General features: G+C 66.4%; 43 protein-coding genes, 1 rRNA gene and 1 riboswitch. Of the genes, 16 read left to right on the top strand and 28 right to left on the bottom strand.

The window, feature by feature from the left end:
* The first annotated feature begins 53 nt into the window (after window positions 1-53).
* The 3 genes from MRBLST15_RS16915 to MRBLST15_RS16905 are packed head-to-tail and all read left to right on the top strand — an operon-like array spanning window position 54 to window position 5,722.
* A complete protein-coding gene (locus MRBLST15_RS16915) occupies window positions 54-1,307 on the top strand; it encodes a TolC family protein (RefSeq protein ID WP_367786924.1) in 1,254 nt (417 codons plus the stop codon).
* Window positions 1,304-2,503 carry an efflux RND transporter periplasmic adaptor subunit gene (locus MRBLST15_RS16910; RefSeq protein ID WP_367786922.1) on the top strand — a complete coding sequence of 400 codons (1,200 nt, stop codon included), beginning with the start codon at window positions 1,304-1,306 and terminating at the stop codon, window positions 2,501-2,503. The genes MRBLST15_RS16915 and MRBLST15_RS16910 overlap by 4 nt, the downstream gene beginning before the upstream one ends.
* A gap of 9 nt (window positions 2,504-2,512) precedes the next feature.
* On the top strand, window positions 2,513-5,722 hold the full coding sequence (locus MRBLST15_RS16905; RefSeq protein ID WP_265951010.1) for an efflux RND transporter permease subunit: 3,210 nt from the start codon (window positions 2,513-2,515) through the stop codon (window positions 5,720-5,722).
* Window positions 5,723-5,822: 100 nt separating this feature from the next.
* Here MRBLST15_RS16905 and MRBLST15_RS16900 read toward each other — a convergent pair whose 3' ends face one another.
* The 9 genes from MRBLST15_RS16900 to MRBLST15_RS16860 all read right to left on the bottom strand — a co-directional run bounded on the left by MRBLST15_RS16900 (window position 5,823) and on the right by MRBLST15_RS16860 (window position 14,034).
* Window positions 5,823-7,595, bottom strand: coding sequence for a DUF885 domain-containing protein (locus MRBLST15_RS16900; RefSeq protein WP_367786920.1), 1,773 nt, complete (start codon window positions 7,593-7,595; stop codon window positions 5,823-5,825).
* 268 nt (window positions 7,596-7,863) lie between these two features.
* A complete protein-coding gene (locus tag MRBLST15_RS16895) occupies window positions 7,864-8,211 on the bottom strand; it encodes a lipid-A-disaccharide synthase N-terminal domain-containing protein (protein ID WP_025878793.1) in 348 nt (115 codons plus the stop codon).
* On the bottom strand, window positions 8,211-8,933 hold the full coding sequence (locus MRBLST15_RS16890) for a glycosyltransferase family 2 protein (protein ID WP_180164907.1): 723 nt from the start codon (window positions 8,931-8,933) through the stop codon (window positions 8,211-8,213). The genes MRBLST15_RS16895 and MRBLST15_RS16890 overlap by 1 nt, the downstream gene beginning before the upstream one ends.
* Window positions 8,934-9,023: 90 nt before the next feature.
* Window positions 9,024-9,989 carry an NAD-dependent epimerase/dehydratase family protein gene (locus MRBLST15_RS16885; protein WP_367786917.1) on the bottom strand — a complete coding sequence of 322 codons (966 nt, stop codon included), beginning with the start codon at window positions 9,987-9,989 and terminating at the stop codon, window positions 9,024-9,026.
* Between the two features lie 64 nt (window positions 9,990-10,053).
* Window positions 10,054-10,779: a suppressor of fused domain protein gene (locus tag MRBLST15_RS16880; RefSeq protein WP_265951013.1), complete on the bottom strand. Its 726-nt coding sequence runs from the start codon at window positions 10,777-10,779 to the stop codon at window positions 10,054-10,056.
* A gap of 144 nt (window positions 10,780-10,923) precedes the next feature.
* Window positions 10,924-11,847 carry a ParB/RepB/Spo0J family partition protein gene (locus tag MRBLST15_RS16875; protein WP_025878789.1) on the bottom strand — a complete coding sequence of 308 codons (924 nt, stop codon included), beginning with the start codon at window positions 11,845-11,847 and terminating at the stop codon, window positions 10,924-10,926.
* Window positions 11,847-12,644, bottom strand: a complete 798-nt coding sequence (locus MRBLST15_RS16870; protein ID WP_032976776.1) for a ParA family protein — start codon at window positions 12,642-12,644, stop codon at window positions 11,847-11,849. The genes MRBLST15_RS16875 and MRBLST15_RS16870 overlap by 1 nt, the downstream gene beginning before the upstream one ends.
* 112 nt (window positions 12,645-12,756) lie before the next feature.
* Window positions 12,757-13,395, bottom strand: coding sequence for a 16S rRNA (guanine(527)-N(7))-methyltransferase RsmG (gene rsmG, locus MRBLST15_RS16865; protein WP_100461976.1), 639 nt, complete (start codon window positions 13,393-13,395; stop codon window positions 12,757-12,759).
* A gap of 39 nt (window positions 13,396-13,434) precedes the next feature.
* A complete protein-coding gene (locus MRBLST15_RS16860; protein ID WP_117311762.1) occupies window positions 13,435-14,034 on the bottom strand; it encodes a 4'-phosphopantetheinyl transferase family protein in 600 nt (199 codons plus the stop codon).
* Between the two features lie 84 nt (window positions 14,035-14,118).
* On the opposite strand from MRBLST15_RS16860, the gene MRBLST15_RS16855 reads away from it, so the two are divergent.
* The gene (locus tag MRBLST15_RS16855) at window positions 14,119-14,370 is read left to right on the top strand and encodes a GlsB/YeaQ/YmgE family stress response membrane protein (protein WP_025878785.1); all 252 of its coding nucleotides are present in this window, start codon (window positions 14,119-14,121) and stop codon (window positions 14,368-14,370) included.
* Window positions 14,371-14,442: 72 nt separating this feature from the next.
* On the opposite strand, the gene xth is transcribed toward MRBLST15_RS16855, so the two are convergent.
* From xth to MRBLST15_RS16835, 4 genes are all read right to left on the bottom strand, one after another.
* Window positions 14,443-15,210, bottom strand: coding sequence for an exodeoxyribonuclease III (xth, locus tag MRBLST15_RS16850; protein WP_265951016.1), 768 nt, complete (start codon window positions 15,208-15,210; stop codon window positions 14,443-14,445).
* A gap of 145 nt (window positions 15,211-15,355) precedes the next feature.
* Window positions 15,356-16,765, bottom strand: coding sequence for a coniferyl aldehyde dehydrogenase (locus tag MRBLST15_RS16845; RefSeq protein WP_367786914.1), 1,410 nt, complete (start codon window positions 16,763-16,765; stop codon window positions 15,356-15,358).
* A 124-nt stretch (window positions 16,766-16,889) separates the two neighbouring features.
* On the bottom strand, window positions 16,890-17,432 hold the full coding sequence (locus MRBLST15_RS16840) for a DUF3304 domain-containing protein (RefSeq protein WP_367786912.1): 543 nt from the start codon (window positions 17,430-17,432) through the stop codon (window positions 16,890-16,892).
* Window positions 17,433-17,486: 54 nt separating this feature from the next.
* Window positions 17,487-18,104, bottom strand: a complete 618-nt coding sequence (locus MRBLST15_RS16835) for a hypothetical protein (RefSeq protein ID WP_367786910.1) — start codon at window positions 18,102-18,104, stop codon at window positions 17,487-17,489.
* 282 nt (window positions 18,105-18,386) lie between these two features.
* On the opposite strand from MRBLST15_RS16835, the gene MRBLST15_RS16830 reads away from it, so the two are divergent.
* Window positions 18,387-19,052: a hypothetical protein gene (locus tag MRBLST15_RS16830; protein WP_367786908.1), complete on the top strand. Its 666-nt coding sequence runs from the start codon at window positions 18,387-18,389 to the stop codon at window positions 19,050-19,052.
* A gap of 126 nt (window positions 19,053-19,178) precedes the next feature.
* Here MRBLST15_RS16830 and MRBLST15_RS16825 read toward each other — a convergent pair whose 3' ends face one another.
* Complete coding sequence (locus MRBLST15_RS16825) at window positions 19,179-20,834, bottom strand: MFS transporter (RefSeq protein ID WP_100461973.1); 1,656 nt, start codon at window positions 20,832-20,834, stop codon at window positions 19,179-19,181.
* A 111-nt stretch (window positions 20,835-20,945) separates the two neighbouring features.
* Window positions 20,946-22,367, bottom strand: a complete 1,422-nt coding sequence (locus MRBLST15_RS16820; RefSeq protein ID WP_367786906.1) for a DcaP family trimeric outer membrane transporter — start codon at window positions 22,365-22,367, stop codon at window positions 20,946-20,948.
* Between the two features lie 245 nt (window positions 22,368-22,612).
* Between MRBLST15_RS16820 and acs the strand changes: the two genes are divergently transcribed.
* Together acs and MRBLST15_RS16810 are read left to right on the top strand one after the other, a co-directional pair.
* A complete protein-coding gene (gene acs, locus MRBLST15_RS16815; protein ID WP_100554030.1) occupies window positions 22,613-24,556 on the top strand; it encodes an acetate--CoA ligase in 1,944 nt (647 codons plus the stop codon).
* Between the two features lie 81 nt (window positions 24,557-24,637).
* Window positions 24,638-25,303: a response regulator transcription factor gene (locus MRBLST15_RS16810; RefSeq protein ID WP_006477308.1), complete on the top strand. Its 666-nt coding sequence runs from the start codon at window positions 24,638-24,640 to the stop codon at window positions 25,301-25,303.
* Between the two features lie 147 nt (window positions 25,304-25,450).
* On the opposite strand, the gene MRBLST15_RS16805 is transcribed toward MRBLST15_RS16810, so the two are convergent.
* The 4 genes from MRBLST15_RS16805 to MRBLST15_RS16790 all read right to left on the bottom strand — a co-directional run bounded on the left by MRBLST15_RS16805 (window position 25,451) and on the right by MRBLST15_RS16790 (window position 32,854).
* Window positions 25,451-25,906 (bottom strand): REP-associated tyrosine transposase, encoded by a 456-nt coding sequence (locus MRBLST15_RS16805; protein ID WP_367786902.1) that lies wholly within the window; start codon window positions 25,904-25,906, stop codon window positions 25,451-25,453.
* Between the two features lie 147 nt (window positions 25,907-26,053).
* Window positions 26,054-26,629 (bottom strand): manganese efflux pump MntP family protein, encoded by a 576-nt coding sequence (locus MRBLST15_RS16800; protein WP_230111190.1) that lies wholly within the window; start codon window positions 26,627-26,629, stop codon window positions 26,054-26,056.
* Window positions 26,630-26,717: 88 nt separating this feature from the next.
* Window positions 26,718-26,807: riboswitch (yybP-ykoY riboswitch) on the bottom strand.
* Between the two features lie 226 nt (window positions 26,808-27,033).
* Entirely contained in the window at window positions 27,034-30,489 is a 3,456-nt protein-coding gene (locus MRBLST15_RS16795) for a hybrid sensor histidine kinase/response regulator (RefSeq protein WP_367786900.1), read from the bottom strand.
* 217 nt (window positions 30,490-30,706) lie between these two features.
* Window positions 30,707-32,854 carry a S46 family peptidase gene (locus MRBLST15_RS16790; protein ID WP_367786898.1) on the bottom strand — a complete coding sequence of 716 codons (2,148 nt, stop codon included), beginning with the start codon at window positions 32,852-32,854 and terminating at the stop codon, window positions 30,707-30,709.
* A 127-nt stretch (window positions 32,855-32,981) separates the two neighbouring features.
* Between MRBLST15_RS16790 and MRBLST15_RS16785 the strand changes: the two genes are divergently transcribed.
* Genes MRBLST15_RS16785 through MRBLST15_RS16775 form a run of 3 tightly spaced genes read left to right on the top strand, consistent with a single transcriptional unit; the run spans window position 32,982 to window position 37,407 of the window.
* Complete coding sequence (locus tag MRBLST15_RS16785; protein WP_265951029.1) at window positions 32,982-34,670, top strand: molecular chaperone HscC; 1,689 nt, start codon at window positions 32,982-32,984, stop codon at window positions 34,668-34,670.
* A complete protein-coding gene (locus MRBLST15_RS16780) occupies window positions 34,667-36,124 on the top strand; it encodes a heat-shock protein (protein ID WP_265951030.1) in 1,458 nt (485 codons plus the stop codon). The genes MRBLST15_RS16785 and MRBLST15_RS16780 overlap by 4 nt, the downstream gene beginning before the upstream one ends.
* Complete coding sequence (locus MRBLST15_RS16775) at window positions 36,121-37,407, top strand: heat-shock protein (protein WP_265951031.1); 1,287 nt, start codon at window positions 36,121-36,123, stop codon at window positions 37,405-37,407. The genes MRBLST15_RS16780 and MRBLST15_RS16775 overlap by 4 nt, the downstream gene beginning before the upstream one ends.
* 35 nt (window positions 37,408-37,442) lie before the next feature.
* Here MRBLST15_RS16775 and MRBLST15_RS16770 read toward each other — a convergent pair whose 3' ends face one another.
* From MRBLST15_RS16770 to glyQ, 4 genes are all read right to left on the bottom strand, one after another.
* Window positions 37,443-41,306 (bottom strand): translocation/assembly module TamB domain-containing protein, encoded by a 3,864-nt coding sequence (locus MRBLST15_RS16770; RefSeq protein WP_367786895.1) that lies wholly within the window; start codon window positions 41,304-41,306, stop codon window positions 37,443-37,445.
* Complete coding sequence (locus MRBLST15_RS16765) at window positions 41,303-43,099, bottom strand: autotransporter assembly complex protein TamA (RefSeq protein WP_367787126.1); 1,797 nt, start codon at window positions 43,097-43,099, stop codon at window positions 41,303-41,305. The genes MRBLST15_RS16770 and MRBLST15_RS16765 overlap by 4 nt, the downstream gene beginning before the upstream one ends.
* 405 nt (window positions 43,100-43,504) lie before the next feature.
* Complete coding sequence (gene glyS, locus MRBLST15_RS16760; RefSeq protein ID WP_367786893.1) at window positions 43,505-45,580, bottom strand: glycine--tRNA ligase subunit beta; 2,076 nt, start codon at window positions 45,578-45,580, stop codon at window positions 43,505-43,507.
* Window positions 45,581-45,668: 88 nt separating this feature from the next.
* Entirely contained in the window at window positions 45,669-46,580 is a 912-nt protein-coding gene (glyQ, locus tag MRBLST15_RS16755) for a glycine--tRNA ligase subunit alpha (RefSeq protein ID WP_025878768.1), read from the bottom strand.
* Window positions 46,581-46,663: 83 nt separating this feature from the next.
* Here glyQ and MRBLST15_RS16750 point away from each other — a divergent pair, with 83 nt between their 5' ends.
* Genes MRBLST15_RS16750 through MRBLST15_RS16740 form a run of 3 tightly spaced genes read left to right on the top strand, consistent with a single transcriptional unit; the run spans window position 46,664 to window position 50,180 of the window.
* Entirely contained in the window at window positions 46,664-48,499 is a 1,836-nt protein-coding gene (locus MRBLST15_RS16750; protein ID WP_367786891.1) for a GspE/PulE family protein, read from the top strand.
* Window positions 48,471-49,217 (top strand): glutamine amidotransferase, encoded by a 747-nt coding sequence (locus MRBLST15_RS16745; protein WP_265951036.1) that lies wholly within the window; start codon window positions 48,471-48,473, stop codon window positions 49,215-49,217. Before MRBLST15_RS16750 ends, MRBLST15_RS16745 begins: the two co-directional genes overlap by 29 nt.
* A gap of 51 nt (window positions 49,218-49,268) precedes the next feature.
* Complete coding sequence (locus MRBLST15_RS16740; protein WP_265951038.1) at window positions 49,269-50,180, top strand: BPSS1780 family membrane protein; 912 nt, start codon at window positions 49,269-49,271, stop codon at window positions 50,178-50,180.
* Window positions 50,181-50,228: 48 nt separating this feature from the next.
* Here the strand turns inward: MRBLST15_RS16740 and tatC are convergent, their stop codons facing one another.
* The 4 genes from tatC to MRBLST15_RS16720 all read right to left on the bottom strand — a co-directional run bounded on the left by tatC (window position 50,229) and on the right by MRBLST15_RS16720 (window position 52,656).
* Window positions 50,229-50,978, bottom strand: coding sequence for a twin-arginine translocase subunit TatC (gene tatC / locus MRBLST15_RS16735; RefSeq protein WP_099819942.1), 750 nt, complete (start codon window positions 50,976-50,978; stop codon window positions 50,229-50,231).
* Window positions 50,975-51,448: a Sec-independent protein translocase protein TatB gene (tatB, locus tag MRBLST15_RS16730; protein WP_367786888.1), complete on the bottom strand. Its 474-nt coding sequence runs from the start codon at window positions 51,446-51,448 to the stop codon at window positions 50,975-50,977. Before tatB ends, tatC begins: the two co-directional genes overlap by 4 nt.
* A gap of 15 nt (window positions 51,449-51,463) precedes the next feature.
* Window positions 51,464-51,691 (bottom strand): Sec-independent protein translocase subunit TatA, encoded by a 228-nt coding sequence (gene tatA / locus MRBLST15_RS16725; protein ID WP_089237924.1) that lies wholly within the window; start codon window positions 51,689-51,691, stop codon window positions 51,464-51,466.
* Between the two features lie 74 nt (window positions 51,692-51,765).
* Window positions 51,766-52,656: a lipid-binding SYLF domain-containing protein gene (locus MRBLST15_RS16720; RefSeq protein WP_367786886.1), complete on the bottom strand. Its 891-nt coding sequence runs from the start codon at window positions 52,654-52,656 to the stop codon at window positions 51,766-51,768.
* Window positions 52,657-52,822: 166 nt separating this feature from the next.
* Here MRBLST15_RS16720 and hemH point away from each other — a divergent pair, with 166 nt between their 5' ends.
* From hemH to MRBLST15_RS16705, 3 genes are all read left to right on the top strand, one after another.
* Window positions 52,823-53,785: a ferrochelatase gene (gene hemH / locus MRBLST15_RS16715; RefSeq protein WP_367787124.1), complete on the top strand. Its 963-nt coding sequence runs from the start codon at window positions 52,823-52,825 to the stop codon at window positions 53,783-53,785.
* Complete coding sequence (locus MRBLST15_RS16710) at window positions 53,782-54,639, top strand: alpha/beta fold hydrolase (RefSeq protein ID WP_367786884.1); 858 nt, start codon at window positions 53,782-53,784, stop codon at window positions 54,637-54,639. The genes hemH and MRBLST15_RS16710 overlap by 4 nt, the downstream gene beginning before the upstream one ends.
* Before the next feature lie 291 nt (window positions 54,640-54,930).
* On the top strand, window positions 54,931-57,027 hold the full coding sequence (locus MRBLST15_RS16705) for a methyl-accepting chemotaxis protein (RefSeq protein ID WP_367786882.1): 2,097 nt from the start codon (window positions 54,931-54,933) through the stop codon (window positions 57,025-57,027).
* Between the two features lie 383 nt (window positions 57,028-57,410).
* On the opposite strand, the gene rrf is transcribed toward MRBLST15_RS16705, so the two are convergent.
* A 5S ribosomal RNA gene (gene rrf, locus MRBLST15_RS21110) occupies window positions 57,411-57,492 on the bottom strand; the annotation flags it as partial.

Genomic DNA, 57,492 nt, shown 5'->3' with positions numbered 1-57,492 from the left:
GAGCGCGTCCCGCAATAGCGGGCTCCCGTTTCACTCACAACCGGAATCCCCCTATGTCGATCCTGACACGTCGGTCGCCGCGCGCGACCGGGCTGGTCGTCGCCGTGCTGCTGGGCCTGATCCCCGCCGCACAGGTCGCCGCACAAGCCGCACCTTCGTACGACACCCTGCTTGAACGTCTCGACCAGCTGCCCGGCACCCGCGTCGGCGCGGCATTGGCCGAGGCGGCCGACGCCCGCGCCGACCAGGCCCGGGCGCTGCCCAACCCCTCCCTTTCCTGGTCCGCCGAAAACGCCTGGGGCACGGGCTCCTACGGCGGCATGGGCAGGGCCGACACCGTACTTACCCTGTCCCAGCCTTTGGAGGTCTGGGGCCAGCGCGGCGCGCGCGTCCGCGCCGCCCGCGCCGAGGCACAGGCCGCTGCCCTGCGTGGTTCGCAGAGCCGCAGCGATGTCGCCAGCCAGCTGGCGGCGATCTACGCACAGGCGGAAAGCGCCCTGCGTCGTTACACCCTGGCCGACGAAGCGCTGACCCTCACCCGCGATGATGCGGCAGCGGTCACCGCCATGGTCAAGCATGGCCGCGAGCCGCAGTTGCGCGCGGTGCAGGCACAAAGCGAGGTGGCCAATGCCAGCGCCGCGCTGGATGAGGCGCAGGCCTTCCGCGATGCCGCACTGGCCCGCCTGGCTGGTGCGGCAATGCTGGATGCACCGGTGCAGACCATCGACAGCAGCCTGCTCGACCGCGCACCGCCGGCACCGCGTGGTGCCATCGATGTAGCACTGGCCGTGCGTGTCGCCGAAGCCGAAGTTGATGCGGCCGGTCGCCTGGTCGATGTCGAGCGCAAGCGTGCCCTGCCCGACCTCAGCGTCACGGCCGCGCAGACGCGTTTCCGCGAGGACCGCGAGCAGGCCTACACGCTCGGCGTCAGCCTCTCGATCCCGTTGTTCGACCGCAACCGTGGTGGCATCCGCGCCGCCAGTGCCGAACAGCGCGCGGCCGAGGCGCGGCTGGACCAGCAGCGCCGCGACAGCGAAGCGGAACGGTTGTCGGCGGTGGCGGGCCTGAAGGCCGCCGGCAGCCGCACCCGCGCGGCCGACGAAAGCGTGGTCGCCGCCGAGGAGGCCTATCGCCTGGCCCGCGTCGGCTTCGACGCCGGACGCATCTCGCAGCTGGAACTGCGCAGTACCCGCAGCGCCCTCATCGCCGCCCGCGGCACCGCTGTGGACGCGCGTCTGTCCCGCGTCGGCGCGGAAATCGATCTTGCCCGCCTCGAAGGGCGCGCACCTTTTGTGGAGGCCCGATGAACCTGTCCCGCTCATTCCCCCTGGTGGGTGGCCTGCTGCTGACCGTATTGCTGGCCGGCTGCTCCGGCAACGCACAGACCCCGGACGCATCGGATACCGCCAGCAAGGCAGCGGCCGACGACGGCCATGGTCATGCCGCTGACAGCACCGAAGCCAAGGCCGAAACAAGCAAGGTGTCCGACGCCGATGAAGGCGTGGTGCAACTGACGCCCGAGCAGATCAAGGCCTCCGGCATCGACGTGGTTGCCGTCGGCCGCGGCGGCGGCGGTTCGACGCGGCTGTCCGGCCGGGTGGAGCCTTCGATCGGCGCGCGTGCATCGGTCGCCTCCACCGTGACCGGGCGCGTGGAGCGCGTGCTGGTCGCACCGGGCACGGCAGTGAAGCAGAACCAGGCGCTGGCGATCGTGGTCAGCGGCGAGGCGGCGGTGTTCCGCGCCAATGCGGTTGCCGCCGCTGCGGAAGCCGAGGCGGCGCGCCTGGCCCATGGCCGTGACAAGGCGCTGGTCGAACAGGGCGTGGTCGCCCGCCAGGAACTGGAAACCTCACGCGCGCGCTCGCTGGCGGCACAGGCGCAGGCCGCGGCCGCACAGGCACAGGCCGCCGCCAACGGTTCACCCGACAGCAGCGGCCGCGTGCGCATCACCAGCCCGGTGGCCGGCATCGTCGGCAACGTGCAGGTGACGCCCGGTGGCGTGGTGGCAGCTGGCAGCCCGGTGGCCGACGTCGCCGATCCGTCGATGAACGAGCTGGTGTTCACCGCACCGCCAGCGCTGGCCGCACAGGTCAGCCCGGGCATGACGCTGGAAGTGACCGTGCCGGGCGGCAGCTTCAGTGCCACCGTCACCGGTTCTGCCGCCGATGTGCGCCAGCAGGGTGGCGTGGCGGTGATCCGTGCCACGCCGGTCAATGCGGCATTGCCGCCGGCCGGTTCGCCGGTGTCGGCGGTGGTGGTCACCGACGGCAAGGACGGCGCGCTGAGCGTGCCGGCCGATGCCGTGCAGAACGTGGATGGCAGCAGCGCGGTGTTCGTCGCCGTCGAGGGCGGCTTCAAGGTGCAACCGGTGCTGGCCGGCCGACGCGCCGGCGACCGCATCGAGATCCTCGGTGGCCTGAGCGGCAACGAACGCATCGTCGGCGCCAACGCTTTCCTGCTCAAGGCCGAACTGGCCAAGGGCGAAGCCGAGCACGGGCACTGAGGACCATCCATGTTCAAGCTCATCATTGAAACCGCGGTACGCCACCGCTGGCTGGTCGTGGCCCTGGCTGCACTCGTTGCCGCCGTGGGCCTGTTCCAGCTCGGCAAGCTGCCGATCGATGCGGTACCGGACATCACCAACCGCCAGGTGCAGATCAACACCGTGGCACCGGCACTGACGCCCGAACAGATCGAGCGGCAGGTGACCTATCCGCTGGAAACCGCGCTGGCCGGCATCCCCGGCCTGACCACCACCCGTTCGCTGTCGCGCAATGGCTTCTCGCAGGTCACCGCGATCTTCACCGACGCCACCGACATCTACTTCGCCCGCCAGCAGGTGGCCGAACGCATGCGCGAGGCCGCCGAGGCGCTGCCCGAGGGTGCCTCGCCGATGCTGTCGCCGGTCACCACCGGCCTCGGCGAGGTGTTGATGTGGACGGTGGACTTCACCGCGTTCGACCCTGCGAAGCTGGCCAAGCCGGGCGAAGCCGGCTGGCAGGCCGGCGAGGTCTACCGCACGCCGGAAGGCAATCTGCTGCGCACGCCGGAAGAACGCGCGACCTACCTGCGCACCGTGCAGGACTGGATCATCGCGCCGCAGATGCGTTCCAGCCCCGGGTTGGCCGGCGTGGACACCGTCGGTGGCTACGTGAAGGAATACGGCGTGCATCCGGACAGCGCACGGTTGGCCGCGCATGGCCTGGGCCTGGCCGATCTGGTGACGGCCCTGCAGCGCTCCAACGTGCAGGCCGGTGCCGGCTTCGTGCAGCGCGCCGGCGAAGGCCTGGTGGTGCGTGCCGATGGCCTGGCGCTGACCACCGACGATCTGGCACAGGCGCCGGTGGCCACCCGCAACGGCGTGGTGGTCCGTGTGTCCGATGTGGCCGAGGTTGAACTGAGCCGCGCACCGCGCCTGGGCGCGGCCAGCCGCAACGGCCATGAAGCCGTGCTGGGTACCGCGCTGATGATCGCCGGCGGCAACAGCCGCACCGTGGCCCAGGCCGCCGCCGCGCGCCTGGAACAAGTGAACAAGTCGCTGCCGACCGACATCGTGGCAGCGCCGGTGCTGGACCGCAGCGTGCTGGTCAATTCCACCATCAAGACCGTGGCCAAGAACCTCACCGAGGGCGCGCTGCTGGTGGTGGTGGTGCTGTTCCTGCTGCTCGGCAACCTGCGCGCAGCGACGATCACCGCACTGGTGATCCCGCTGTCGTTCCTGTTCGCGGTGATCGGCATGAACCGCTTCGGCATCAGCGGCAACCTGATGAGCCTGGGTGCGCTGGACTTCGGCATCCTGGTGGACGGTGCGGTGATCGTGATCGAATCAACGCTGCTGATGCTGGGCCAGCGCCGTGCCGAACTGGGCCGTGCATTGACCGCGATGGAACGCCTGCGCGTAGCGGCCGATTCGGCGCGCAGGATGGCGCGACCGGCAGCGTTCGGCCAGCTGATCATCCTGCTGGTGTTCGCGCCGATCCTCACCCTGGAAGGCGTGGAGGGCAAGACGTTCCACCCGATGGCGGCCACGTTCATGCTGGCGCTGGTGGGTGCCTTCCTCTTCTCCTTCACCTTCGTGCCGGCGATGGCCGCACTGATGGTGCGCGAGCCGAAGCTGAAGGAAGGTGAGGCACACACCGATGATGGCGAGCACGAAACGAAGCTGATCCGCGTGCTGCGTGGGCGCATCGAGCCGATCATCCGCCAGGCCGTCGCGCGGCCGCGATCGGTGGTGGCGGGTGCGGGCTTGATGCTGCTGGTGGGCATCGGTTCGTTCGGCCTGCTCGGCCGCGAGTTCATGCCTACCCTGGATGAAGGCAACGTGGCGATGCAGGCACTGCGCGTGCCGTCCACTTCACTGGAGCAATCGCTGGCGATGCAGCTGGCGCTGGAAAAGGCGATTGCCCAGCAACCGGAAGTGGAAACGGTGTTCTCGCGTACCGGTACCGCTGAAGCGGCGATCGACCCGATGCCGACCAACATTTCCGACAGCGTGATCGTGCTCAAGCCGCGTGCGGACTGGCCCGATCCGAAGCTGGGCAAGGAAGCACTGGTGGCTCGCTTCGAAAAGCTGGCCGGGCAGCAGCTGGGTAACAGCTTCGAGTTCAGCCAGCCGATCGAACTGCGCTTCAACGAGCTGATTTCCGGCGTGCGGACCGATCTGGCGGTGATGATCTTCGGCGATGATTTCAGCCAGCTGCAGAAGGTGGCCGACCAGGTGGCGCTGAAACTGCGTGCGGTGGAGGGTGCGGCCGATGTGCGGGTGGAGCAGATTTCCGGCCTGCCCACGCTCAACGTCAAGATCGACCATGTGGCAGCGGCGCAGTACGGGCTGACCGCCGCAGACGTCAGCGATGCGCTGTCCACCGGCATCGGCGGTACGGCAGCCGGCAAGATCTTCGAGGGCGACCGCCGCTTTGACGTGGTGGTGCGGCTGGACGACAGCGCACGCAACGACCCGGATCAACTGGCTTCGCTGCCGATCGCCACACCGGCCGGCGTGGTGATTCCGCTGTCCTCGGTCGCGCGCATCAGCGTCAGCGAGGGGCCGAACCAGATCAGCCGCAACAACGGCAGCCGCCGCGTGGTGGTGCAGGCCAACGTGCGTGGCCGCGATCTCGGCGGCTTCGTTGGCGAGGCGCAGACCGCCGTGGCCGAGGTGGCGCTGCCGCCGGGTGCCTACCTGACCTGGGGTGGCCAGTTCGAGAACCTGCAGCGCGCGGAAAAGCGCCTGGCCACGGTGGTGCCGGTGGTGTTCCTGCTGATCGGCAGCCTGCTGTTCATGGCCCTGCGCAGCGGCAAGGAAGCGATCCTGGTGTTCAGCTGCGTACCGCTGGCACTGGTCGGCGGCATCCTCGCCCTGCTGCTGCGCGGCATGCCGTTCTCGGTATCGGCAGCGGTGGGCTTCATCGCGGTGTCCGGCGTGGCCACGCTGAACGGCCTGGTGCTGATGCAGGCGATCCGCGAGCGCCTGGACGCTGGTGACGTGCCGATGATGGCCGCGATCAATGGTGCGTCCAGCCGTATCCGCGCGGTGCTGACCACCGCACTGGTGGCCATCGTCGGCTTCATTCCGATGGCGATTGCCAGTGGTTCCGGTGCGGAAGTGCAGAAGCCGCTGGCGACGGTGGTGATCGGTGGCTTGATCACCGCCACGGTGCTGACCCTGCTGGTGCTGCCGACCTTTGCTGCGCGCGTGGCGAAGGTGCGGACGGTGGGCTGAGGTTGGGGGGGGCGGAGCCCTTTCCGTGGGAAAGGGATCCGACCCCGCGCCCGGGTCGGATCCCCGCCACCGGCGGGGCTCTGACCCGACCACACAGCGGTCAGGCCTTCTTGCGTTCGGCGATGTATGCCTGGATCTGCTGCTCCAGCACCGGCAACGGCACCGAGCCCTGCTTCAGCAACGTGTCGTGGAAGCCTTTGATGTCGAACTTGTCACCCAGTTCTTTCTCGGCCTGCGCACGCAGGCGCACGATGGCGATCTCGCCGAGCTTGTAGCTCAGCGCCTGCCCCGGCCAGGAAATGTAGCGGTCCACTTCGGTGGTCACTTCGTGCTCGCTCAGCGCCGTGTGGTCACGCAGGTAGGCCAGCGCCTGCTCGCGGCTCCAGCCCTTGCTGTGCACGCCGGTGTCGATCACCAGGCGCGTGGCACGCCACATCTCGTAGGTCAGGCGACCGAAATCCTCGTACGGGGTTTCGTAGATGCCCATTTCCACACCCAGCTTCTCGCAGTACAGCGCCCAGCCTTCGCCATAGGCGGAAATGTACGCATTGCGGCGGAACTCCGGCAGGTTCTTCTGCTCGGCGGCGATGGCGCCCTGCAGCGCGTGGCCCGGATCGGATTCGTGCAGGGTCAACGCTGGCAGGTTGTACAGCGGGCGCGACGGCAGGTTGTAGGTGTTGAGCCAATAGGTGCCCATGCCACCGCGGCCGGCGGTCCAGAACGGCGCGATGTCCGGCGGCACCGGCACGATGGTGAAGCGCGCGCGCGGCAATGTCATGTACTTGCCGAGCTGGCCATCGGCGCGCTTGGAGATCCATGCGGCACGCGACAGCAGTTCTTCCGGCGTCCTGGCATAGAACTGCGGGTCGGTACGCAGGAAGGTCAGGAACTCGGCGAAGCTGCCCTTGAACTTCACCTGCTTGATGATGTCGTTCATTTCCTTCTGGATGCGTGCCACTTCATCCAGGCCGATGCGGTGGATCTCGTCCGGCGACAGGTCCAGCGTGGTGTATTCGTGGATCTGCTGCTTGTAGTACGCCTTGCCGTCGGGCATCGCTTCAGCGGCCAAGGTGGTACGCGCCTGCGGCACGTACTCATTGACGAAGAACGTGCGCAGCTGCTGGAACGCCGGCACCACCTTGCCGCTGATCGCCGCGCGGGCTTGTGCCTGCAGCTTGGCCTGCTCGGCAGCCGGGACGGTGTTGGGCAGCTTCTTGAACGGCGCGTACAGCGGCGATTCGGTCGGATCCTTCAGTTCGGCGACGGTGGCGATGGACACCTCGCGGCCATCGAGCACCGCACGCGGCACGCTGAAGCCGCGCTTCAGGCCGGCGCGCATGTTGTCCGTCTGCTGGTCGAAGTAGCGCGGCACATCATTCAGGCGCGCGATGTAGTTCTGGTAGTCCTGCACGGTCTTCATCTCGCGCCGGGCCATGAAGGACAGGTTGGACCAGAACGAGGAGTCGGCGTTGAACGGCATCTCGTAGCCGCGCAGGCGCACTTCTTCGGCCAGGTTGAACACCTGGTCGCGGTAGATCGCGTAGTTGACCTGGTTGTCGGGCGACAGGGTCTTCGGGTCGATCTTCTTCAGCGCGGCCAGGGTCTCGTCCCATACCTTCAGGCGCGCCTGCTGCGCGGCCGCGCCGACGTCGGGCATGCGGGTGGCGTTGGCCGGGGCGTCTTCGTCCTCGCTGGCCTCGCCGCCGCCGTCCTGGCGCCACTTCCATTCCTTCTCGTACAGCGCGCGGAAGGCGGCGTCGGCGGGCGATTCGGTGGCCACGCTGGCCGGCGCGGTGGCGGTGGGCGGTGCGGCCAGGGCCACGGCAGGGGCAGACAGGGCGATCAGCAGGGCTACGGCAAGACGGGTTTTCACGAGCACAGGTTCCCGGGAAGGCAGACCCCGATCATGGCACCCCGCACCGCGCATGGCATGGGACGAAGGTCCTGCCTGCAACGCAGGCAGGGCCGGGAACCGGCCGCAGGCCGGGCCCCCAGCGCCGAAGGCGCGCGGTAGCGCGGGGCCATGCCCCGCGAGCGCGCAGCGCGGCCGACGTTGGCCGCCATCCCGCAGCCGCCGGGCATGGCCCGGCGCTACTGATGCACAGCGGTGGTGCCGACCAAGGTCGGCGTCTACCAGAGCTTCAGTGGCTGGCCTTGTCGCGCTTCCAGCCGCGGTGCTTGATGTCCAGCTGCAGGCTGTACAACGCGGTGAACGCCGGGAACAGGTTCTGCAGTACGCCCACCGAGTCCTGCTTGGCCGAGAACAGGAAGTAGCTCAGCGTCATCAGGCTGCCGACCACGCTCATGTACCAGAACAGGCGCGGGATCACCGGCTTGCCGGCGCGCTTGGAGGCGACGAACTGGACCAGCCAGCGGCCGCCAAACATCAGCGCGCCGGTGTAGCCGATCAGCTTCCAACCGGTCACATGCAGGCCGGTCCAGTACAGCCAGGTCAGCGGCTGGTCCAGCCAGTGAAGCTCCAGATCCATCAACGCTCCTCCACCGCGGTGCGCTTGCTGCGGGTGATCAGCCATGCCACGCCGCGCAGGTCGCGGATGCCGACCAGCGCGCGGCCGAGATTGTTGTACTTGGAAACGCCGGCAGTGCGGTGGCGATGGTTGACCGGCACGCTGACGGTCTTCCAGCCGGCGCGCTGCATCAGGGCCGGCAGGTAGCGATGCATGTGATCGAAGTACGGCAGATCGAGGAAGGCGTTGCGCTCGAACAGTTTGATGCCGCAGCCGGTATCGGGGGTGTCATCGCGCAGCATGCGCGCGCGGATGGCGTTGGCCCACTTGCTGGCCCAGCGCTTGCTGCCGCTGTCCTGGCGGTTGACGCGCCAGCCGGCGAACAGCTTCACCTGGGCATCGGCGGCACCACGGGCCTGCAGCAGCTTGGGGATGTCGGCCGGATCGTTCTGGCCATCACCGTCCAGGGTGGCGATCCACGGTGCACGCGCGTGCTTGACGCCGGTACGTACCGCGGTGCTCTGCCCGCTCTGCGAGACGTGGTGCAGCACCCGCAGCTCCGGCGTGGTGGCCTTCAGGCCCTGCAGCACGGCCAAGGTGTCATCGCGCGAATGATCGTCGATGTAGACGATTTCGAACGGCAACCGGCCGCGCAAAGCAGCGGTGATTTCGGCCACCAGGGGCGCGACGTTGTCGCGCTCGTTGAATACTGGGACGACGACGGACAGCTCGGGTTGGCTCATGGGGGGACTCGGCCAAGGAGGGACAAAGACCGCGCATTTTCCGACGCCGAGGTTATCCGAAGATGAATCCGGCAGTGTGAGGATGCGTTCTCACGCGCGGTCAGCAAAATACTCGCGGCACCACTGCACCACCGGCGGCAGGCCCTGTTCGATGGGCATGACCGGTTCGTAGCCAAATGCGTCATGTGCGCGCCGGGTATCGGCCATCGTGCGTACCATGTCGCCCGGCTGCATCGGCTTGTAGACCTTCTGCGCGGGGCGACCAGCGGCCTGCTCGATCACGCCGATGAAGCGCTCCAGCTCGACCGGCGTGTGGTTGCCGAGGTTGAACACCCGGTGCGGCACCGGACCATCTGCCGGGTGCGCGAGGGCGCCGAGAATACCGGCAACGATGTCGGAGACATGTGTGAAGTCGCGCTGCATGCGGCCTTCGTTGAACACATCGATCGAACGACCGGCCAGCACCGCGCGCGAGAACAGCAGCGGCGCCATGTCCGGCCGGCCCCACGGGCCGTAGACGGTGAAGAAGCGCAGGCCGGTGGCGTGCAGGCCATACAACTGCGCGTAGGTGTAGGCCATCAGTTCATTGGCCGCCTTGGTTGCGGCGTACAGCGAACGCGGCTGGTCCACGCGCTGGTCTTCGGAGAACGGTGGCGTAGCCGAATCGCCGTACACCGAGCTGCTGGATGCATACACCAGATGCTGCACGCCACGGTGGCGGCACAGTTCGAGCATGTTGACGAAGCCGACCAGGTTGCTGTCGACGTAGGCGTGTGGGTTTTCCAGCGAATAGCGCACGCCGGCCTGCGCGGCCAGGTGGATCACCGCCGTCGGCTGTATCTCGTCGAACAGCGCGGCCAAGCCGTCGCGGTCGGTCAGGTCCAACGTGCGCAGATCCAGCGCCGGGCACAACGCGGCCACGCGGTCGCGCTTGATCTGCGGGTCGTAGTAATCGTTGAAGTTGTCCAGGCCGACCACCGACTGGCCCGCATCAAGCAGGGCACGGGCGGTGTAGGCGCCGATGAAGCCGGCTGCGCCGGTAAGCAGGATGGTCATTGCGGTGGGCCTGGAATTCAGCGGTCGATTCAGCGGTTACGGGGTCTGATGGTACGCGCAGGGCCTAGAACAGGCCGAAACGCTTCTTGGCCACATTGGTGCGTCCGGGCTGGATGACATCCTGGATGTTCTTCGCATCGAAGCGGTCCAGCAGGGTTTCCGAATCCTTCTTCAGCTTCAGGTCCATCTCTTCCGGGTACAGCGGCACGATCGCCATGAACTCGATGGTCGTGCCGTCTTCCAGCGCCAACGTGCCGAAGTCGTCCGGGGTGGTGACCGGCGGCAGCACGATGGCGCCATCGAATCCTACGCCCGGTGCATAGGGCTCGGACGGATGGCCGTTGGGAATGGTGTGGCCGAAGCCCAGCCAGGTGTCGTACTCATGCGGCAACCGCGCCAGGGTCTTCAACAGACGCACCGGCCAATAGTTGCGTTCATCCTTGAAGGCGTCATCGCTGATCGGCCAATCCGCCGGCAGGGTCACCATCAGTTCCATATGCCGGGGGGCGTCCACCTCATCGGGCACGGACATCGGCAGATCGCTCATGCCCGATGTCACCAACCGCAGGTACGGGCACGCGTCGGTGGCCGGCACCACATGCACGTCGATGTGCACGATATCGGAGATGATTTCGTGGAAGACACCGGAGATCGGGCCCAGATGGCGCTCGATGTGCGCGCTGATCGCCTCGATGTGTTCTTCGCCGTGGGCCGGGGTGAAGTCCTTCTCGCGGCTGTGCACGAGAATCGGGCTGCCGCCCGGGCTGACGTCGTCGATTTCAATGGTCATGTCCTGCTCCCTGGATGAGCCACGGGGCGGAGCGGGCCCACCCGCGGGTGGACGATACGACCTCCGGCACGCGCGGCGGTGCGTTCCCTGCAATCGACGGAGCACGACAGGAACAGGCCGTGCGCCCATGAAACTGCGCCGGGGTCAGCCCTGGCGCGTGCGCAGCCGCTCCAGCACGCCATCGAGCGTGTCCAGGTTGGCGTAATGGATGATCAGCTTGCCCTTGCCACCGCGGCCATGGTTGATCGCAACGGAGGTGCCCAGCACTTCGGACAGCTCGGTTTCCAGCGAGGCGATATCGGCCTGCTGCACCTTGGCCACCGGCTGCGGACGGTTGCTCGGCACCTTGCCGGCGGCGAACGCCTGCGCACGACGCTCGACCTCGCGCACCGACCAGCCCTCATCGGCCGCTTCCTGGGCCAGCTTGCTGGCCAGTTCCGGGGCCAGGGTCAGCAGCGCGCGGGCGTGCCCCATCTCCAGCCGACGCGTTTCCAGCAGCAGGCGGATGGCGATCGGCAGCTCCAGCAGGCGCAGCAGGTTGGACACCGCCGCGCGCGAGCGGCCAACGGCCTCGGCGGCCTCGGCATGGGTCAGGGTGAATTCGCTGATGAGGCGCTGCAGTGCTTCGGCTTCTTCCAGCGGGTTGAGGTCTTCGCGCTGGATGTTCTCGATCAGCGCCATCGCGATGACGGTGCGGTCTTCCAGCTCGCGCACCACCACCGGCACTTCGTCGAGGCCAGCCAGCTGCGAGGCGCGCCAGCGGCGTTCACCGGCGACGATTTCGAAGTTGCCTGCCGGCAGCTGGCGCACCAGGATCGGCTGGATCACGCCCTGCGACTTGATCGAGTCGGCCAGTTCGGACAGCTTGCCCTGGTCCATTTCGCGACGCGGCTGGTACTTGCCCGGCTGCAGCTGGCCTACCGGCAGCTTGCGCAGCACTTCACCGGGCAGCGGCTCGATCACCGCCGTGCTGGCCTGCACCTGGCTGACCGCGCCCTTGGGCCCCAGCAGGGCGTCCAGGCCGCGGCCGAGGCCACGCTTCTTGGCTGCAGGCTTGCTGCTGGTCATCAGACGGTCTCCACGGCCTTGCTGGCCTTGTTGCGTTCGTTGTTGCGGCGGATGATCTCGCCGGCCAGGCCGAGGTAGGCCACGCCGCCACGCGAAGCACGATCGTAGCCGACGATGCTCTGGCCATGGCTGGGCGCCTCGGCCAGGCGCACGTTGCGCGGCACGATGGTGCGGAACACGCGGTCACCGAAATGCTCGGTCAGCTCGGCCGACACGGCGTTGGCCAGGTTGTTGCGCACATCGAACATGGTGCGCAGCACGCCTTCGATCTCCAGCGCCGGGTTGAGGTTGGCACGCAGCGCTTCGATGGTTTCCACCAGCGCGCTCAGGCCTTCCAGCGCGTAGTACTCGCACTGCATCGGCACGATCACCGAATCGGCGGCGGCCAGGGCGTTGAGGGTCAGCAGCGAGAGCGCCGGCGGGCAGTCGATCAGGATGTAGTCGTACTCGTCGCGGATCGGCGCCAGCGCGCGCTTCAGGCGCTGCTCGCGCTCGCTCTGCGCCATCAGCTGGATCTCGGCCGCGGTCAGGTCGATGTTGCCCGGCAGCAGGTCGTAGCCTTCGGCGGTCTGCACGCGCACGTCGGCAGCGCTGGACTCGCCCAGCAGCAGATCGTAGGTGGAGGAGACCAGCTCGCGCTTGTCCACGCCACTGCCCATGGTCGCGTTGCCCTGGGAATCCAGGTCGACCAACAGCACGCGCTTGGGTGCGTTGGCCAGGGAAGCGGCCAGGTTGACGGCGGTCGTGGTCTTGCCGACGCCACCCTTCTGGTTGGCGATGGCGATGATGCGGGCCATGCGGGTGTGCCTCGTCGACGTGTGCTGGGACCGGTCATTATGCGTACAACCGGGCCCGTGCGGAAATCGTGGATCGCCAACCGCTTGTTCCAAAAGGGGGTGGCGGCGGGGTTCAGGGGCCTGTGACAGTAACCAGATGGCGTTCGCCGGCCAGGCCGGGCACGCTCAGCGGGACCACCTCGCGCACCTGCCAACCGGCCGGCAGCGCTGCGATCTCCTCATGCGGGTAGACGCCCTTCATGGCCAGCAGCACGCCACCGGGGCGCAGCAGGTGGCCACCGACGCGGACGATGCCGGCCAGGGTGTCCATCGCGCGCGCGGTCAGCTGATCGTAGCTGCCCGGCTCGTCCAGCGCTTCGGCGCGCGACTCGGCCACGCGGGCATTGCCCAGGCCCAGCTGGCGCACGGCCTCGCGCATGAAGCGGGCCTTCTTGCCGTTGCTTTCCACCAGGGTGACCTGCAGGCCCGGGCAGGCGATCGCCAGCGGGATGCCCGGCAACCCGGGGCCGGTACCGAGGTCGGCCAGGCTGCCATCGGCCACGAACGGCTGCATCGCCAGCGAATCAAGCAGATGGCGGGTGACCATTTCCTGCGGATCGCGGATGGCGGTGAGGTTGTAGGTGCCGTTCCAGCGGTGCAGCAACGCCAGGTAGCGCAGCAGCGGCGGGGCCAGCTCGGCGGCCAGGCCCATGCTGGCCAGGCCCTGCTGCAGCGTGGACGCTACGCCGGCGGGAAGATCGTGTTCGCTCATGCCGACATTATCGCCGGTTTTCACTGCAGATTCGGCGATTCACTGCGGATACCAGGCCAATGCGGCACGGAACTGGCCACTGGCCTGCCACTCGTGCAGGTGCCAGCGCGCGGCCTCGCCCAGTTCCGGGTCGCACCAGCGCAGGTGCAGCGCGCCATCGGCGGCCGGGGCCAGCTGCAGGCGGTGCAGGCCAAAGGAAATGCCCTGCCCGTGCGCCTTCAGCATGGCTTCCTTGGCGCACCACACGCGGAAGAACCAATGCTCGCGGTCGGCCTCGTCCAAGCCTTGCAGCCAAGCCACTTCGTCGGGATGAAAGAAGCGCTGGATGATTTCCAGCATGCGCGGGCGCGGCCGCAGCAGTTCCAGGTCCACGCCCAGCCGCACGCCCTCGCCCAGCGCCACCAGCAGGACCTCGCCGCTGTGGCTCCAGCCGGTGCCGTAGTGGGCGAGCGCGCCACTCAGTTCCGGCCGGCCCTTGTCGTCGCGCACCAGCGGCAGCGCATCCGGCTCGCCGCCCAGTGCCTGTGCCAGCACCTGCCGGGCCTGCGGCTCACCGCGCTGGCCGGGCACGTGCGGGCAGCGCCACACGGTGACCGGGCCAAACCGCCAGGGGCCCTCAAGGGTGGCTGGCAGGCTCATCCGCACGCGGCCATCACGGGATTGCACAGCGGGTTCACGGCACTGCGCGTCAACTGGACACGGTTATCCACCGGAGAGTCGATCATGGGAATCATCATCTGGCTGATCGTCGGCGGCATCGTCGGCTGGCTGGCAAGCATCATCATGAAGCGCGATGGCCAGCAGGGCATCATCCTCAACATCGTGGTGGGCATCGTTGGCGCACTGATTTCCGGCTGGCTGTTCGGCGGCGGCATCAATGAAGCGATCACCCTGCGCACGTTCCTGTTCTCGCTGATCGGCGCGGTGATCCTGCTGGCGATCGTCAATCTGTTCACCCGCAAGAGCATACGCTGACGCAGCGATAGTGCCGGCCGCTGGCCGGCAGATGCATCGCAACGGGCCCGGCCATCGCCGGGCCTCGTTGTTTCAGCCCAGCTGCACCCACGCCGGTGCATGGTCGCTGGGACGTTCCCAGGTACGCGGCTCACGGTCGATGCCCGAGGCCACCGCACTGCCCTTCAGTGCATCGGAGACCAGGGTCAGGTCGATGCGCAGGCCGAGGTTGCGGCGGAAACCGGCCGCCCGGTAATCCCACCAGCTGAAGGTGCCGGCCTCATCGTTGTGCAGGCGGAAGCCATCGTGCAGGCCCAGCTGCAGCAGCTTGTTCAGTGCGCCGCGCTCGGCAGTGGACGTCAGGATGTGGTTGTCGTTCCACACCTCCGGGTCATGCACGTCGCGCGCATCGGGGGCAATGTTGAAGTCGCCCATCACGATCAGCTTCGGATGCCGCTGCAGTTCTTCGGCGATCCACGCGTGCACCGCCTCCAGCCAGCGCAGCTTGTACTCGTACTTGTCGGTGCCGATGTCCTGGCCGTTGACCACGTACAGGTTGATCACCCGCAGGTCGCCGAAGGTGCCGGCGATGACCCGCTTCTGCTCGTCCTCGAAGCCGGGGATGCCGATCTGCACGTCCTGCGCCGGCTCGCGCGACACCAGCGCCACACCGTTGTAGGTCTTCTGGCCAGCGAACACGCTGCGGTAACCGGCGGCGACCAGCGCCGAGTCCGGGAACTTGTGGTCCTCCAGCTTGGTTTCCTGGATGCCGACGATGTCCGGGCCGAAGTCCTTGAGCCACTGCTCCAGGTGCGGCAGGCGGACATTGAGCGAATTGACGTTCCACGAGGCGATCTTCATGGGGGCATTCTAACCGGGTGGCCGGGATGGGGTCGGCCCGACTTCCCGTGTAGAGCCGAGCCCACGCTCGGCTGCTTCTGCCTGGACCAGCCAAGAGCAGCCGCGCGTGGGCTCGGCTCTACGGGAATGCGTCACCGGAATGGCTTCACCGCAACAGCAACCTCAACAACCCGGCAATCTTCGAATACGGTGGCCGCAACCGGTCACTGGCCGCCCAGCGCGACTGCCACAGCACCGGCAACAGCTTGCTCATGGCATCGAACCCGGCCTGCCCGTGATACGCGCCCATGCCACTGGCGCCCACTCCGCCGAACGGCAAACCATCGGCGGCAAAATGCAGCAACGTGTCATTGACCGTCACCCCACCGGCCACCACCTGGCCGAGGATGCGCTCCACCGTGGCCGTGTCATGGCTGAAGGGATACAGCGCCAGCGGCCGGTCGCGGGCCACGATGTCGGCCAGCGCCGCATCCAGGTCCGTATAGGCGCGCACCGGCAGGATCGGGCCGAAGATCTCCTCGCGCATCAGGTCCAGGTCATCCGGTGGGTCCAGCACCACGGTCGGCACCAACAGCCGCTCGCGATCGGCGCGCGCGTCATCCAACTGCGCCAGCGGAATCACCGGCACCCCGCGTTCCCGGGCCTGCGCCAGATAGCCCTGCAGGCGCCGGTACTGGCCTTCATTGATGATCCGCGTGTAGTCACCCGCATCACTGAAATCACCATAACGCTCGCGTACCTGCTGCTGCAGCGCCTGCACGAATTCGCGCTGGCGCACGCTGTCGATCAGCACGTAATCCGGCGCGATGCAGGTCTGGCCGGCGTTGAACCACTTGCCGGTGGCCAGCCGCGCCGCGGCTTTGTCCAATGGAAAATCGCGGCAGACGATGGCGGGCGACTTGCCCCCCAGCTCCAGCGTCAGTGGCACCAGATGTTCCGCCGCCGCCGCCATCACCTTGCGGCCGACCGCGGTGGAACCGGTGAATACGAGATGGTCCAGCGGCAGCGCGGACACTGCCGCCGCCACGTCCGCCCCACCCTGCACCACCGCCACGCGATCAGGCGGGAACACGCTGGCCAGCAGATCGGCCAGGAACGCGCTGGTGCGCGGTGTGTGCTCGGAAGGCTTCAGCAGCACATGGTTGCCAGCGGCAATCGCGGTGGCCAGCGGCGCCAACGCCAGCGTGACCGGGTAGTTCCAGGGCGAGATCACCCCAACCACACCCAGCGGCGTCGGCCGCAGCTGCGCGCGGGCTGGCCACAGCTTCCAGCCTGCAGACGCATGACGCGGCTTCGACCAGCGTCGCAGGTGGCGGCGCAGGTGATCGATGGCCGACAGCACGCTCATGCCATCGGCTATTTTCGATTCAACGTGGGCGCGGTGGCCGAAGTCCTCGGCAATGGCCGCAGCCATTTCGTCCATGCGCTCCTTCAGCGCCTCGCGCAGACGGCGCAGGTCGGCTTCGCGCTGGTCGAGCGAGGGACGCTGGGTCTGCCAGGCACTGCGCAGGGTATGCAGGATGGCGGGAAGGTCGGCTGGGGCGATGGTGGTCATGGGCCGATTGTAGGGTCGAGCCGTGCTCGGCTCGCATGCCAACCTTCACGCCGTGGCACGGGGTCTCATTCGGATACCTCCCAACCGCCTTGCATGCGTTTACCCCCGCATGCAAACCCGTCCATCAATACGCCTTCTGCTGGTCGGTACGTTGTGCCGGGCAAGACTGCGGTTCTGGCAACTCAAGCGGAATCTTGATCGGGTACTCGGGGCTGCCGTAGGCGTAACAGGAGGTAGTGACCTGAATGTCATCACAGGGCAGGAAATGCACGGTGATGCCGCAGACGTCCTGGCCGGTGTAGTCCGGGACAGGGGCGACTTTGCTATGCCTGCGCTTTTGCGCGAGGATTTTTTCTCTCCAAGCCTCAAACTTCAGCCGATCTCCAAATCCAGGAAAGTCAATTGTGCTTCCAGCACCCGTTTCCCAGTCAACCCGTACCGTCAGGCCTGGATACCAGTGTTCTGGTGCGCCGTAACAGCACCCACCACCTCCGCCTTGATATGGACCAATTATGTCAACGGCTGAACGGCCATCGACACTGAACCGGTTGATTGCCCAATGGGTGTGGTTGACGCCATAGATCGCACTGGCATCCACAGCGTAGGCAGACAAGAGCAGAGGTGGGCCAGCAATTAATGCCAGCAGCACGGACTTCAAATCAAACATTACTGAAACTCCAGAATGTACAGCCCTCATTTCTTGTCCGAGGGCACCAATGCCCTACTCAGGTGCAAACTTCCGCCTCCAGTCACGCAGCATCTCGACCTCCCGCGCTATCACCGCTGATTCTGCTGCGGGCGCGTCGGAGAACTCTTCGCCCGACATTGGAATCCTCTTCAGGGGGACATTCCGATCGCCTGCGAAGAAGTGGGGCGTAAAGCAGTAGGGCTCATCGCCCGATTCCTTGGGCTGCTTCACCAACGTCGCAAAGATCGCATTCATCGGCATGCTCGGTTTGGCGACTGAACACCACGGATGCGACGAGACGATGTCCTGAATCCGCACGCCAGCCCGACGGAACTCCGTGGCACTGAAGATCTTTCCGAGAGAAACGCGATGTACCCGATAGGTGTCGACTTCCGGTTGCGCCTCGACAAGCCATCCTGAGTTGTCATGCGATGTGCAATTGCAATCGCAGGTCACCAGCGTTGCGTTTGGTACGGCGTTGTTCCAGGACAGCCAGACCTTCTCTGTCTTGCAAAGTTGTTTGATCACGGGCGATCTTTCCTCGACTCGCCGGCTTCCCTGCGGTGTCGCACCGTCGGCAGCTACATGCGTTTCTGCGCCGGCCGCTGACGCTGAGACAGTGATGATCGCCGCCAGAAGTGCGCTGCGCATGCCCCGATCCGATTCGATGAATCACCCATGCTATGGGACGCACTGACGAACAAAGGGAGTTCGGGCCATTTGCGTCAGAAGTTGGCAGTTCTTGCTAGAAGTCCCCGTCTTCCGTGTGGCTGGATACGTCATCCCGCACCGGTACGATCAAATACTGGGCTGATATGTAGATTCGTACATGTTTCATTGCCGCACGACGTCATCGCGCTGAAGGTAGTGTCCCACCTCCAATAGCATGCGTAGATGCGACGCGTATTTGCATTTCTGACCGGATGTCTTCTCATGGCCGGAGCTTCCGATGCCAGCGAGCAGTCCATGGATGCCGCGGCAATCGGCCTGAACGTCGAGCACGAACACATCCCATTGGTGGGCGACAGCCTGGCTGCCGTCGTCGGCGAGCTCGAGGGCGATGCCACACCTGGTGCCAGTATAGGCAGGGTGCTCGAGATACTTGCAGAGAGACTCGAACGTACGACCTGCCATGTACAGCCCCCCGTCAATGACAGCTCACGTTCGTCCGGCGTGACCTGCGGTGGACCCGATGTAGACAGCCTCTTCCCGTACTACACCGCCTTGCGGCAGGCGAGCACACCGGCGGAGCATGATCGGTACGGCCGTCGCTTCCTGGACGCCTATGCGACGTTGCTCAAGGATGCTCCGGATGTCGCCCTCACGCGACCAAGCAAGGATGAAGCGGCAGATGGCTTGTTGCATGTGCTCTTTCCGTTCGAGGCCTGGGACAAAAAGCTGAATATCCCAAGCCATCAGGTGCACTTCCCGTTTGTTCCTGTGTGCAACCTCCTTGTTGCTAGCGCTGCGCGCTGTCCGGGAGCCGACCAGTTGCGTAGAGAAATCGGGCAGGCAGGCGATGAGAGTGAACAGCGCTTGTTGTGCATCAGTGAATTCTCGAGGCTACAGTTTGAGCTGAGCGATGGATGCTCGGAGTAGCAGATTCTGCGGTTGGGGTCAGAGCCCTTTCGCATGCGAAAGGGATCCGACCCCGGTCGCCACCCCACAAACAGAAAGGCCGCGGTCTGCACCGCGGCCTTTCCTTCATGCAATGAAAACCACTGGTTACTTGGTGATGTCCACGTTCTTCGTCTCGCGCAGGAACAGGCCACCCACCACCACCGACATCAGCGCGATGATGATCGGGTACCACAGGCCGTAGTACAGGTTGCCGGTACCGGCCACCAGCGCGAAGGAGATCGCCGGCAGGAAGCCACCGAACCAGCCGTTGCCGATGTGGTACGGCAGCGACATCGAGGTGTAGCGGATGCGGGTCGGGAACAGTTCGACCAGGTAGGCGGCGATCGGGCCGTAGACCATGGTCACGTACAGCACCAGCAGCCACAGCATGAAGATCGTGCCGGCGATGTTGATGCGCGAGCCATCAGCCTTGGCCGGGTAACCCGCGGTGACCAGTGCGCCCTTCAGCTCGGCGCCGAACGCATCGGCCTTGGCCTTGCCTTCTTCCTTGGTCAGGCCGGCGGCCTCATACGAGGTCACGCTGGCGCTGCCCACGTTGACCATCGCCAGCGAGCCGGCGGCGGCGGGCTGCACGTCATACGGCACACCGGCCTTGGTCAGCGCAGCGGTAGCCACATCGCAGGAGCTGGTGAACTTGCGCAGGCCGACCGGATCGAACTGGAATGAGCAGGTGTTCGGATCGGCCACGACCAGCGCCGGCGAGCTGCTGCGGGCTTCTTCGATGGCCGGATTGGCGAAGTGGGTCAGGCCCTTGAAGATCGGGATGTAGGTGACGGCGGCCAGCAGGCAGCCGGCGAGGATGATCTTCTTGCGGCCGATTCGGTCGGACAGCCAGCCGAAGAAGATGAAGAACGGCACGCCCAGTGCAAGCGCGGCGGCGATCAGCAGGTAGGAGGTGGTGGCATCGACCTTCAGCATGCTGCTGAGGAAGAACAGCGCGTAGAACTGGCCGCCATACCAGACCACCGCCTGGCCTGCGGCAGCACCGAGCAGCACCAGCAGCATCAGCTTCAGGTTGCCGCCCTTCAGGCTGTCACGGAACGGCGTCTTGGAACCCTTGCCCTCCGACTTCATCTGCTGGAACAGCGGCGACTCGCTCAGCTGCAGGCGGATCCACACCGACACGCCCAGCAGCACGATCGAGACCAGGAACGGAATGCGCCAGCCCCAGGCTTCGAAGGCTTCGTTGCCGAGGAAATAGCGGCAGGCCAGGATGATCAGCAGCGACATGAACAGGCCGAGCGTGGCCGTGCACTGGATGAAGCTGGTGTACAGGCCACGCTTGTCGTCCGGCGCATGCTCGGCCACGTAGGTGGCAGCACCACCGTACTCACCGCCCATCGCCAGGCCCTGGGCCAGGCGCAGGATGATCAGGATCACCGGCGCGGCGAACCCGATCGAGGCGTAGTTGGGCAGCACACCGACCAGGAAGGTCGAGATGCCCATGATCAGGATGGTGACCAGGAAGGTGTACTTGCGGCCGATACGATCGCCGAGGCTGCCGAAGAAGGCCGCGCCGAACGGTCGCACGAAGAAGCCGGCCGCGAAGGCCAGCAGGGCGAAGATCATGCCCGTGGTTTCATTGACGCCACTGAAGAACTGCTTGGCGATGATCGCCGCAAGCGAGCCATACAGGAAGAAGTCGTACCACTCGAAAACGGTGCCCAGGCTGGACGCGAAGATGACCTTCTTGTGTCCCTGGGTAAGTTGGGCTTTCGCCGGTGCGGGTGTTGTGGACATGGGACGCTTTCCCTCTGTAGGTGCCGACCTTGGTCGGCACGCAGTCTAGGTAGATACCGACCATGGTCGGCACTCAATCTCGGCAGGTGCCGACCGTTGGTCGGCACTCAATCAGAAGCTGTATTTCGTAGTGAACTGCAGACGGGTGATGTCGCCCTTGTTGCCGTTCTCGACCTCGCGCTTGCCGTACATCAGCTCGGCACCGACATCGACCTTGGGCAGCGGCGAGTAGAAGATGTTGCCGCGGATGCTCTGCACGCTCTTGGTCACCAGCGGTCCAAGGATGCTGTCGTTGTCGTAGTCGCTGCGCGCGTAGATCAGGTTGGTGCGCAGCTTCGGCGAGAACGCATGGCGCCAACCGACGTAGCCGGCGATCACACCGGTCGGGTTGAGCTCGTCGCGGGCCACGTCATAGGCCGAATCAGCAGTGATGCCCAGGCCGATGTAGCGGGCGATGCCCTCGCCACCGGTGAACTGGTAGTGCAGCGAATCGCTGTCACCCATCACCCACTTGCCGCCCAGGGTCAGGCCACCGGCCACCTTGTCGGCCTTGGCACCGGTGGTCTGGTTGTCGACCTTCAGCTGACGGACGATACCGCCCACACCGAAGGTGCCCCAGTCACCCTTCCAGCCATAACGCAGGGTCAGGTCCGGCAGGCTGCCGCGATCGGAGTTGGCGCTGGCATTGGTCCAGGCGCCGGTGACCGGATTGCGCGTACCGGTGAGGGTGGTGGTTTCCGGATTCTCCAGCGCGACGCTGAAGCCGCCCTTGGTGTAGCGAACCTGGGCCTGGCGCACGAAGATCACGCCATCGGTCGGGCCGACGAAGTCGACCGCTTCCGGCAGCGATGCCGCATCCATGAAGTTCGACCAGGTCTGGCCGGCCATCCAGTTGTTCCAGTACATGTACGCATGGCGCAGGGTCACGCCATAGGTGTTGGTGGCAGTCTGGTTGCCCAGCGAATTGCCGAAGAAATCCATCTCGAAGAACGCGCCGGCCTTGTTGCCCGATTCGCTGACGTTGTCGATGCCCAGGTTGAAGCGCGAGAACTTGGCGTGAGCGTTGTAGTCCACGTCCGAGCGCTTGCCGCTGCCGCCGGCACCTTCCACCGGGGTCTGCCCGGGCAGGTACAGCGCGCGGCCGGTGGCATCGTCGGCCAGCTGGCCATCGCTGGTCTGGGTGGCCAGGAAATCGGCCTTGATGAAGCCGCCGATCTTGACCGTGGTGCCCGGCGCCGCGCCGGGGGTGATGGTGGTGACCTGGATCGGCTGCTTGCCCGCAGGCACCGCCGGCTTCTGTTCGGCCTGCAGCGTGCGGACGTCGGTGACCGCCTGCTGGGTCTGCACGATCTGGGTCTGTTGCTGCTGTTGCGACGCCAGCAGCGCCTGCACCTGCCGCTCCAGTTCGGCGACGCGTGACTCCAGTGCCTTCTCTTTGGCGGTCTCGGCGAACGCCATGCCCGGTGCGACCAGGGCGACCAACAGGCAGGCCGCCAAAGGTTTGCGCACGGCTTTCAACGTACGGTGGCTCATGTTGCCCTCTCTCCCAAGTGGCAAGGTGATGCCGCGCGTGGGGCACGGTCGAGCCGAGACTGCGGGGCGTTTACACGCACCGGCTATTGGCCATTGGTCGAACCCGGGCCTGCAGGGGCCCGACTTTCGACCAAGGTCTAACCGAAGTGGTGACGCGACCGGGGGTGGATGGGGCAAACTGAGGGGGAACGGCTGCTGCAATGCTGCGGCTGCACACACAAAGTCAACGTGCAAGTGAGGGTGCCATGGCTGATCTCTACCCCGTCGATCCGCAGTTCGCCGCCAAGGCGCGTATCGACAAGAACTCCTATGAACAGCAGTACCAGGCCTCGGTGTCCGATCCGGATGCGTTCTGGGGCAAGGCCGCCGAGCGGCTGGACTGGTCGCGCAAGCCGACCAGGATCAAGAACGTCAGCTACGACCTGGCCGACTTCCACATCAAGTGGTTCGAAGATGGCGAGCTCAACGCCAGCGTGAACTGCCTGGACCGTCAGCTGGAAAAGCGTGGCGACAAGACCGCCCTGCTGTTCGAGCCGGACAGCCCGGATGCGCCGGCCCAGCACGTGACCTATCGCGAGCTGTACGAACGCACCTGCCGTCTCGGCAACGCGCTGCGCAACCTCGGCGTCAAGAAGGGCGACCGGGTCACCATCTACCTGCCGATGATCGTCGACGCTGCCGTGGCCATGCTGGCCTGCGCGCGCATCGGCGCGATCCACTCGGTGGTGTTCGGTGGCTTCGCACCGAACTCGATCGCCGACCGTGTCAGCGACTGCCAGAGCAAGCTGATCATCACCGCCGATGAAGGCCTGCGTGGTGGCCGGAAGATTCCGCTGAAGGCCAACGTCGATGCGGCGCTGAAGCTGCCCGGCACCAATACCGTGGAAACCGTGCTGGTGGTGCGCCACACCGGCGGCGCGGTGGACATGCAGGCCCCACGCGACCGCTGGTTCCATGATGTGGTCGACAGCCAGCCGGCCAGCTGCGAACCGGAACCGATGAACGCCGAGGATCCGCTGTTCATCCTCTACACCTCCGGTTCCACCGGCAAGCCGAAGGGCGTGCTGCACACCACCGCCGGTTACCTGCTGTACGCGGCCTACACCCATGAAGCGGTGTTCGACCTGCGCGAGGACGACATCTACTGGTGCACCGCCGACGTCGGCTGGGTCACCGGCCACAGCTACATCGTGTACGGCCCTCTGGCCAACGGCGCGACCTCGCTGATGTTCGAGGGCGTACCGAACTACCCCGATACCTCGCGCTTCTGGAACGTGATCGACAAGCACAAGGTGTCGATCTTCTACACCGCCCCCACCGCCATCCGCGCGTTGATGCGCGAAGGCGAGGAGCCGGTGAAGAAGACCTCGCGCGCGTCGCTGCGCCTGCTTGGCAGCGTCGGCGAACCGATCAATCCGGAAGCCTGGCGCTGGTACTACGAAGTGGTCGGCGACAGCCGCTGCCCGATCGTCGATACCTGGTGGCAGACCGAGACCGGCGGCATCCTGATCTCGCCGCTGGCCGGTGCGATGGATCTGAAACCGGGTTCGGCCACCCTGCCCTTCTTCGGCGTGCAGCCGGCCCTGGTCAACGCCGATGGCGAGATCAAGGACGGCCCGACCGAAGGCAACCTGATCATCCGTGATTCCTGGCCGGGCCAGATGCGCACGGTGTACGGCGACCACCAGCGCTTCATCGACACCTATTTCCGCACCTACCCGGGCAGCTACTTCACCGGTGACGGCTGCCGCCGCGACGAAGACGGCTACTACTGGATCACCGGCCGCGTGGACGATGTGATCAACGTATCCGGCCACCGCATCGGCACCGCCGAAGTGGAAAGCGCGCTGGTCTCGCATCCGAAGGTGGCCGAGGCCGCGGTGGTCGGCTTCCCGCACGACGTGAAGGGCCAGGGCATCTATGCCTACGTCACCCTGGTGGCCGAGGAAGCGCCCAGCGACGAGCTGCAGAAGGAACTGGTCGCCTGGGTGCGCAAGGAAATCGGCCCGATCGCTACGCCGGACCATCTGCAGTGGGCGCCGGGCCTGCCGAAGACCCGCTCGGGCAAGATCATGCGCCGCATCCTGCGCAAGATCGCCGAGAACGCGCCGGACCAGCTGGGCGACACCTCGACCCTGGCCGATCCGTCGGTCGTGGCCTCGCTGGTGGACGAACGCAAGGTGCGTTGATGTGCTACCCCGGGTCGGATCCCTTTCCACAAGGAAAGGGCTCTGACCCCATCTGCTTTCCCCCCACGGTTCCCCCCGACCATGACCACCCTCCTGATTGCCGATGACCATCCGTTGTTCCGCGAAGCCCTGCGGGGTGCCGTGCAGCGGGTCATTCCGGGCGTTCAACTGTTCGAGGCCGACAGCGTGGAAGCGTTGTATGCACTGGCCGACCAGCACAACGACGCCGACCTGGTCCTGATGGATCTCAACATGCCGGGCGCACAGGGCTTCAACGCGCTGGTGCACATGCGCTCGCTGCATCCGCACCTGCCGGTGGTGGTGGTCTCCGCACGCGAAGAAGCCACGGTGATGCGACGCGCGCTCGACCACGGCGCGCTGGGCTTCATCCCGAAATCGGCCGACTCGGACACCATCGGCCATGCGCTCGGCACCATCCTCGATGGCGAGACCTGGGCGCCGCCGGAAGCGCACAACGTGCCGCCGACCGGCAGCGAAGAACGCGAAGTCGGCCAGCGCCTGCGCGAGCTGACCCCGCAGCAGTTCCGCGTGCTGCAGATGCTCGGCGCGGGCCGCTTGAACAAGCAGATCGCCTACGACCTCAACGTCTCCGAAGCAACGATCAAGGCGCACGTCACCGCGATCCTGCGCAAGCTGGGCGTGACCAACCGCACCCAGGCGGTGCTGATGGCCGGCAAGCTGGCCATCGACGACGACGCCATCGTGCTGCCGCCGGAAGAAGACTGATCGTGACGAACGTCAGAGCCGAGCATGGGCTCGGCTCTACAGGCTTCATGATGCATTTGTAGAGCCGAGCCCATGCTCGGCTACGGGCTTCATGATGCATTTGTAGAGCCGAGCCCATGCTCGGCTGCTCTTCCTCCGAGTACCGAATCAGCCCAGCAAGGGCCATCGACTCCAGGCATACGGGTACTCCCCAATGCACGTAGCCAGTCCAGCGCGCACCGGATTGGCCGCAATGTAGGTCGCCTGCGTGCGCAGACATTCATCGCTGCGCAGTGCATGATCGTAGTACCCCGGCTGCCAGATCGGCGCGTTGGCATCAACGCGCCTGCCGACGGACCTTCCACTCCTGGACTTCAGGATCTGCATGCAGCCAGCGAGCGTGCCGGTACGTAGTTCGAACAGCCAATGCAGATGATCCGGCATGACCACCCAGGCGAGGGATAAGGTCCGACCGGTCCGCTCAACGGTGCGCAATGCCTCTATCAACAGCTCAACGTTGGCCTTGTCACTGAACCAGGGGCGACGCGCATGCGTCACCGTGGTAAGCGCATAGACATTGCCGGCATGCGACCAGCGACCATAACGGAGTGCGGGACTGGCCATACGGGAAGACTACGGCGCAGCAGAGGATCTCTACAGCAGCGAAATGCTGCGCTGCATGTCAGTCATTGCCCCAATGTAGAGCCGAGCCCATGCTCGGCTGCTTCAGACGTCAGCCGAGCATGGGCTCGGCTCTACAGGTATCCCTGCTTACGCGACACCGTGCAGGTGTTCATACAGGATCGTCGCACCGATGATCACCAGGATCACGCCACCGATGATTTCGGCGCGCTTGCCGACCATGCTGCCGAGCACGCGGCCCAGCATGATGCCTGCGGTGACCATGGTCAGCGTGCACAGGCCGATGACTGCGGCCATCACCCCGATATGCACGTCCATGAAGGCCAGGCCGATGCCCACCGCCATCGCATCGATGCTGGTGGCGAATCCGGTCAGTGCGAGTTTCCAGAAACCATGGTGCTGCGAAGGATCTTCATCGTCCTCGCCGTTATCCGGACGCAGGCCGTTGTAGATCATGTGGATGCCCAGCGCGCCGAGCAGGCCGAAGGCGATCCAATGGTCGAACGCCTCCACGTACTGCAGAGCGGCACGGCCAAGCAGCCAACCGATGATGGGCGTGATCGCCTCGATGACGCCGAAGATGATGCCGGCGCGCAGCGCATCACGGAACACCGGCTTGCGCATGGCTGCACCCTTGCCGATCGCAGCGGCGAAGGCATCGGTGGACATGGCAAAGCCGATCAGGAGGATCGAAAGGGGGGACATTGGCGGCTGCTGAGGTCGGGCAAGGACGGACGCACGGCCTGCGCTCGCGCCCAACCTGACGTTGCGCGCGCGGGCCGCTGGTCTCGCCAACCATCATGGTTGTCCACGCCACGGCGCACTGGCCGAGTATGTTGACGTGGACGATTCCTGCGCAGGAATCCGGCTACTCCCCAAGGGGACGCGAAGCTTAGCACCGCGATCCGCGCGTGGCGCATTTCCAGCGAAACGCGCAGGCAGGGCTGGTTTTTATAGCGAAGGCTATATATGAGCCGCGCTTCGCGCAGGGAGTTCGAGCAACCAGGATTTTGTAGAGCCGAGCCGATGCTCGGCTGCTCTCCAGCCAGACGGCGGAACACCGCGCTTCGCGCAGGAGCCGAGCATGGGCTCGGCTCTACAGTTGCCCATCAGGCATCGTTGTTGCGGGTATCCCGCAGCGCGCCCAGGAACGCACGCAGCGACGCCGGCTTGATCGGCTTGGTCAACAGGCGATAGCCACGCTCGCGTGCCATCCGCTTCAGTTCATCGCGGCCATCTGCGGTAAGCAGCGCACCGGGCAACGGATAGCCCGCCGCCTCGCGCAATGCCACCAGCGCGTCCAGGCCATCCATGCGGTCGTGCAGGTGGTAGTCCACCAGCATCACCTGCGGACGCTCGGCGATCTTCTGCAGCGCCTGGTCCACCGTCGATGCGGTGATCACCTGCACCTGCCAGCGGCCCAGCAGCGCGCGCATGCCATCGAGGATCTCCTCGTCGTTGTCCACGCACAGCACGCGCAGGCCTGCCAGCGCATCGCTGCGGACCGGCGGCGCTGTCGCCGCCAGGGTGACCGCTTCGGTATAGCCCGGCAGCGGCGCCACCCGCGGCAGGATGATCGAGAACATCGAACCACTGCCAACGCGGCTGCGCGCGTTCAAGCGATGGTCGAGCAGGCGCGAGATGCGCTGGCAGATCGACAGGCCCAGTCCCAGGCCCTGCTCGCCCCAGTCGAACGGCTGCTGGTAGCGGTGGAACTCGTCGAAGATCTGCCGCATGTGATGCTCGGGAATGCCGGGGCCGGTATCCCACACCTGCAGTTCCACTTCATCGCCGCGCTGGCGCACCGCCAGCACGATGCGTCCCTGCCGCGTGTAGCGCAACGCATTGGCAAGGAAGTTCTGTAGTACACGGCGCAGCAGGCGACGGTCGCTGCGCACCCAGGTGGTACGCGCGAACAGATCCAGGCGCAGCCCACGTCCGGCCGCAACCGGTGTGTACTGCGCGGCCAGCTCGCGCATCAGCGCACTGACGTCGAATTCGCCGATCACCGGATGCAGGCCGCCGGCATCCAGCCGCGACACGTCCAGCAGCCCATCCAGCAACTCCTCGGCCGCACGCAGCGACGCATCCACGCGCTCGGCCAGGTGCTTCTGCTCGTCGCTCACATGGTCACTGTCGCGCAGCGCCGAAGCAAACAATCGCGCCGCGTTCAACGGCTGCAGCACGTCATGGCTGATTGCGGCCAGGAAACGGGTCTTGGACTGCTGCGCGACTTCCGCAACATGCGAGCGCTCGGCCACGCGCTGTTCCAGCGTTTCGTTGGCTTCCAGCAGCGCGCGTTCGGCATGCTTGTAGTCGGTGATGTCGTTGTAGCTGGTGACGTAGCCGCCGCCGGGCAGTGCCTGGCCCCGCATTTCGATCACCTTGCCATCGCTGCGGGTGCGCTCGAACACATGCGGCGAACCGGCGCGCATGTAGCCGATGCGGCGGTTGATCTGCAGTTCGATATCGCCCTCACCCAGCTCACCACGCTCGGCGTTGTAGCGGATCAGATCGGCCACCGGACGACCCACGTAGAGCATGCCATCGGGGTAGCCGAACATGTCCTGGTAGCGGCGGTTCCAAGCGGTCAGGCGCATGTCCGGGTCGACCACGCTGACGCCGGCGCTGATGTTTTCCAGGGTGGTCGACAGGATCTCGCGGTTGAAGCGCAGCTCCTGTCCTGCTTCGTCCAGCACTGCCACCACTTCGCCCAGGTCCATGCCCGAACCGCGCAGCAGGCTGGTCAGCAGCAGGCGCGCGGAGGCCGCACCGATCGACGCCGCCAGCAGGCGTTCGGTGAACTGCACCCAGGGCCGGTCAGCCGGTGCCGAGGACTGCAGCTCGCGCCCCAGCGACTGCGCCTGTTCGAAGAACGAGCGCCGCGCATGGCGTTCACCGACCACGCGCGAGGCCAGTGCCAGCAGGTCACCGACATGCACGTGACCCGGCCAACCACCCGCCACGGAAGGCCGTTCGGCGTAGGGATCGAGGAAGGGCGCAGCGCGCAGGCGCTCATCCACGCCCGGGCGCCAACGCGCCGATACCAGCATCATCGTCGCCGCGTTGACCAGCAGCGACCAGAACGTGCCGTGGGTCAGCGGATCCCAGCCGGTCATGCCGAACAGCTGCTGCGGGCGCAGCCAATCGATGCCGAACGGACCATGCTGCACCCAGCCGGCATCCATCCAGCCGGCCATCGTCATCGCCGGCAGCAGCAGGGTGTACAGCCAGGTGGCGAAGCCGAGCAGCATGCCGGTCTCCACGCCACGACGGCTGGCGCCGCGCCAGTACAGGCCGCCGATCAGGCCCGGCGCGAACTGCGCTACTGCGGCGAACGCCATCAGTCCATACGAGGCCAGGGTGCTGTCGTTGCTGCTGCTGCGGTAGTAGCTGTAGGCCATCAGCGCCAGCAGCAGGATCGCCAGGCGGCGGATCCACAGCACCCGCGAGGCAACGTCCGCCGCTTCCTGGTGATCGCCACTGCGCCGCAGCAGCACCGGCATCACCAGGTCGTTGCTGACCATCGTCGCCAGCGCGATCGAGGACACGATGACCATGCCGGTGGCGGCGGAGAAGCCACCGATATAGGCGATCAATGCCAACGCGTTGCGGCCCTCGGCCAGCGGCAGGGCCAGCACCATCGAGTCGTCGGCCACGCCGCTTCCGGTACCGAACAGGCTGATGCCGGCGGTAGCGATCGGCAGCACCATCGCCGAAATCAGCACCAGGTAGCCGCCAAACATCCAGCGCGCGCGGCGCACATCGCGCACGTCGCCGCACTCGACCACGGCCACGTGGAACTGGCGCGGCAGGCAGATGATGGCCAGGAAACTGAGCAGTGTCTGCGAGAGGAAGCCCACCGGCGGCAGCCCGGTGAACAACGTATGCACCGACTCCACCACCGCCTCGTTGCGGTCGCTGAGCCAGACATAGGCGAACACGCCCACCGCGACCATCGCCACCAGCTTGATCACCGACTCCAGCGCGATCGCCAGCATCATGCCGTGGTGGTGTTCGGTGGCATCCACCTGGCGGGTGCCGAACAGGGTGGCGAACAGCGCCATCAGCAACGCCACATACAGGGCCGGGTCGCTGAAGAATCCGGTCGGCCCGGTGTTGCCGGTCAGTACCTGCAGGCTCATCGCCACCGCTTTGTACTGCAGGGCGAGGTAGGGAATGATGCCGATCAGCGCGATGATCGCCACCAGCGCCGCCAGCCGCCGCGAGCGGCCGAAGCGCGAGGAGATGAAGTCGGCGATGGAGACCACGTTCTGGCTGCGCGCGATCAGCGCCAGGCGCTCGATGATGCGCCAGCCGAACAGCAGCAGCAGCAGCGGACCGATGTAGATCGGCAGGTAGCCCACGCCGTTGCGCACGGCGGTGCCGACTGCGCCGTAGAAGGTCCACGACGAGCAGTACACGGCCAGCGCCAGGCTGTAGACGACCGGACGCAGCCACGGCCGGTCCGGGTACATCGGCCGACGGTCGCCCCACCACGCCACGCCGAACAGCAGCGCGGCATAGGCAACCGAGACCAGCAGCAGGATCCAGCTGGAGACCAAGCGCGTGTTTCCGTCAGAGCAGGGGCCAGTAGATCATGACCGTTGGTGGTGATGGTAGGTCACGCCGGTGGCCCGCAAAGGTGGGTCACGACCGTTGGTCGTGACGAAGGCGTCCGTGCCCACCAACGGTGGGCACCCACCGGCGGAAAAGGTGGGCACCCACTGGCAGATGGTGGGTACCCACCAGGAAACGGTGGGCACCTACCGGGTACCGGCCTTATTCTGCCGGAACGCCCATTTCCTTCAGCAGCTCGGGCGCCGGGTAGACCTTGGCCAGCAGCCAGCGCAGGTAGCGCATGTCCACGTGCACGGCGCGCTTGTAGCGCGGGTCGAACCACCAGCTGGCACTGACCGACTCCCAGTTGCTGTCGAAGTTCAGGCCGATCAGTTCGCCCTTGGCGTTGAGCACCGGCGAGCCGGAATTGCCGCCGGTGGTGTCCAGGTTGGTCAGGAAGTTGACCGTCTGGGTCTTCAGCGCAGGATCGGCAGTGCTGCCGAAGTCGCCCTTGGCAATCGCGGCAAGCAACGGCTTGGGCGCGTCGAACGGATAGGCGTTGGTGTTCTTCTCGACGATGCCGGCCACGGTGGTCACCGGTGAATAGGTCACGCCATCACGCGGGTGCAGCGCTTCCACCTTGCCGTAGCTGATGCGCAGCGTGCGGTTGGCATCCGGGTACACCGCACGGCCCTGCTTGGCACGCCAGGCGAACAACGCCTGCATGTAGGCCGGGCGCAGGCGCAGCTGTTCGCCTTCGCGGGTCTTGCTCTCGTTCTCGATGCGCAGCTGCGCGGCCACCAGCGGGCCGGCCACGGCGATCAGCGGGTCGGCGGCAAGCGCCTTGCCTTCGCGGGCAGCGGCGAAACGGGACAGACGCTGCGCTTCGTCACCCAGCTGGGTACCGGCATACAGCGTGTCCAGTGCCTGCGCCAGCTGCGCCGGGGTACGGCCGAACGCGGCGTCGAACTCGGCCACGCGCTGCGCATCCGGCAGCTGCTGGTAGCGGGTCAGCAGGGTGGTCAGCAGCGCCTTCTCGACCTCGGGTGCATAGCGGCGCTGCACCTGCTTCAGCACGCCCTCGATCATCGCCTGGTCGCGCTGCTGGTAGCCGGTCTCGCGCTGCGCGTCCGGCTTGGCCGATTCGATGCGCAGGCGTTCCAGCAGCAGCGCCGAGCGCAGCAGCTGGCTCTGGCCGGCCATCTGTTCCAGCAGCAGGTCGCGCTCGCCCACCGCCGCACCCTGCGACAGGTTGGTCAGCAATGCCTTGATGTCGCTCTGGTACTTGCGGTCGGTGGCGGCCAGCATTGCCTGCTCGTCGGCTGCACGCTGGGCCTTGGCGTCGCTGCGCAGCAGACCTTCCAGCTCACCGGCGGCACGCTTGCGGTTGTTCTTCAGCGACTGCAGCTGCGAGGCGTAGCGGGTACGCGCCTGCGCGTCCTTGGCGCTGGCGGCCTCGATGGTATCGATCATCTGCTGGAACACCGACACCCGGCGCGGCAGCACGGTATCGATCTGGCCCGCGAATTCGGCGGCGGTGCGATGGCGGTAGGTGATGCCCGGGTAACCGGCCAGCATCGCGTAGTCGCCCTCCTTCGGGCCTTCCACCGACATCTGCAGGTGCGCCGGTGCCTGGTAGGGCACGTTGTCCTTGCTGTAGGCGGCCGGCTTGCCGTCCTTGCCCACGTAGGCACGCAGCAGGGTGAAGTCGCCGGTGTGGCGCGGCCACATGAAGTTGTCGATCTCATCGCCGTAGTTGCCGATCGCGCGCGGCGGCGCATAGACCAGGCGCACGTCACTCAGTTCCAGCTGGGCGATGCGGTAGAAGTCGGTGCCGTAATACATGTTGGCCACCGAGCAACGCACGCTGCCGTCCTTCTCGCACTCGGCCACGATCTGCTTGCTGGCCGCATCCACCGCATCGAAGTACGCGCGGCCGGTCTTGCCCTTGGCCTGTGCCAGCACCTGGTCGGTCACCTTGTCGAAGCCGACGGTGACCAGCACGCGGAAGTCCGGATTGGCCGGACGCTCGTCAGCGCGACCCTTGGCGATGAAGCCATCGTTGATGAAGTTGTGCTCGGGCGAGCTGTTGTACTGGATCACGCCCATCGCCACGTGGTGGTTGGTCAGCAACAGGCCATCAGCAGAGACGAACGAGCCGGTACCACCACCGGCACGCACCACCGCACTCAGCGGCGGCGCCGTCACGTTGGCCAGATCGGCCGGGTTGCCCTTGAAACCGGCCGCCTGCAGTGGCTTGGCCAGCTCCGGCAGCTGGGTCGGCATCCACATGCCTTCATCGGCATGGGCGCCGGCGGCGAGGGTCAGGCCCAGGGCCAGGGCGGTGGGGAGGGCTTTGCGTGGCGACATGAGGCAATCCGGTACGACAGAACAGCCCGGGACCATAGCCGCTGGGGCGCTGTCGGGCAACGCCCGATAGTCAGGTATGCGCCGCGCTCCTACAATCGCCGCTTTTCTGCACATCGGACGTCAGCAGATGATCGTCGGTATCGACCTCGGCACCACCCATTCCCTCATCGGCATGCACTCCGCAGCGGGGCCGCAGCTGTTCCCCAATGCCCATGGCGAACTCCTGACCCCATCGGTGGTCAGCCTCGCCGACGGCGCCGTGCTGGTCGGCCAGCCGGCCCGTGACCGCCTGGTCAGCCATCCGCAGCAGACCGTGGCCCATTTCAAACGCTGGATGGGCAGTGATCGCGAGACCCGCCTGGGCGATCGCAGCTTCCGGGCCGAAGAGCTCTCGGCCATGGTGCTGCGTTCGCTGCTGGCCGACGCCGAAGCAGTGCTGGGCCACAAGGTGGAGGAGGCCGTGATCAGCGTGCCTGCCTACTTCTCCGACGCACAGCGCAAGGCCACCCGCGCCGCCGGTGAACTGGCCGGCATCCGTGTCGAACGCCTGATCAACGAGCCCACGGCGGCCGCACTGGCCTATGGCCTGCAGGAGCGCGACGGCGAGGGCCGCATCCTGGTGCTGGACCTGGGCGGCGGAACGTTCGACGTGTCGATCCTCGAAATCTTCGACGGCGTGGTCGAGGTCCATGCGAGTGCCGGCGACAACTTCCTCGGCGGTGAGGACTTCCTGCAGGTGCTGGTGCAGGCCTTCCATGCCGACCTGGGTACCTCCGCCAGCGACCTGTCCGCGGCCGAACAGGCGCAGCTGCTGCGTCGGTTGGAGCTGTTCAAGCGAGAGCTCAGCCAGAACGGAACCGCCAAACTGCAGCTGCCACTGGCCGGCACCGACCGCCAGTGGCAGCTGGACGAGGGACGCTACACGCAGCTCTGCGAGCCGCTGCTGCTGCGCATGCGCACCCCGATCGAGCGCGCGATCCGCGATGCTCGACTCAAGCCCGAGGCGCTGGACGACATCATCCTGGTCGGTGGTGCAGTGCGCATGCCGATGATCAGCAAGCTGGCCACCCGCATGTTCGGCCGGTTGCCACTGCGCCATATCCATCCAGACCAGGCCATTGCGCTGGGCGCGGCGGTCGCTGCCGGCCTGAAGGCGCGCGATGCATCATTGCGCGAAGTCGTACTGACCGACGTCTGTCCCTACACGTTGGGGACGCAGGTATCCCGGCGCTCGAACGACGGCAGCGAGCGCAGCGGCTACTTCCACCCCATCATCCAGCGCAACAGCGTGGTGCCGGTCAGCCGCGAAGACTGTTTCTTCCCGGTGCATGAGCAGCAGCGCCAGGTCGTCATCGAGGTCTACCAGGGAGAAAGCCCCACGGTCGACCGCAACATCAAGCTGGGCGAGCTGCACGTGCCCTTGACCCATCGCGGTCCCATGCACGAGCGCGGTGTTACCACCCGTTTCACCTATGACGTGAACGGATTGCTGCAGGTCGAGGTCACCGAAGACGCCACCGGCAAGCGTCATGAACTCATCCTGGAACAGAACCCCGGGTTGCTGTCTCCCGGTGAAATCAAGCAGCGTCTGCAGGCCCTGCAGAGCCTGAAGATCCATCCACGCGACGCACAGCCGAACCTGGCGGTGATCGCCCGCACCGAGCGCCTGTACGAGGAGCTCATCCACCACCGCGAGCTGCTGCAATCCTGGCTGTCGAACTTCCGTCATGTGCTGGAGAGCCAGAACACCTCCGTCGTCGAGCGCCAGCGCCATGAACTGGCCGAGGCGCTCGATGCACTCGAGCGCGATGCATGAGCTGGGCATTGCACGTCCTGGACCTGGACGAGACCGCTGACGAGCGCGCAATCAAGCGCGCGTATGCGAAGCGCCTGCGGTCGAGCCGCCCCGACGAGGATGCTGCAGCCTTCCAGCAGCTGCACGAGGCCTATCAGGCCGCTCTGGCCTGGGTGCGCATGGAACCGGCCGTCGAGTCGGCATGCCTGTTCGAGGAGGAGGAGCAGGAGGAGCCCCATGCTGTGGCTCACTGGCACAGCGCGGGGACGGAGTGGATGCCACCGCAGCCGCGCGCATGCTCGCCGCCACTGCCACCGCCCGGCACGCCTGTTCTGCTGCGCACGGCACCGGTGGTGGAACTGGAAGGTGTGGTCGATGTGCCGAGCCAAGCGCAGCAGATCCTGCGCCAGGCGCATCTGTCCTCCAGCGAGTCGTTCGGCCCCTGGCTGGATGCCACGCCGATCTTGTGGTCGCTGCGCTACAAGCCATTGGTAGGGCAGGCACTGCTGGATGAACTGGCTCGCGGTGGCGAGGGAGTCTGCGCGGCCAATCTGGATCTGCTGGCACGCTGCTTCGGCTGGGACGATGTGCACGACGGCGTGGACCCGGACAGGCTCGCGGCGATCCAGGCATGGGCCCATCGGCGCTGGGCCGTGCAAGCGGTCAATGCCACGCAGCTCTCGGCGCTGCTGGAGCGCGAAGGGAGCCTGCAGCTGGGCAGCATCACGGTCGACCGTTGCCTGCGTTATCTGTCGCAGCCATGGGACCATCGGCGATCACTGTGGCAAGCGCAATTACCCGAGCACATCAACGAGGTCAACGCGCTGCTGGATGCCATCGAGTCGGGCGGGCGGGAGCCGCTGCCGGTTACCTGGGATCCGCAGCAGGTCCTGTTCTGGCGCAGCCTTGCAGATGTTTCACGACCCAATCGCTGGCGCTGGCAGGTGAATGCACTGCGCGGCACGCTGCTGGCCATCCTCTGCGTGCTGGTGATGGGCGGAGCAGCATGCATCGCCCTGATCGAAGGCGACCTGACCGAAGCGGGGATCGTGGCCGCTGGTGGCGTGCTCACCGGCATCTCACTGACGTCGTTGGGAATGCTGTGGGTGCCTGCGCGCTGGGCGCTGCGCCAACTCACCCGTGATCTTTTCCCGCAGCGCATGGGCCTGTTGCTGGCACTCCCGGCACCGCTCATGGCGATCGCCAGCCTGGTGCTGATCCACGGCCAAGGCCAGCGCCTTGAAGGTACGGTGCTGCTGTTCCCTGCCCTTGCCTTGGCCACCGCCCGTTGGGTCCGGCGCGACGATGGGCGCGCGTTCAAGCCGCGCAACCTTGTCGCTGCCGCCATCGGCATGTTCTTCGCCGAAGCCGGCATCGCCTTGATCCTGCTGTTGTGGATCACCGAAATCGTGCGCCACAGGCGTCATCACGGATCCGTCGACAGCGCCGCTTCGCCTCCCGGTCACGGCGCATGAACCCGGATCTAGAAGTACTCGGACTTGATGCCGATGCCGACGAACGCGCGATCAAGCGCGCCTATGCACAGCTCCTGCGCGCAACACGCCCAGACGATGATCCCGACGCATTCCAGGCGTTGCACCAGGCCTACCAATCAGCGCTGCAGCGGGCACGCGACCGCGCGCAACGGGATGACGATGACGAAACCGATGCAGAGCCGTCCGTCGGGGTTGTCGGCCGGGATACCGATGCGGCGGAGCCGCTGTCGCCGGCCTCGGCTGCCACTGCACTCGAGCCATCGTCACAGTACGACCGGCGCACGGGCCTGGACACCATGCCGGTGCACTCCCATCCACCGATGCCTGCCGAGGCAGTGCTCGACCATGCGGAAGAGCCGTCGCTGGAACTGCAGTTCTTTGTCCGTCTGGTGATCAACACCGCAATCGACACCGACTCCGCCAGCTTCGAGCACTGGCTGACGTTGCGACCGGAACTTTGGTCGCTGGCCGACAAGTCCCGCATAGGTGACGCCGTGCTGCAGCTGCTGCTGCAACAGGGCGGGCCCCTGTGCGGGGACACCTTCGACCTGCTCAGCCGATGCTTCCGCTGGGATGAGATCGGAAGTGACATCGATCCATACTTGATCCGCGCACGGCGCAACCATCTGCACCGCTATTGGCGGCTCCAACCGCGCAACCACGCAGCCCTCGTTGCGACGCTGGACCGACCGGAGGACCGGGTCACCGCCAGGGAGGCCCATGCCCGGATGGAACGCCTGACCCGCCCGTGGCACTGGCTGCAGTCATTGCTGTCTGCCTGTGTGCCAGGACGTGCTGACACCATGCGACGCACGATGGAGCATCTGGAGATACACGACGTCCGTGACACCCTGCCGCCCGTGGATGCCGATCAGGTGCTGTTCTGGATCGCTGTCTCGCAGCGCAGGCACGTCAATCTCCTGAAGCTGCAGGTTGCGGTCCTTCGCGGTCTGCTATGCGCGCTCATTGTGCTGCTGGTGCTGGGTGCGCTGGCCCTGCTGGACGCCCCGTCCGTACTTCCAGTCATCAGCAATTCCGGCATGGGTGATGTTGCGATCCTTGCCGTGGTGATCTTCGTGTTATGCATCCTGCTGCTGTCACCCTTTGTCGGATGGACGCCATCGCGATCTGCCCCCGTGCTTCCTGCCTCGAAGATGGGGCCGACCGACGATGAGCAGGCCGTATGCGGACACCGGCCACGCCCGCAGGATTACGCCTGCGGACGCATGGCCGCCACGTATTCAAACGCCGACCGTCGCTGACGGCCGGCGTCACCGCAGCCACGCATGGCGTGGCTCTACTTCTCCCGCCGCCAGTTCAGCGAACCGCGGTTTTCCACCGTGCTCGATTCCACTTCCACGTCGAAGCCGCGGCGCAGCAGGTACTTCAGCGTGATCACCGAACCGGCACCAACCAGCGACACGCCGTAACCCACGTACAGCTTGGGCGAAATGTACTTGCCCACACCAATCACCGAGCCACCCAGCGCGCGCGACTGGCTGACGCCGGCGTCGTCCAGGCCGAGCTTGGCACCCAGCTGCGAAGCCAGCAGGCCGCTGCCGGCCGACAGCGCAGCCGATGCGGCGTTCACCTGCTGGGTCTGGTCGCTGCTGGCACCGGTCAGGCTGCGCCCCAGCACCAGGTAACCCAGTGCTTCGGACTGCGACATCGCCGGATCGGACCAGACATCGGCACGTGGCTGCTGCGCGCGCCCGGTCACGTCGATGCCGGCGGTGACATCACCGATCCGGCGCTCGGCGCGGATGTTGATGCGCGGGTCGGACACCGCGTTGTAGTTCCAGTTGAGGTTGCCGCGGGTGATGGTCAGGTCCTGGCCATAGGCCTTGTAGCGGCCGCTGACTTCCAGGCCACCGTTGGCGGTCATCTCGCGGCCGGGCTTGGCCCAGACCTGCATCTTGCCGGTCAGCGCACCCTTCAGGCCGAAGCCGGTCATCTTGACCTTGTCGCCCAGGCTGACGGTCAGCTCCATGTCCAGCGGCGAAGTGCGCGACTCTTCCGGATCGGCCGGGTCCAGCACCACCACGTCTTCGGACACCGAGGTGCCACGGTCCAGGCGCTCCAGATCGATGTCGGCCTCGGGCACGTGCACCGTTCCGCGCAGCTCCATCGCGGCCTTGGCCAGGGTGAAGTCCAGGTTGGGATTGGCGACGATGCGCAGTTCGCTGGTGTTGGACAGCAGCACGTTCTCGCCGTGGATCTTCAGCTGCAGCGGCTGTGCATCGCCGAACCAGGACAGGCCGCCGTCGACATACAGCGTGCCCTTGCCCGAATTGGCCTGCGCGGTGATCTTGGCCGACCCATCAGGCTGTGCGACGAAGCTGCCCTTGCCCTGGTCGAAGGTCAGGCCCAGCGCCGGGAACTCGCCCTTGAAGTTGCTCAGCTGCGCGTCACCGCCCAGCGACGGTTGGCCGCGCGTGCCACGCAGGCTGACGTGACCCTCGATCAGGCCGGTCGGGCGCACCACGTCCGGCGAGAACAGTTCCAGCCAGTACAGGCGCGACATGTTGAGGTAGAGCTCGCCGTTGAGCGGCGCACTCGGTTCCCAACCGGTCTGCATCTTCGCATCGACGAAGCCGTTGCCCTGGAAGCCCATGCCCAGGTAGCCCTTGATGCTGGCCGGGGTCATGTCCAGCTTCAACGAGAACTGGTCATAGCGCACCAGTTCGCCGCGGTTGTCACCCACGCTGGTGTTGCGGTTCTCGCCCAGGCGTACGCCGCCTTCGGCCGAGCGCACTTCCACGTGCCCTTCCCACGCGTTGCCGCGCGGACGGATCTGCGCGTCCAGGTTGAGTTCGCCACGCAGGTAGATGCGCCGGCCGGACTGCGGTGGCAACCACGGCTGCACCAGCGCCAGCGGCAACGCATCGCCGCGCACCACCAGCCCTTCGCGCGGCCAGTTGGCGTGCGCGCACAGGGCGCCGCCGGTCGCAGCGCCCAGGCAGGTTTCGCCAAGCGTGTAGGTGCTGCCGTTGATGGCGAATGCCGCAGGCGCACGCAGTGCCCACGCATCGCCCTTCACCGGTGCGATGCGCAGCGTGGCCAGTTCGCCACGCCATTGCTCGCCCTGCTGGCGCACGCTGCCCTGCAGTTCGATCGCGCCCAGTTCGTTGCGGGTCTGTGCGGCCAAGCGCAGGTTGGAGACACTGCCCTGCGCATCGATGTTCAAGCGCTCCAGCAGCATGCCGGCGTTGACCTGCTGGCCCTGAATCGCCAGCGTGCCACTGTCGCCACGCCACGGCAGCCGGCCCTTGATGCTCAGGCTTTCAGCGCCGTAACCGTCCCAGTTGAGATTGTTGCCGACCAGATCGGCGGTGATGTCCGGCGCATCGCGCGGGCCTTTCACCTGCACCTGTCCACGCAGGCCACCATCGGCGCCGGGCAGCAGATCGCTCAGCTGCAGCGGCTCGAAGCGCGCATCGATGTCGAGGCGATCACCGACCTTGCCCGAGGCGGTCACCCGGCTGCTGCCGACGGCCAGTTTCAGTTCACCCTGGCCCTGCTCACCCTGCAGGGCGAACTTGCCTTGTGCATCCACGTTGCGCTGGCGCAGGGTGCCCTTCAGCGACGGCAGGTCCACCGTGGCCTCCAGCGTGCCCGCGGCGCCCGGCGGCGCGTTGGCCGGCGGCGGCAGCTGGCGGCCTTTGGACGCGAGATTGCCGGACAGACGACCATCCCAACCCGGCGCGAAGTAGCCCGGGTCGAAATCCTTCAGCGTGGCCTTGGCATCCCAGTCCAGCTGCGGTGCCCACGCCACCTTGCCTTCCACCTGCAGCTGGCCACCCGGGGTCTGCGCCTGCAGTTCGCGGATCTCGGCGGCCTGGTCGTTGCCACGCACATCGAAGCGCAGCTGCGCCTTCTGCTTTTCGCGTTCGACATCGGCACGGCCGATCGCCGCCCACGCCTTCAGCGTACCGGCCAGACCGAAGCGCGCTTCCTTCAGCGTCACCGGCACCGGCGAACTGCCGGCGGTGTTCGGGTCCGGCGCCGGCACCCAGGTCAGGTCCTGCGCGATCACCGAGAAGTTCAGCTTCTGCTGCTCTTCTTCGCTGAAATCAGCGGTACCTTCCAGGCGTGCTTCGCCGCCCAGGCCCTTGACCACCAGCGGCGAGACCTTCAGCACCTGGTCCTGCAGCGACACCACTGACGGCGCCAGCTCCAGTTCCTGCTGACCCTGCTTCACCCGCCCCTGCAGGTTGGCGTTGCCACCCTTGCCGGAGGCCGTGAAGTCCAATGCCAGCGGCGCGATCGCAGAGGTGGCCAGCGCCGGCGACAACAGCGCCAGATCCAGCTCGTCGCTGCGCACGGTCGCGTTCCAGGTCGGATCGGTGCGGCCATCGAACACCAGCATCGCGTGCAGCGGCTTCGGCGCGCGGCCAGCCAGCGCCACTTCCATATGTGCCAGATCACCGCGTGCGACCAGGCCGACCGTGGCGGCGGTACGGCCGCGCGGTGCCGGCAGCACTGCAGTGACGGTGACGTCGGTGTCGTAATCCTTGGCCGGGATGTAGCGGCCCTGGGCAGTGAAATTGCCCATGTCGCTGTCCACCACCAGCTTGCGCGCCTGGAACTCGCCATTGGCGATTTCGATGCCACCGCGTACACGGCTGATGTCGATCACCGGCTCGTTGGCCTGGCTGATGCGGAAACTGTCGATGGCGATCACATCGGCCTGGATCGCCAGCGGCATTTCGATCTGCGGCAGCGAATCGGGCCACGACGGCAGCTTGAACGGTTCATCGCTCTTGGCCAGGTTGAGCGTGGCGTTGGTCAGTTCCAGCTTGTCCAGCAGCAGCTTGCGGCCCAGCAGCGGGCGCAGGTCCGGCTCCAGGTGCGCGCGCTCGGCATGGAAATGGATGTCGTCGTAGCGGAAGTCGACGTTGTAGAGGGTCAGCGGCCCGGCCACCGGGCCCTCGACCTTGTCCCAGGTGAAGCTGGCACCCACCGGCAGGCGCGCCACCACCTGCGCCAGCAGCACGTCGCGGCCGGCCACCGTCTGCAGCAGCCAGTACACGGCCAGCAGGGCAACCAGTACCAGGCCGACCACGCCCGCGCCGGACCATGCCCAGAAACGACGACGGCGGTAGAAGCGCACGCGCCGCGGCGGCGTGTTCGGCGACGGAGTCGGTGCGGGCGTGCTCACAGGTCCGCTCCGATGTTGAGGTACAGCTGGAACTGCGAATCAGGGTTGTTCAGGCCGTGCGCGATATCCACCCGCACCGGGCCCACCGGCGATTTCCAGCGCACGCCGAAGCCGACGCCGGTATGCAGGTCGATGTTGGTATCGAAGGCGCTGCCGGTATCGACGAATACCGCCGCACCCCACGGGCCGCCATTGAAGTAATGCTCGTATTCGGCCGAACCGACCACCAGGTGCTTGGCACCCAGCGCGTACTTGTCGGGTTTCGGCGTGCGCGGGCCTACCTCACGGTAGGCATAACCACGGATGCTGCGGTCGCCACCGGCGAAGTAACGCAGGCTGGGCGGCATTGCCACCAGATCACTGGTCCAGGTCGTGCCGCCTTCGCCGCGCAGGATCAGGCGGTTGGTCGGCCCCACCGGGATGTACCAGCGCAGCACCGCATTGGCCTGCACGAAGCTGGTGTCCGAACCGACGCCTTCGATGCCGGCACGCACGGTCGCGGTGCCACTGATGCCGCTGCGCGGGAACAGCTCGTCGTCCACCTTCACGTAATCGGCAACGATCTGTGGGTAGACCAGCGTGGACGTGTTGTAGACCGCATCGGTGAATTCGGTGCCCGAGGCATAGCGCCAGCGTTCGCGCAGCGCGTTGATCGAGGCGATGGCGGTCCAGTTCTCGTTGATCTCGCCGCTGCGGCTGGCGATCAGCTTGAAGTTGCGCAGATCGATGTAGTCGGTCTGCTCGTCGTAGGCGCTGGCAGCGAAGGTGTACCAGCCATCAAGCCAGTTGAACGCCGGGATGCGGTAGCTGGTGATCAGGCTCTTGCGCTTCTGCGCATAGTCCAGCTGGGTGTTCATCTTGTGGCCACGGCTGTTCAGGAAGCGCCGCTCAAGGCCACCGCGCACACCGGCGCCGCTTTCGCTGCCGTAGCTCAGACCGTAGGAATAGATGCTGCGCTTGGCCCGCGTCAGCTTCACATCAACCGGCACCTCGCCGTTTTCATCGGCCTGGTCCGGGCGTGGCTGGATGTCGATCACGCTGAAGTAATCGAGCTTGGTCAGCGACTCGCGCAGGCGGTCCAGCTTGCCTTCGTGAAAGTAGCTGCCCTGGTCCCAGTACACCAGCGGGTCGAACAGCTTGTCGTCGAAGTAGTTCTGCTCGAAGGTCACCGGGCCCATGTTGTAGCGGCGGCCGCTGTCCCAGGTCAGGTCGATGTCGGCAGCATTTTCCGCGCGGGTGATCTGCACCTGGCGCTGGGTGTAGTCGGCGTCGAAGTAGCCACGCTCGGCCAGGCGCCGGGTCACGGTGATCTTGCTGGCTTCGTACTGGGTATGCTCGAAGCGCTGCCCCTTGCGCGGCTTGAAAGCAGCCAGGTCGTCCTGAAGGTACTGGTCGTACATTGCCGGACCGGTGATGTCGATATGCTCGCGGCGCACCAGCACCGGCTGGCCCTTGTCGACATGGATCAACACGGTGACGTGCTCATCCTGGCGCGGCGCCTCGACCTTGATCACCGGGTTGTAGTACCCGAACGGTTCCAGCGCCTGGCGGGTCTGCCGCTCGGCCTGCGACAGCAGGTATTCCAGGCGGGACTCGCCCTGTTCCTTGCCGATCGTGTCGAACAACGACAGCGATTCCTGGATGTTCTCGATGATCGCGGCGTCGTCGCCCTTGTCCAATCCCTTGATGTCCACCTTGTCGATGGTGCCGCGCGCATGGGCCACGGAAGTGGCGGCAAGCGACAGGACCATCAGCGGCAGGGCGTATTTCGTTGGCTGCATGCGGCACAGCATACCGACCGAAGGTGACGATGCGAAATGCATCACGTGTTTCGGGATCGGTTGTTAAGTGGCGGTCAAAATACGCGCCTTTGTGGCGATCATCACAATCTGACAGGGCAATCACGACACGAGCTATCGGAGGGGGCTTATTTGTCGCTAGGCCGCACCTTGTCTACCGACGGCAAACCGAGCCAGAAGCGTCCGCCGGCAGCCGCCGGGTATAAGAAGGCCCTCGCCTTGCACGAAAACGTCCCCCGCGCAGGGTTCTTTCGGAAATATTCGATCCCCGGGACGCCCCCGCCGCATCACAGCATGCGCAGCCGATCATCGCCGATGCCGACGATGATCCCGATGGACAACACGGGGTCGCGTGACGGTTGCCCAGTAGGTCCACGCCATGCGTGGATGGGTTACCCGTCAGCTCGACAGATGCTCGATCGCCGCGACCTTGCCCAAGCGCTCGCCCAGCATCGTCAGCAGCGCCAGGCGGTTGCCGCGCAGTGCCGGATCCTCGGCATTGACCATCACCCCATTGAAGAACGCATCGACCTGCGGACGCAAGCGGGCCAGGCGCGCCAGCACGGCCACGTAGTCCTTCTGGTGCAGGCTGGCGCCGGTGTCGTCGATGGCTGCAGTCACGGCTTCCGCCAGCGCGCGCTCGGCATCTTCCTGCAACAGGGCCGCATCGATCTGGCCCGGAATATCGCCTTCGGCCTTGCGCAGGATGTTGCGGATGCGCTTGTTGGCCGCTGCCAGCGCCTCGGCCTCCGGCAGCGCCGCGAAGATACCGATGGCGTCCAGGCGACGGTCGAAATCGTACAGCGAGACCGGCTTCAGCTCAGCCACCGCATTGAAGTGGCTGGCCGGCACGCCCTTGTCGCTGTAGTAGCCCTTCAGGCGGTCGAGGATGAAGTCGTACAGCTCAGCCACGTCGGCCTGCACGTTGCGCACGGTCAGCCCGGCATTGGCGCTGGCCAGCAGCGCGCGCAGGTCCAGCTCGAAGCCACTTTCGATGATCGTGCGGGCCAGGCCCAGCGCGTTGCGGCGCAGGGCGAACGGGTCCTTGTTGCCGGTCGGCTTCAGGCCCGCGGCGAAACCGCCGGCCAACGTGTCCACACGCTCGGCGATCGCCAGCACCTTGCCCAGCGGCGACAGCGCGATGTCGTCACCACCGAAGCGCGGCTGGTAGGCCTCGTCGATGGCCAGCGCCACCTCCGGCGACTCGCTACCGGCCACCGCGTAGTGGCGGCCAGCGATGCCCTGCAGTTCCGGGAACTCATTGACCATGCGCGACTGCAGGTCGTTCTTGGCCAGCTGCGCGGCACGCTTGGCCAGCACCGGGTCGGCGCCGACCTGCGCAGCGATCACCTCGGCCAGCGCCGCCACGCGCGCGACCTTGTCGGCCACGCTGCCCAGCTTGGCCTGGTAGGTCACCGTCTTCAGGCCCTCGCCCATCGCCTGCAGGCCCTGCTTCAGGTCTTCGTCGAAGAAGAACTTGGCATCGGCGAAGCGCGGGCGGATCACGCGCTCGTAGCCCTTGGCCACTTCGGCCACGTCCTTGGACTCGATGTTGGCGATGCCGATGAACTTCTCGGTCAGCTTGCCGCCGTCATCCAGCACCGGGAAGAACTTCTGGTTGATCTCCATCGTCTCGATCAGCGCTTCCTGCGGTACCGCCAGGAACGCGCGCTCGAAGCTGCACAACACTGCCGCCGGCCACTCGACCAGGTTCACCACCTGCTCCAGGTTGTCCTCGGTGATGCGTGCGCTGCCACCGGCGGTGGCGGCAGCGGCTTCCACTTCGGCAACGATGCGCCGGCGGCGCTCGGCCGGATCGACCAGCACGAAGGCGGCGCGCAGCGATTCGACATAGTCCTGCGGCTGGGTCAGCCACACGGTCTTGTCGTGCAGGAAGCGGTGGCCGCGGCTCATGCGGTCGGCCTTCAGGCCGAACAGTTCGGCCTCGACCACGTCGCCGCCATGCAGCAGCACCAGCCAGTGCACCGGGCGGGCGAAGCCCCAGCTGTGGTCGCCCCAGCGCATCGGCTTGGGAATCGGCATGCCGGCGATGGCCTCGCGCAGGATCTCCGGCAGCAGCGCAGCGGTGCGCGCGCCCGGAGTCACCGCACGGTGCACGAAGCGCTCACCCTTGTTGTCGGTGGTCTTCTCCAGCGCGGTCCAGTCGATCCCGGCCTTGGCCGCGAAACCCTGCAGCGCCTTGGTCGGCTGGCCTTCGGCGTCCAGCGCGATGTTCAGGTACGGGCCCAGCACTTCGCTGTGTTGTTCCGGCTGTTCCAGGCCAACGCCCGGCAGCAGCACGGCCAGGCGGCGCGGGGTCGACAGCGGGCGGGCATCGCCCAGCTCCAGTTCGACGCCGCGCTTGCGCAGGCCATCGACAACACCGTCGAAGAAGGCCTGGGCCAGGCCCGGCAGCGCCTTGACCGGCAACTCTTCGGTGCCCAGTTCAATCAGCAGGGGAGACAAGTGGCTCATCGGTTCGATCCTGTGGTGGGGGCGCAGCGCGCGACGCGGCCGGCGCCCCTGGGGTAGTAGGTGAAACGCGTGATGGGAGAACGGGCCGTCAGGCCTTCTTCGCGCCCGGGAAGCCCAGCTTCTCGCGCTGCTCGTAGTAGGCCTTGGCCACCGCCTGCGCCAGCGCGCGCACGCGCAGGATGTAGCGCTGGCGTTCGGTCACGCTGATCGCACGGCGCGCATCCAGCAGGTTGAAGGTGTGGCTGGCCTTCATCACCTGCTCGTAGGCCGGCAGCGGCAGGTTCACTTCCACCAGCTTCTGCGCCTCACGCTCGCAGGCGTCGAAGCGGTGGAACATTTCTTCCACGTCGGCGTATTCGAAGTTGTAGGTGCTCTGCTCCACCTCGTTCTGGTGGTAGACGTCGCCGTAGGTCACCGGCTGCCCGTCCGGGCCGTAGGTCCACACCAGGTCGTAGACGTTGTCGCAGTTCTGCAGGTACATGCACAGGCGCTCGAGACCGTAGGTGATCTCGCCCAGCACCGGCCGGCATTCCAGGCCACCGGCCTGCTGGAAGTAGGTGAACTGGGTCACCTCCATGCCGTTGAGCCAGACTTCCCAGCCCAGGCCCCAGGCGCCCAGGGTCGGCGATTCCCAGTTGTCCTCGACGAAACGCAGGTCGTGCACCAGCGGATCGATGCCCACCGCCTTCAGCGAATCCAGGTACAGCTGCTGGATGTTGTCCGGTGCCGGCTTCATCGCCACCTGGTACTGGTAGTAGCGCTGCAGGCGGTTCGGGTTTTCGCCGTAACGGCCATCGGTCGGACGCCGCGAAGGCTGCACGTAGGCCGCGTTCCAGGTTTCCGGACCGATCGCACGCAGGAAGGTGGCCGGGTGGAACGTACCGGCGCCCACCTCCAGGTCGAGCGGCTGGATGAGCACGCAGCCCTGCTGGGCCCAGAACTGGTTCAGGGTCTGGATCAGGCCCTGGAAGGTGATCGGAACGGTCGGGGTCGCGGACATGCGGACGAGTCTTGGCCGGCAAAGGGGTGCGCTAGTATAACGGCCGACCTGCGGGGCATTCCGTACCCGGAAGGAGCAGGTGGATGGAACATCGGCTGCCCGTGGGCACGCCCGGCGAGCCTGGTGCGGTTCCATTGCCGCCCGGTCGCCTGCAGTTCGAACAGGTTGCGGCGGCCCTGCTGGCCGATGGCGTGGTGGCGGCGCACGAGCGTGAGCGCATCCGTTTTTCCGCGCAGGGCGCCCGCAATGCCAGTGAAGTACATCCCCTGGTGCTGCTGTCCAACCTCAAGCTGGCCGCAAGCGACGGCGGCGACCTCAATCTGGAACGCCTCACCGAGTGGCTGGCCCAGCGCACCGGCAGCCGCTACCTGCGCATCGATCCAACCCGGGTAGACGTCGCTTCGGTCACCGCCGTGGCCTCGCACGCCTATGCGCGGCGGCATCGCTTCCTGCCGCTGGCGGTGGATGGCGAACGCGTGCTGGTGGCCACCAGCGAGCCGCTGGCACAGGAATGGCTGCGCGACCTGCAGCACCTGACCCGCCTGCGCATCGAGCTGGCGGTGGTCAACCCGCTCGACCTGCACCGCTACACCATGGAGTTCTTCGGCGTCACCCGCTCGGTGCGCGGTGCCCGTGGCGACGTGCGTGGCGAGGCCAACACCACCCTGCCCAGCTTCGAGCAGCTGGTCGAACTGGGCCGTACCGGCGACGTCAATGCCGACGACCAGCACATCGTGCACATCGTCGACTGGCTGCTGCAGTACGCCTACGAGCAGCGCGCCTCGGACATCCACCTGGAGCCACGCCGCGACATGGGCCGCATGCGCTTCCGCATCGACGGCGTGCTGCACAAGGTGTTCGAAGTGCCGCCGGCGGTGATGACTGCCGTGGTCAGCCGCATCAAGGTGCTGGGACGCATGGACCTGGCCGAGCGCCGGCGCCCGCAGGATGGCCGCATCAAGACGCGCTCGCCCGGCGGCCGGGAAGTGGAAATGCGCCTGTCGACCATGCCGACCGCCTTCGGCGAGAAGTGCGTGATGCGCATCTTCGACCCAGAAGCCGCCTTCAAGAGCATCGACCAGCTCGGCTTCAGCCCGCAGGAAGCAGCCGGCTGGACCGCCCTGGTCGAGCGCCCGCACGGCATCGTGCTGGTCACCGGCCCGACCGGTTCGGGCAAGACCACCACTCTGTATTCCACGCTGAAGCGGCTGGCCACGCCGGACGTCAACGTGTGCACGGTGGAAGACCCGATCGAAATGATCGCGCCGGAATTCAACCAGATGCAGGTGCAGACCAACATCGACCTGGATTTCGCCAGCGGTGTACGCACCCTGCTGCGGCAGGACCCGGACATCATCATGATCGGCGAGATCCGCGACCTGGAAACCGCGCAGATGGCGGTGCAGGCCTCGCTGACCGGCCACCTGGTGCTGTCCACCCTGCACACCAACGACGCGCCCTCGGCCATAACCCGCCTGCTCGACCTGGGCGTGCCGCATTACCTGCTGTCATCCACCCTCAACGGCATCCTCGCCCAGCGCCTGGTGCGCACCCTGTGCCCGCACTGCAAGCAGCCGCACACCCTCGGCAGGGCCGATTGGGCGGTGCTGGCTGATAGCGAAGCTGCATATCCAGATGCCGCCACGCCCTGTCGGCCGGTCGGTTGCCTGGAGTGCCGGCGCACCGGATTCCTCGGCCGCATCGGCCTGTATGAGTTGCTGCCATTGGGCTCGCGCCTGCGCGGGCTGATCCGTGCGGACATGGATCTGGCCGGTTTCAACCGTGCCGCGCGTGCTGAAGGCGTGCGAACCCTGCGCCAGGCCGGGCTTGAAAAGGTGGCACAGGGGCTGACTACAATCGAGGAAGTCCTGTCCGTACTGCCTCCCCCGGATGAATCCAGCGCCCTTCCTGATCCTTGAAACCGGCCGCCCCGTGCCGTCGCTGCGCCGTTACGGGCGCTTTCCGCACTGGATCCGGGTGGCCGCCGGCCTGGAAGAGCACCAGACCGTGGTGGTCGACGTCGAGCATGGCGCCGACCCGCCCGATCCGCGTGACTTCGCCGGCGTGCTGGTGACCGGCTCGGCCGCCTTCGTCACCGACCATGCCGAATGGAGCGAACGCAGCGCCGCCTGGCTGCGGCAGACCGCGCACGACGACGTGCCGGTGTTCGGCATCTGCTACGGCCACCAGCTGCTGGCCCACGCGCTGGGCGGCGAAGTGGCCTACAACCCCGCCGGGCGCGAATCGGGAACGATTGAACTGGCACTGGACCCGCAGGCCGCGCAGGACCCCTTGTTCCAGGGACTGCCGAGCCACTTCCCGGCCCACGCCACCCATCTGCAGACCGTGCTGCGCGTGCCCGAGGGCGCTGCCGTGCTGGCGCGCTCGCCGCTGGATGGCTGCCACGCCTTCCGCTGGGGCCGCCAGGCCTGGGGCGTGCAGTTCCATCCGGAATTTGCCACCCACCACATGCGGGGCTACGTGCGCGCACGCGCCGACTGCATCGGCCGACACGGGGGTTGTGCGCGCAGCATCGAGCGCGCGGTCAGCGCCGCCCCGCTTGCCCGCCAGCTGTTGCGGCGCTTTGTCCGCCAGGCCCGCCTGTCTTCAGCCCAGCCGGTGGCAAAACAGGGATAATCGGCGGCACGGGCACACCGCCCGGCCCCTCCTGTCCCTCCCCGGATGTCCATGAAAGAGATTCGCAAGCTGCCAGCCTCGGCGGGCGCCCAGTGGTTGCTGGATACGTTCTCGCTGTATCGGCGTGCGCCGCTGCAGCTGGCCCGGATCGGCCTGACCTGGCTGCTGGTGAACTGGGTGGTCACCCTGCTGGGAACGATGCTGCCCGGCACCGCCGGCCTCGCCCTGCAGATGATGACGCTGGTGATTTCACCGGTGATGTTCGGCGGCATGCTGTACGCCATGGGTGAGATCGACCAAGGCCGTCCCGGCCTGGCCACCCATCTGCTGCAGCCGATCCGCGACCGCCGTGTCAGCCACCTGCTGGTGCCGCTGGCGATCCAGGTGCTGGTCGTGCTGCTGCTCGGCGCGCTGCTGTACCTGATGATCGGCCGCGAGGGCTTCACCGCCTTCAGCGACACCATGACCAAGATGCAGGAACTCGGCCGCAGCGGGCAGCAGATCAGCCCGGAGACCGCCGCCGAACTGGTCGCCAACCTGCCGGCGCAGCGCATCGCGCTGTGGATGCTGCTGGTGTTCTGCACCGCCGTAGCGCTGACCCTGGCGATGTTCACCCAGCCGGCACTGGTGGTGTTCGACCGGCAGAGCGGCATGCACGCGCTGCGCCTGAGCCTGCAGGGCTGCATCGAGAACATCGGCGCCACCGCCGTGTTCACCGTGCTCGGCCTGATCGCCGCGTTCTGCGTCTACGTGCTGTTCGTGATCGTGGTCCAGCTCGGCATGCTGATCGGCGGCCCGCTGGCGGCGGCATTCATTGCGCAGCTGGTGTTCACCACGGTGCTGATGCCGCTGTATGTCGGCGCGGTCTATGCGGCCTGGAAGCAGATGTTCGTGCATCGCGGCAGCCGCGGCGCACCGCCGGTGCCGCAGTCGCCGCCCGCCAACGACGTCTTCCACGCCTGAGCGGGGCTCAACGCGGTAGCGCCGGGCATGGCCCGGCGCTACCGGGAATCAGGCCGCAGGCTTCTTGACCACCGAAGACGGCACCAGCCAGCGCGCAGCGTGGATGCCCAGCTCGTACAGCAGGCACATCGGGATCGCCAGCATCAGCTGCGACACCACATCCGGAGGGGTCAGGATCGCAGCGAGCACGAAGATGCCGACGATCGCGTAGCCGCGCCCTTCCTTGAACTGCTGCGGCGTGATCCAGCCCAGCAGCACCAGGATCACCATCGCCACCGGCAGTTCGAAACTGCCGCCGAAAGCGAAGAAGATCGCCAGCACGAAGTCCAGGTAGGCGTTCGCGTCCGGGGTGATCGCGATCACTTCCGGGCTGAAGGTGGTGAGGAAGTGGAAGACCGCCGGCAGCACCAGGAAATAGGCGAAGGCGCAGCCGGTATAGAACAGCAGCACCGACGAGACCAGCAACGGCATCGCCAGGCGCTTCTCGCGTGCATACAGGCCCGGCGCAACGAAGGCCCACAGCTGGTACAGCAGCCACGGCACGGCCACGAACAGAGCCACGAAGAACGTCAGCTTCAACGGCGCGAAGAAGGCGCCAGCCGGGTTGGTGGCGATCATCGTCTGCCCGTTGGGCAACTGCGAGATCAGCGGCTCGGCCAATGCGTTGTAGAGCTTCTGGGTGAACGGCAGCAGGCCCAGCAGAACCACGCCCAGGCCCAGCAGCGCACGCACCAGGCGCGCGCGCAGTTCAACCAGGTGTTCCACCAGCGAACTTTCGCCGAAGTCGTGTTCGCTCATGACGGGCGCTCCGTGCGGGCGGGCGTTTCGGCCGCGGTATCAGCAACGGTATCGCCCGCAGGTTCGGCAGGGGTGGGCGCGATGGCAGCACCATCAGGCGAAGCCACCACAGGCCCGGGCGCATCCACCAGATGCGGGGGCTGTTCGGCCGGGGCGGGTGCACGCACCTGCTGCGCCAGCGTGTCGCTGTGCTGTTGCATCTGTTCGGCTTCGCGGCGCATGGCTTCGCCGCTGGCACGCAGCTGGTTCTCGGTGTCCTGCATGCCTTGGCGCACGTCCTGCATCTGCCGCTTGATGTCTTCGGCCTGCAGTTCGCGTTCCAGTTCCTGCTTGACCGAATCCCATTGATTACGCGCGCGGCGTACCCACAGCCCGGCGAAGCGGGCCGCCTTGGGCAGGCGCTCAGGTCCGAGCACCACCAAGGCGACAACCGCGATCACCAGCAGTTCGCTGAAGCCGATATCAAACACCGCAACCGCTCCGGATCAACGCGCGTTGCGGTCGTGCTCGTCCTGCGCGGTGCGCGCGGCATCCTGGCTGCGCGACTCGTCGCCCAACTGCGCGTTCGGCTTGTCTTCGTCGTGCATGCCCTTCTTGAATTCCTTGACCGCCGAGCCGAGATCCTTGGCACCACTGGTCAGGCGCTTGGTGCCGAACACCAGCAGGACGATGGCGAGCACGACCAACCAATGCCAGATGCTGAAACTGCCCATAAGTCGCTCGTTACGTTAGTGATCAGATTGCCGAGCATAGCGCACCGGCTGTAAGCCGGCGCGCGTGACGAAAGTCAGTTGTTGCCCAGCGTTTCAGTGCGGATTTCCCCGTCATTGACCGGCTGGAAACCCTGCTGGGCCGGCGGCGGGGACTGCGGTACGGCCTGCAGCGGCGCCGTGGTCGCTTCAACCGGTGCCGCAGGTGCTGCCTGAACAGGCGCCGGGGCGGGCGCTGCAGCGGCGGCCGGACGCGGTGCGTCATTGCCACCGTTGCGGTTGTTGCGCGCCGCGTAGGTGGCCTCTTCCAGGCGATCACGGAAAGCGACCACATCCATTGACGGCGAGCCAGCCGCGCGTCCCTCGAAAATCATCCGCGGCGTCGTGTTGCTGCCGTAAGCGTCGAGATTGGCGGCATCGTCGATCTGCAGGATCGCACCATCCAGGGCGACGCCGGCGAACAGGCCACGGGCGCGCGACCACGACCAGATCTCAGCCTTCAACTGGCCATCGGTGGCGGCGGCGGCATTGCGGCCCACCGGACCGGCGGCGACACCGGCATCGGCGCCGAGGGTGAACTTGCCGTTGACGAGATTGTCCAGGCTGCGGTCGTTGCGGAACACCAGCACCACGTCGGAGGACTGCACACCGGCCTGGAAGCCGATGCTGCCGCCGGTGAGCTTGATGAATACCGGGTTGGACCACGCACCGTTGGGCATGCGCACCGACATCAGGCCGTGGCCACGGCGTCCGCCGATCACCAGACCGGCCTTGATCGTGTCGGGAATGACGATGACCGCGCGGCCTTCGTCGAGCAATTTGTCCGGAATGCCCTGTTCGGGGATTCCCTGGATTTCAGCCAGTACACGCACCGCGTTGCGGGCGCGCTGGTCTTCCTGCGGTCCGGCCATGGCCTGGCTGGACAGCAGGCTGGCGGCGATCAGCAGGGCTTGGATCGGGCGACGCATGGCAGGCTCCAGAAGTCAGTCCATAGGAAGATATAGCAAGTGACTGAAATTAGTAGTGTTGTGATGAATCCCCAATGAGCGTTGCCTGCTCACATTGACCTCATCGATGACGCCGATCCAAACCCTGCATACCGACGTGACGATGGAATCGGCGACAATAGCGCCCATGCTCGACGCACCCGATACCGCCGTATTGGCGGTCAACCTAGGCACGCCCGAGACGCCGACGGCTCCCGCTGTTCGTCGTTACCTGGCCGAATTCCTGTCCGACCCGCGCGTGGTCGCCCTGCCGGCACTGCTGTGGCAGCCGCTGCTGCGCGGCCTGATCCTGCCGCTGCGCAGTGGCCGTTCGGCCGCCAAGTACGCCCAGGTGTGGCTGCCGGAAGGCTCGCCGCTGATGGTCCACACCCGCCAGTTGGCGCAGGCGATGCAGGCCCTGCTGCCGACGCTGCGCGTACGCCACGCGATGCGCTACGGCGAACCGGCGCTGACCACCGAACTGGATCGGCTGACCGCCGAGGGCGTGCGCCGCATCGTGGTATTGCCGCTGTATCCGCAGTATTCGACCACCACCACCGCCTCGGTCGAAGACCGCGTGGACGCATGGCAGCGCAGGAACCCGCAGGTGACGGTCAGCCTGGTGCAGGACTATTCGATCGATCCGGACTGGGTTGCCGCCGTTGCCGGCTCGATCCAGCGCTATTGGCAGCAGCACGGTCGCGGCCAGAAGCTGATGTTCTCCTTCCATGGCATTCCGCAGCGCCTTGCCGATGCCGGCGATCCTTATCCGCAGCGCTGCGAGGCCAGTGCACGCGCGATCGCCGCAGCGCTCGGCCTGGGCGCGGATGACTGGCAGATGGGTTACCAGTCGCGCTTCGGCCGCGAACGCTGGCTGCAGCCCTACGCCGAACCCAGCCTGTGGGAGCTGGCCGAAGCGGGGGTGAAACAGATCGACGTGGTCTGCCCCGGGTTCGCCACCGACTGCCTGGAAACACTGGAAGAAGTCGCCATGGGCTTCACCGAAACGCTGGCCGAGCGCGGCGCGCAGATGCGCTACATCCCCTGCCTCAACGCCGAGCCGGAACACGCCCGCGCATTGGCGCGGCTGGCCGTGGCCTCGCTGGCATGACCCTGCAGCCGTTTGAACTGCAGGTCGCGGGCGTCCGCGTTGCCGGCCTGCGCCGTGCGGGCGACGGACCGCGCGTGCTGGCCCTGCACGGTTGGCTCGACAATGCGGCCAGCTTCGTACCGCTGGCGCCGCATCTGCCACAACTGGACCTGGTGGCGATCGACCTGCCCGGACACGGCCACAGCGCACATCTGCCTACCGGTGCGGTGTACACCACGCCGGCAGCGATCACCCATGTACTCGATGTCGCCGATGCACTGGGCTGGGACCGGTTCACCCTGATGGGCCATTCGATGGGTGCCGGCATCGCCAGCCTCACCGCGGCGATCAGTGATCGCGTCGAACGCCTGGTCGCCATCGAGGCACTCGGCGGCCTGCGCGGACCGGAAGAGGACACCGCCAGCCGTCTGCGCGAGCACGTCGAAGCCACGCGCGCGCTCGCACGCAAACAACTGCGCGTGTTCCCCGATCTGGCCGCACCGATCCGGGCGCGGATGATGACCAACCAGCTCAGCGAAGGCTGCGCACGCCTGCTGGTCGAACGCGGTGTCGAGCCGGTCGAAGGTGGCTATCGCTGGTGCAGCGATCCGCGCCTGATGCTGCCCACCGCGATCCGCCTCAGCGAAGGCCAGATCGACAACCTGCTGCAGGCCATCAGCTGCCCGACCCAGGTGATCTACGCCACGCCTGCACAGTCGTACTATCCCGAGCCGATGCGCAGCGAGCGCCTGCAGCACCTGCGTGATGGCCGCCTGGCGGTATTCCCCGGCAACCATCATCTGCACATGGAACACCCGGCACAGGTTGCCGCGGTCATCGATGCATTCCTGAGCGGAAACAGCAACGCACGCTGACCATCGTCGGCTGCGCGTACTTCACTCTGCGCCACTGCGGCCGATAGAACGGTAGTGGGCCCCTGCGCCCACAGCACGCAGGCCCTTCGTGCCTGCGGCTCGTTCCTGGTTCTGCAAGGAAGACCGCATGTCCCGTCTGCTGCACCGTCATCCACAGGATGTGGTCACGGTGCCTGTCCTCCGCGTCGCTGCCTGCGCCGCATTCCCCGAATTCTCCGACCGTGCCGTCGTTGCGCTCATCCGCGCTGGGCGTTGCAGGGTCGCTGCCGTCCGTTGATCCAGGAGTTGCCGATGTCCATTGCGTCCTCCCGCCCCCCCGACCAGGGCCGTGTCCCGTATCTGCAGCAGCTGGCACAGCGGGGCGATCGTCGCCTGCTGCTTGGCAGCGTGGCGTTCGCAGCCATCGGCCTTGTGCTGGCCGTGCGCGGTACGTCGCTGCCCGCTGCGAGCACCGTTGCCGCCGCCGTGCTGCCAGCCGCCTGGCTGGGCTGGCGCCAGGCCGGCCAGGCCATCGCCCGCAACGGCCTGGCACTAGTGCTGTCCCTGCAGTTGAGCCTGCTCTGCCATATCGGCGGATTGAATGCCGCATTGCCGATCGCACTGCTGCTGGGCGTGCTGCTCACCCAGCGTGACCGCCTGTCGTTGTGGCTGGCCGGCGCCATCGGCGTCATTGCAGTGCTGGCGCCGTTGCTTGACGGAGCCGCCGTGCTGCCACCGCTGTTGAATGCCACTGCCCTGGCGGCGCTGACGCTGGTGCTGGGCCAGACCGCCGCACGCCTGCGCCAGCAGAGTGAAGCGCTGGGTCACGGCCCACACCGCCTGGCCGCATTGGCACGTGACATCGCCATGGGCGTCGACCTCGGTGCACACAGCGATGCACGCAACTACGCACCCGGCTCACTGGCCCACGCGTTGGCCGATACCGCGCGTCACGTGCAGGCGCAGCGCGGCCGCGAGGCCGAGGCGCACGCCGAGAACGCGCAGATCCGCCAGGCACTGGATGCCTCGCGCACGGCGATGATGATTGCCGACAACGATCACGTCATCCGCTACGTCAACCGCTCGGTGGTGGCACTGCTGCGCAACCAGCAGGCCACACTGCGCCAGGCATTCCCCGATTTCGACGCAGAGCGGCTGGTCGGCAGCAGCATCCATCGCTTCCATGCCAACCCTGACCGCATCCGCGGCATCCTCAACGGCCTGCAGGCAACGCACCACGGCAAGGTGCGGATCGGGCCGGTGCATTTCGCCCAGGTGGTTACCCCGGTGTTCGATGCACAGGGCGCGCGCCTGGGCTTTGCGGTGGAATGGCATGACCGCACCCATGAGCTGACGCTGGAGAATGCCGTTGCCGGGATTGTCGATGCCGCCGCGCACGGTGATCTCGAACAGCGCCTGCAGGCCAGCGAAGGCGCCAGCTTCCTCGACGGCCTGACCGGTGGCATCAACCAGTTGCTGGATACCCTGGGCAGCACGATCGACGAAGTGCGGCAGATGCTATCGGCGATGGCCAACGGTGATCTCGACCGCCGCATGCAGGGCGAGTACCACGGTGCGTTCGCCGCCATCCAGCGCGATGCCAATGCCACTGCCAGCCAGCTGGCACGCATGGTCGGCCACATCCAGCACTGCGCCACCACCATCAGCACGGCCGCCAGCGAAATCGCCGCAGGCAACGGCGCACTGTCCGAGCGCAGCGAACGACAGGCTGCGCATCTGCAGGAAACCGCCGCTTCCATGGAAGAGCTGACCGCCACCGTGCGCCAGAATGCAGCGCATGCGCGGCAGGCCAGCGAACTGGCCGCGTCCACCCAGGGCGCAGCGAGTGATGGCAACCACGCCATGCAGCGGGTGATCGACACCATGCAGGCCATTGAAGGCGCGTCCAAGCGGATCGGCGACATTACCGGCGTGATCGACGGCATTGCCTTCCAGACCAACATCCTGGCGCTCAATGCTGCGGTTGAAGCGGCACGTGCCGGCGAGCAGGGTCGCGGGTTCGCGGTCGTCGCCAGCGAGGTCCGTGTGCTGGCTCAGCGATCGGCGGCAGCCGCCCAGGAGATCAAGGTCCTCATCGACGAGGCAGGTCGTCAGGTCGGCGAGGGCGCCCAGTTGGTGGCCGATGCTGGACAACGCATGCAGGGCATCGTCGGCGGCGTGGAGAACGTAAGCCACCTGATGCGCGAGATCTCGGCGGCATCGCAGGAGCAGTCTTCCGGTATCGAGCAGATCAACCAGACGGTGGTGCAGATGGACCAGGCCACGCAGCAGAATGCGGCCTTGGTGGAAGAAGCCACTGCAGCGGCACGGGAACTGCAGTCGCAGGCAGGCGCACTGAACCAGGCGGTATCAGTGTTCCGGCAGCGCGAGGCCGCGTTGATCGACTGAGCAGCCCCTGCGCCATGTTCCATGGAAGGCGGCGCCCGCAGGGCGCCGCCTTTTTGTTGCGCGTGGTTCGCGGCAGGGTTCGATGGCTCAACGGTTACGAAGGCAATCCGTTCAAGGCTGCCCGCGACACGATGATGAGGCCGAGGCACCGGCCGTTGCGGCGAAGCATGTCCGCCTGCTGCTGTGCTCCAAAGAATGCGGCACCGCCTGGGCGCTGCATCTACGCGTGGGTATTGAGTCCCGGTAGTGCCGGCCGCTGGCCGGCAACCACGTGCTACCGCATGACGTTCATGGGATTGCCGGCCAGCGGCCGGCATTACCCTTGGTTTCTCGCGCACAAAGAAAAACCCCGCTGCATGAGCAGCGGGGTTTTTGGGTATAAACCCTGGCGATGACCTACTCTCGCATGGCTTAGGCCACACTACCATCGGCGCAGCTACGTTTCACTTCCGAGTTCGGGATGGG

This window comes from Stenotrophomonas sp. LST15-1-1.1, assembly GCF_040815575.1.
Lineage (GTDB): Bacteria > Pseudomonadota > Gammaproteobacteria > Xanthomonadales > Xanthomonadaceae > Stenotrophomonas > Stenotrophomonas lactitubi_B.
This window is presented reverse-complemented; position numbering and strand designations above follow the sequence as displayed.

What these genes read in the sequence shown, in the direction of transcription:
- MRBLST15_RS16915 (WP_367786924.1), top strand. Translation starts at nt 54, where the DNA reads ATGTCGATCCTGACACGTCGGTCGCCGCGCGCGACCGGGCTGGTCGTC.
- MRBLST15_RS16910 (WP_367786922.1), top strand. Translation starts at nt 1,304, where the DNA reads ATGAACCTGTCCCGCTCATTCCCCCTGGTGGGTGGCCTGCTGCTGACC.
- MRBLST15_RS16905 (WP_265951010.1), top strand. Translation starts at nt 2,513, where the DNA reads ATGTTCAAGCTCATCATTGAAACCGCGGTACGCCACCGCTGGCTGGTC.
- MRBLST15_RS16895 (WP_025878793.1), bottom strand. Translation starts at nt 8,211, where the DNA reads ATGGATCTGGAGCTTCACTGGCTGGACCAGCCGCTGACCTGGCTGTAC.
- MRBLST15_RS16890 (WP_180164907.1), bottom strand. Translation starts at nt 8,933, where the DNA reads ATGAGCCAACCCGAGCTGTCCGTCGTCGTCCCAGTATTCAACGAGCGC.
- MRBLST15_RS16885 (WP_367786917.1), bottom strand. Translation starts at nt 9,989, where the DNA reads ATGACCATCCTGCTTACCGGCGCAGCCGGCTTCATCGGCGCCTACACC.
- MRBLST15_RS16880 (WP_265951013.1), bottom strand. Translation starts at nt 10,779, where the DNA reads ATGACCATTGAAATCGACGACGTCAGCCCGGGCGGCAGCCCGATTCTC.
- MRBLST15_RS16875 (WP_025878789.1), bottom strand. Translation starts at nt 11,847, where the DNA reads ATGACCAGCAGCAAGCCTGCAGCCAAGAAGCGTGGCCTCGGCCGCGGC.
- MRBLST15_RS16870 (WP_032976776.1), bottom strand. Translation starts at nt 12,644, where the DNA reads ATGGCCCGCATCATCGCCATCGCCAACCAGAAGGGTGGCGTCGGCAAG.
- rsmG (WP_100461976.1), bottom strand. Translation starts at nt 13,395, where the DNA reads ATGAGCGAACACGATCTTCCCGCCGGCGTAGCGTCCACGCTGCAGCAG.
- MRBLST15_RS16860 (WP_117311762.1), bottom strand. Translation starts at nt 14,034, where the DNA reads ATGAGCCTGCCAGCCACCCTTGAGGGCCCCTGGCGGTTTGGCCCGGTC.
- MRBLST15_RS16855 (WP_025878785.1), top strand. Translation starts at nt 14,119, where the DNA reads ATGGGAATCATCATCTGGCTGATCGTCGGCGGCATCGTCGGCTGGCTG.
- xth (WP_265951016.1), bottom strand. Translation starts at nt 15,210, where the DNA reads ATGAAGATCGCCTCGTGGAACGTCAATTCGCTCAATGTCCGCCTGCCG.
- MRBLST15_RS16845 (WP_367786914.1), bottom strand. Translation starts at nt 16,765, where the DNA reads ATGACCACCATCGCCCCAGCCGACCTTCCCGCCATCCTGCATACCCTG.
- MRBLST15_RS16840 (WP_367786912.1), bottom strand. Translation starts at nt 17,432, where the DNA reads ATGTTTGATTTGAAGTCCGTGCTGCTGGCATTAATTGCTGGCCCACCT.
- MRBLST15_RS16835 (WP_367786910.1), bottom strand. Translation starts at nt 18,104, where the DNA reads ATGCGCAGCGCACTTCTGGCGGCGATCATCACTGTCTCAGCGTCAGCG.
- MRBLST15_RS16830 (WP_367786908.1), top strand. Translation starts at nt 18,387, where the DNA reads ATGGCCGGAGCTTCCGATGCCAGCGAGCAGTCCATGGATGCCGCGGCA.
- MRBLST15_RS16825 (WP_100461973.1), bottom strand. Translation starts at nt 20,834, where the DNA reads ATGTCCACAACACCCGCACCGGCGAAAGCCCAACTTACCCAGGGACAC.
- MRBLST15_RS16820 (WP_367786906.1), bottom strand. Translation starts at nt 22,367, where the DNA reads ATGAGCCACCGTACGTTGAAAGCCGTGCGCAAACCTTTGGCGGCCTGC.
- acs (WP_100554030.1), top strand. Translation starts at nt 22,613, where the DNA reads ATGGCTGATCTCTACCCCGTCGATCCGCAGTTCGCCGCCAAGGCGCGT.
- MRBLST15_RS16810 (WP_006477308.1), top strand. Translation starts at nt 24,638, where the DNA reads ATGACCACCCTCCTGATTGCCGATGACCATCCGTTGTTCCGCGAAGCC.
- MRBLST15_RS16805 (WP_367786902.1), bottom strand. Translation starts at nt 25,906, where the DNA reads ATGGCCAGTCCCGCACTCCGTTATGGTCGCTGGTCGCATGCCGGCAAT.
- MRBLST15_RS16800 (WP_230111190.1), bottom strand. Translation starts at nt 26,629, where the DNA reads ATGTCCCCCCTTTCGATCCTCCTGATCGGCTTTGCCATGTCCACCGAT.
- MRBLST15_RS16790 (WP_367786898.1), bottom strand. Translation starts at nt 32,854, where the DNA reads ATGTCGCCACGCAAAGCCCTCCCCACCGCCCTGGCCCTGGGCCTGACC.
- MRBLST15_RS16785 (WP_265951029.1), top strand. Translation starts at nt 32,982, where the DNA reads ATGATCGTCGGTATCGACCTCGGCACCACCCATTCCCTCATCGGCATG.
- MRBLST15_RS16780 (WP_265951030.1), top strand. Translation starts at nt 34,667, where the DNA reads ATGAGCTGGGCATTGCACGTCCTGGACCTGGACGAGACCGCTGACGAG.
- MRBLST15_RS16775 (WP_265951031.1), top strand. Translation starts at nt 36,121, where the DNA reads ATGAACCCGGATCTAGAAGTACTCGGACTTGATGCCGATGCCGACGAA.
- MRBLST15_RS16765 (WP_367787126.1), bottom strand. Translation starts at nt 43,099, where the DNA reads ATGCTGTGCCGCATGCAGCCAACGAAATACGCCCTGCCGCTGATGGTC.
- glyS (WP_367786893.1), bottom strand. Translation starts at nt 45,580, where the DNA reads ATGAGCCACTTGTCTCCCCTGCTGATTGAACTGGGCACCGAAGAGTTG.
- glyQ (WP_025878768.1), bottom strand. Translation starts at nt 46,580, where the DNA reads ATGTCCGCGACCCCGACCGTTCCGATCACCTTCCAGGGCCTGATCCAG.
- MRBLST15_RS16750 (WP_367786891.1), top strand. Translation starts at nt 46,664, where the DNA reads ATGGAACATCGGCTGCCCGTGGGCACGCCCGGCGAGCCTGGTGCGGTT.
- MRBLST15_RS16745 (WP_265951036.1), top strand. Translation starts at nt 48,471, where the DNA reads ATGAATCCAGCGCCCTTCCTGATCCTTGAAACCGGCCGCCCCGTGCCG.
- MRBLST15_RS16740 (WP_265951038.1), top strand. Translation starts at nt 49,269, where the DNA reads ATGAAAGAGATTCGCAAGCTGCCAGCCTCGGCGGGCGCCCAGTGGTTG.
- tatC (WP_099819942.1), bottom strand. Translation starts at nt 50,978, where the DNA reads ATGAGCGAACACGACTTCGGCGAAAGTTCGCTGGTGGAACACCTGGTT.
- tatA (WP_089237924.1), bottom strand. Translation starts at nt 51,691, where the DNA reads ATGGGCAGTTTCAGCATCTGGCATTGGTTGGTCGTGCTCGCCATCGTC.
- MRBLST15_RS16720 (WP_367786886.1), bottom strand. Translation starts at nt 52,656, where the DNA reads ATGCGTCGCCCGATCCAAGCCCTGCTGATCGCCGCCAGCCTGCTGTCC.
- hemH (WP_367787124.1), top strand. Translation starts at nt 52,823, where the DNA reads ATGCTCGACGCACCCGATACCGCCGTATTGGCGGTCAACCTAGGCACG.
- MRBLST15_RS16710 (WP_367786884.1), top strand. Translation starts at nt 53,782, where the DNA reads ATGACCCTGCAGCCGTTTGAACTGCAGGTCGCGGGCGTCCGCGTTGCC.
- MRBLST15_RS16705 (WP_367786882.1), top strand. Translation starts at nt 54,931, where the DNA reads ATGTCCATTGCGTCCTCCCGCCCCCCCGACCAGGGCCGTGTCCCGTAT.